Annotated in this window: 62 protein-coding genes, 1 tRNA gene and 2 pseudogenes (1 of these 65 running past the window's edge); 46 read left to right on the top strand and 19 right to left on the bottom strand. The window is 57.2% G+C overall.

Annotated elements, in window-relative coordinates; translation table 11 throughout:
• From D8U61_RS06865 to D8U61_RS06880, 4 genes are all read left to right on the top strand, one after another.
• A partial coding sequence (locus D8U61_RS06865) for a phage tail tape measure protein (RefSeq protein ID WP_130926655.1) occupies nt 1–281 on the top strand: 281 nt, incomplete at its 5' end.
• Nucleotides 281–619, top strand: coding sequence for a phage tail protein (locus D8U61_RS06870; protein ID WP_130926656.1), 339 nt, complete (start codon nt 281–283; stop codon nt 617–619). The genes D8U61_RS06865 and D8U61_RS06870, both read left to right, overlap by 1 nt.
• Nucleotides 620–628: 9 nt before the next feature.
• Nucleotides 629–1378 carry a phage minor tail protein L gene (locus D8U61_RS06875; protein WP_130926657.1) on the top strand — a complete coding sequence of 250 codons (750 nt, stop codon included), beginning with the start codon at nt 629–631 and terminating at the stop codon, nt 1376–1378.
• Nucleotide 1379: 1 nt separating this feature from the next.
• Complete coding sequence (locus D8U61_RS06880) at nt 1380–2153, top strand: C40 family peptidase (RefSeq protein WP_130926658.1); 774 nt, start codon at nt 1380–1382, stop codon at nt 2151–2153.
• Between the two features lie 19 nt (nt 2154–2172).
• Here D8U61_RS06880 and D8U61_RS06885 read toward each other — a convergent pair whose 3' ends face one another.
• Together D8U61_RS06885 and D8U61_RS06890 are read right to left on the bottom strand one after the other, a co-directional pair.
• A complete protein-coding gene (locus D8U61_RS06885) occupies nt 2173–2727 on the bottom strand; it encodes a hypothetical protein (protein ID WP_130926659.1) in 555 nt (184 codons plus the stop codon).
• 109 nt (nt 2728–2836) lie between these two features.
• Entirely contained in the window at nt 2837–3541 is a 705-nt protein-coding gene (locus D8U61_RS06890; protein ID WP_130926660.1) for an endonuclease NucS domain-containing protein, read from the bottom strand.
• Nucleotides 3542–4037: 496 nt separating this feature from the next.
• On the opposite strand from D8U61_RS06890, the gene D8U61_RS06895 reads away from it, so the two are divergent.
• From D8U61_RS06895 to D8U61_RS06955, 13 genes and pseudogenes are all read left to right on the top strand, one after another.
• Nucleotides 4038–4364, top strand: a complete 327-nt coding sequence (locus tag D8U61_RS06895; RefSeq protein ID WP_130926661.1) for a hypothetical protein — start codon at nt 4038–4040, stop codon at nt 4362–4364.
• Between the two features lie 99 nt (nt 4365–4463).
• Nucleotides 4464–4886, top strand: coding sequence for a hypothetical protein (locus D8U61_RS06900; protein ID WP_130926662.1), 423 nt, complete (start codon nt 4464–4466; stop codon nt 4884–4886).
• Between the two features lie 54 nt (nt 4887–4940).
• Nucleotides 4941–5543: a tail assembly protein gene (locus D8U61_RS06905; protein ID WP_130926663.1), complete on the top strand. Its 603-nt coding sequence runs from the start codon at nt 4941–4943 to the stop codon at nt 5541–5543.
• Between the two features lie 420 nt (nt 5544–5963).
• Nucleotides 5964–9530 (top strand): phage tail protein, encoded by a 3567-nt coding sequence (locus D8U61_RS06910; protein ID WP_130926664.1) that lies wholly within the window; start codon nt 5964–5966, stop codon nt 9528–9530.
• An 8-nt stretch (nt 9531–9538) separates the two neighbouring features.
• The gene (locus D8U61_RS06915; RefSeq protein WP_125926752.1) at nt 9539–9850 is read left to right on the top strand and encodes a hypothetical protein; all 312 of its coding nucleotides are present in this window, start codon (nt 9539–9541) and stop codon (nt 9848–9850) included.
• Nucleotides 9850–10528, top strand: a pseudogene (locus D8U61_RS06920) (hypothetical protein). The gene D8U61_RS06915 and the pseudogene D8U61_RS06920 overlap by 1 nt, the downstream one beginning before the upstream one ends.
• A gap of 22 nt (nt 10529–10550) precedes the next feature.
• Nucleotides 10551–11501, top strand: a complete 951-nt coding sequence (locus D8U61_RS06925) for a phage tail protein (RefSeq protein WP_130926665.1) — start codon at nt 10551–10553, stop codon at nt 11499–11501.
• A gap of 380 nt (nt 11502–11881) precedes the next feature.
• Entirely contained in the window at nt 11882–12211 is a 330-nt protein-coding gene (locus tag D8U61_RS28055; protein WP_232245451.1) for a phage tail protein, read from the top strand.
• A gap of 59 nt (nt 12212–12270) precedes the next feature.
• A pseudogene (locus D8U61_RS28060) lies at nt 12271–12413 on the top strand (cell wall hydrolase); the annotation flags it as partial.
• A 59-nt stretch (nt 12414–12472) separates the two neighbouring features.
• Nucleotides 12473–12610: a hypothetical protein gene (locus tag D8U61_RS27765; protein ID WP_177433313.1), complete on the top strand. Its 138-nt coding sequence runs from the start codon at nt 12473–12475 to the stop codon at nt 12608–12610.
• Nucleotides 12611–13010: 400 nt separating this feature from the next.
• Nucleotides 13011–14189: an acyltransferase gene (locus D8U61_RS06945; RefSeq protein WP_130926668.1), complete on the top strand. Its 1179-nt coding sequence runs from the start codon at nt 13011–13013 to the stop codon at nt 14187–14189.
• Nucleotides 14190–14378: 189 nt separating this feature from the next.
• Nucleotides 14379–15299 carry an FkbM family methyltransferase gene (locus D8U61_RS06950; RefSeq protein WP_130926669.1) on the top strand — a complete coding sequence of 307 codons (921 nt, stop codon included), beginning with the start codon at nt 14379–14381 and terminating at the stop codon, nt 15297–15299.
• A 63-nt stretch (nt 15300–15362) separates the two neighbouring features.
• Nucleotides 15363–15785, top strand: coding sequence for a cell wall hydrolase (locus D8U61_RS06955; protein ID WP_125926685.1), 423 nt, complete (start codon nt 15363–15365; stop codon nt 15783–15785).
• A 12-nt stretch (nt 15786–15797) separates the two neighbouring features.
• On the opposite strand, the gene D8U61_RS06960 is transcribed toward D8U61_RS06955, so the two are convergent.
• The 3 genes from D8U61_RS06960 to D8U61_RS06970 all read right to left on the bottom strand — a co-directional run bounded on the left by D8U61_RS06960 (nt 15798) and on the right by D8U61_RS06970 (nt 16886).
• Nucleotides 15798–16130 carry a hypothetical protein gene (locus D8U61_RS06960; RefSeq protein ID WP_125926684.1) on the bottom strand — a complete coding sequence of 111 codons (333 nt, stop codon included), beginning with the start codon at nt 16128–16130 and terminating at the stop codon, nt 15798–15800.
• Nucleotides 16131–16266: 136 nt separating this feature from the next.
• Nucleotides 16267–16530, bottom strand: a complete 264-nt coding sequence (locus D8U61_RS06965) for a hypothetical protein (protein ID WP_125926683.1) — start codon at nt 16528–16530, stop codon at nt 16267–16269.
• A 149-nt stretch (nt 16531–16679) separates the two neighbouring features.
• Nucleotides 16680–16886: a hypothetical protein gene (locus tag D8U61_RS06970; protein WP_130926670.1), complete on the bottom strand. Its 207-nt coding sequence runs from the start codon at nt 16884–16886 to the stop codon at nt 16680–16682.
• A gap of 706 nt (nt 16887–17592) precedes the next feature.
• Between D8U61_RS06970 and D8U61_RS06975 the strand changes: the two genes are divergently transcribed.
• Nucleotides 17593–18048 (top strand): DUF2214 family protein, encoded by a 456-nt coding sequence (locus D8U61_RS06975; protein ID WP_125926681.1) that lies wholly within the window; start codon nt 17593–17595, stop codon nt 18046–18048.
• A gap of 218 nt (nt 18049–18266) precedes the next feature.
• Here the strand turns inward: D8U61_RS06975 and csrA are convergent, their stop codons facing one another.
• A complete protein-coding gene (gene csrA, locus D8U61_RS06980) occupies nt 18267–18461 on the bottom strand; it encodes a carbon storage regulator CsrA (protein ID WP_003179932.1) in 195 nt (64 codons plus the stop codon).
• 250 nt (nt 18462–18711) lie between these two features.
• Between csrA and D8U61_RS06985 the strand changes: the two genes are divergently transcribed.
• On the top strand, nt 18712–19077 hold the full coding sequence (locus tag D8U61_RS06985) for an SPOR domain-containing protein (RefSeq protein WP_024012401.1): 366 nt from the start codon (nt 18712–18714) through the stop codon (nt 19075–19077).
• An 82-nt stretch (nt 19078–19159) separates the two neighbouring features.
• Here the strand turns inward: D8U61_RS06985 and D8U61_RS06990 are convergent, their stop codons facing one another.
• The 3 genes from D8U61_RS06990 to D8U61_RS07000 form a co-directional block, all read right to left on the bottom strand.
• A complete protein-coding gene (locus D8U61_RS06990; RefSeq protein ID WP_024012402.1) occupies nt 19160–19849 on the bottom strand; it encodes an endonuclease I family protein in 690 nt (229 codons plus the stop codon).
• A 4-nt stretch (nt 19850–19853) separates the two neighbouring features.
• Nucleotides 19854–20123: a DUF1654 domain-containing protein gene (locus D8U61_RS06995; RefSeq protein ID WP_016774035.1), complete on the bottom strand. Its 270-nt coding sequence runs from the start codon at nt 20121–20123 to the stop codon at nt 19854–19856.
• A gap of 197 nt (nt 20124–20320) precedes the next feature.
• On the bottom strand, nt 20321–21409 hold the full coding sequence (locus D8U61_RS07000; protein ID WP_016774036.1) for an asparaginase: 1089 nt from the start codon (nt 21407–21409) through the stop codon (nt 20321–20323).
• A 336-nt stretch (nt 21410–21745) separates the two neighbouring features.
• Here D8U61_RS07000 and D8U61_RS07005 point away from each other — a divergent pair, with 336 nt between their 5' ends.
• The 8 genes from D8U61_RS07005 to D8U61_RS07040 all read left to right on the top strand — a co-directional run bounded on the left by D8U61_RS07005 (nt 21746) and on the right by D8U61_RS07040 (nt 29359).
• Complete coding sequence (locus D8U61_RS07005; RefSeq protein WP_016774037.1) at nt 21746–22195, top strand: hypothetical protein; 450 nt, start codon at nt 21746–21748, stop codon at nt 22193–22195.
• A gap of 198 nt (nt 22196–22393) precedes the next feature.
• A complete protein-coding gene (locus D8U61_RS07010) occupies nt 22394–23350 on the top strand; it encodes a sugar ABC transporter substrate-binding protein (RefSeq protein ID WP_024012403.1) in 957 nt (318 codons plus the stop codon).
• Nucleotides 23351–23405: 55 nt separating this feature from the next.
• Nucleotides 23406–24959, top strand: a complete 1554-nt coding sequence (locus D8U61_RS07015; RefSeq protein ID WP_110598884.1) for a sugar ABC transporter ATP-binding protein — start codon at nt 23406–23408, stop codon at nt 24957–24959.
• The gene (locus D8U61_RS07020) at nt 24956–25933 is read left to right on the top strand and encodes an ABC transporter permease (RefSeq protein WP_016774040.1); all 978 of its coding nucleotides are present in this window, start codon (nt 24956–24958) and stop codon (nt 25931–25933) included. Before D8U61_RS07015 ends, D8U61_RS07020 begins: the two co-directional genes overlap by 4 nt.
• A 3-nt stretch (nt 25934–25936) precedes the next feature.
• The gene (locus tag D8U61_RS07025; protein WP_110598886.1) at nt 25937–26956 is read left to right on the top strand and encodes a LacI family DNA-binding transcriptional regulator; all 1020 of its coding nucleotides are present in this window, start codon (nt 25937–25939) and stop codon (nt 26954–26956) included.
• 24 nt (nt 26957–26980) lie between these two features.
• Nucleotides 26981–27898, top strand: coding sequence for a ribokinase (gene rbsK, locus D8U61_RS07030; RefSeq protein WP_110598888.1), 918 nt, complete (start codon nt 26981–26983; stop codon nt 27896–27898).
• Complete coding sequence (gene rbsD, locus D8U61_RS07035) at nt 27895–28299, top strand: D-ribose pyranase (protein WP_024012406.1); 405 nt, start codon at nt 27895–27897, stop codon at nt 28297–28299. The genes rbsK and rbsD overlap by 4 nt, the downstream gene beginning before the upstream one ends.
• A gap of 31 nt (nt 28300–28330) precedes the next feature.
• Nucleotides 28331–29359 carry a nucleoside hydrolase gene (locus D8U61_RS07040; protein WP_016774044.1) on the top strand — a complete coding sequence of 343 codons (1029 nt, stop codon included), beginning with the start codon at nt 28331–28333 and terminating at the stop codon, nt 29357–29359.
• Between the two features lie 34 nt (nt 29360–29393).
• Here D8U61_RS07040 and D8U61_RS07045 read toward each other — a convergent pair whose 3' ends face one another.
• Nucleotides 29394–29594 carry a hypothetical protein gene (locus D8U61_RS07045; protein ID WP_016774045.1) on the bottom strand — a complete coding sequence of 67 codons (201 nt, stop codon included), beginning with the start codon at nt 29592–29594 and terminating at the stop codon, nt 29394–29396.
• A gap of 130 nt (nt 29595–29724) precedes the next feature.
• Between D8U61_RS07045 and D8U61_RS07050 the strand changes: the two genes are divergently transcribed.
• Together D8U61_RS07050 and D8U61_RS07055 are read left to right on the top strand one after the other, a co-directional pair.
• On the top strand, nt 29725–30027 hold the full coding sequence (locus D8U61_RS07050; RefSeq protein ID WP_016774046.1) for a hypothetical protein: 303 nt from the start codon (nt 29725–29727) through the stop codon (nt 30025–30027).
• Nucleotides 30028–30193: 166 nt separating this feature from the next.
• A complete protein-coding gene (locus D8U61_RS07055; RefSeq protein ID WP_016774047.1) occupies nt 30194–30511 on the top strand; it encodes an I78 family peptidase inhibitor in 318 nt (105 codons plus the stop codon).
• A 65-nt stretch (nt 30512–30576) separates the two neighbouring features.
• Here D8U61_RS07055 and D8U61_RS07060 read toward each other — a convergent pair whose 3' ends face one another.
• Together D8U61_RS07060 and D8U61_RS07065 are read right to left on the bottom strand one after the other, a co-directional pair.
• The gene (locus tag D8U61_RS07060; protein WP_003179963.1) at nt 30577–30789 is read right to left on the bottom strand and encodes a cold-shock protein; all 213 of its coding nucleotides are present in this window, start codon (nt 30787–30789) and stop codon (nt 30577–30579) included.
• Nucleotides 30790–31079: 290 nt separating this feature from the next.
• The gene (locus D8U61_RS07065) at nt 31080–31382 is read right to left on the bottom strand and encodes a hypothetical protein (protein ID WP_016774048.1); all 303 of its coding nucleotides are present in this window, start codon (nt 31380–31382) and stop codon (nt 31080–31082) included.
• A gap of 370 nt (nt 31383–31752) precedes the next feature.
• On the opposite strand from D8U61_RS07065, the gene thrS reads away from it, so the two are divergent.
• The 9 genes from thrS to D8U61_RS07110 all read left to right on the top strand — a co-directional run bounded on the left by thrS (nt 31753) and on the right by D8U61_RS07110 (nt 39205).
• Nucleotides 31753–33675, top strand: a complete 1923-nt coding sequence (gene thrS / locus D8U61_RS07070) for a threonine--tRNA ligase (RefSeq protein ID WP_024012407.1) — start codon at nt 31753–31755, stop codon at nt 33673–33675.
• Nucleotides 33675–34226, top strand: a complete 552-nt coding sequence (infC, locus tag D8U61_RS07075; protein ID WP_169432615.1) for a translation initiation factor IF-3 — start codon at nt 33675–33677, stop codon at nt 34224–34226. Before thrS ends, infC begins: the two co-directional genes overlap by 1 nt.
• Nucleotides 34227–34286: 60 nt before the next feature.
• Nucleotides 34287–34481 (top strand): 50S ribosomal protein L35, encoded by a 195-nt coding sequence (gene rpmI, locus D8U61_RS07080; protein WP_002553160.1) that lies wholly within the window; start codon nt 34287–34289, stop codon nt 34479–34481.
• 27 nt (nt 34482–34508) lie between these two features.
• Nucleotides 34509–34865, top strand: coding sequence for a 50S ribosomal protein L20 (gene rplT, locus D8U61_RS07085; RefSeq protein ID WP_002553161.1), 357 nt, complete (start codon nt 34509–34511; stop codon nt 34863–34865).
• Between the two features lie 109 nt (nt 34866–34974).
• Nucleotides 34975–35991: a phenylalanine--tRNA ligase subunit alpha gene (gene pheS, locus D8U61_RS07090; protein WP_003226365.1), complete on the top strand. Its 1017-nt coding sequence runs from the start codon at nt 34975–34977 to the stop codon at nt 35989–35991.
• Nucleotides 35992–36017: 26 nt separating this feature from the next.
• Entirely contained in the window at nt 36018–38396 is a 2379-nt protein-coding gene (gene pheT / locus D8U61_RS07095; protein ID WP_125926676.1) for a phenylalanine--tRNA ligase subunit beta, read from the top strand.
• 3 nt (nt 38397–38399) lie between these two features.
• A complete protein-coding gene (gene ihfA / locus D8U61_RS07100) occupies nt 38400–38702 on the top strand; it encodes an integration host factor subunit alpha (RefSeq protein WP_002553164.1) in 303 nt (100 codons plus the stop codon).
• Nucleotides 38683–39039, top strand: coding sequence for a MerR family transcriptional regulator (locus D8U61_RS07105; RefSeq protein ID WP_003179985.1), 357 nt, complete (start codon nt 38683–38685; stop codon nt 39037–39039). Before ihfA ends, D8U61_RS07105 begins: the two co-directional genes overlap by 20 nt.
• 89 nt (nt 39040–39128) lie before the next feature.
• A tRNA-Pro gene (locus tag D8U61_RS07110) sits at nt 39129–39205 on the top strand.
• Nucleotides 39206–40053: 848 nt separating this feature from the next.
• On the opposite strand, the gene rtcR is transcribed toward D8U61_RS07110, so the two are convergent.
• Nucleotides 40054–41658 (bottom strand): RNA repair transcriptional activator RtcR, encoded by a 1605-nt coding sequence (gene rtcR / locus D8U61_RS07120; protein WP_110598900.1) that lies wholly within the window; start codon nt 41656–41658, stop codon nt 40054–40056.
• A 196-nt stretch (nt 41659–41854) separates the two neighbouring features.
• On the opposite strand from rtcR, the gene D8U61_RS07125 reads away from it, so the two are divergent.
• The 3 genes from D8U61_RS07125 to D8U61_RS07140 all read left to right on the top strand — a co-directional run bounded on the left by D8U61_RS07125 (nt 41855) and on the right by D8U61_RS07140 (nt 44739).
• Nucleotides 41855–43081 carry an RtcB family protein gene (locus D8U61_RS07125; protein WP_130926671.1) on the top strand — a complete coding sequence of 409 codons (1227 nt, stop codon included), beginning with the start codon at nt 41855–41857 and terminating at the stop codon, nt 43079–43081.
• Between the two features lie 171 nt (nt 43082–43252).
• Entirely contained in the window at nt 43253–44278 is a 1026-nt protein-coding gene (gene rtcA / locus D8U61_RS07135) for an RNA 3'-terminal phosphate cyclase (protein WP_130902652.1), read from the top strand.
• Nucleotides 44279–44451: 173 nt separating this feature from the next.
• Entirely contained in the window at nt 44452–44739 is a 288-nt protein-coding gene (locus D8U61_RS07140) for a hypothetical protein (RefSeq protein ID WP_130902651.1), read from the top strand.
• Between the two features lie 83 nt (nt 44740–44822).
• On the opposite strand, the gene D8U61_RS07145 is transcribed toward D8U61_RS07140, so the two are convergent.
• Nucleotides 44823–45038 carry a hypothetical protein gene (locus tag D8U61_RS07145; protein ID WP_041478566.1) on the bottom strand — a complete coding sequence of 72 codons (216 nt, stop codon included), beginning with the start codon at nt 45036–45038 and terminating at the stop codon, nt 44823–44825.
• A gap of 127 nt (nt 45039–45165) precedes the next feature.
• Nucleotides 45166–45441, bottom strand: a complete 276-nt coding sequence (locus tag D8U61_RS07150) for a hypothetical protein (protein WP_130926672.1) — start codon at nt 45439–45441, stop codon at nt 45166–45168.
• 186 nt (nt 45442–45627) lie between these two features.
• On the opposite strand from D8U61_RS07150, the gene D8U61_RS07155 reads away from it, so the two are divergent.
• On the top strand, nt 45628–45957 hold the full coding sequence (locus D8U61_RS07155; RefSeq protein ID WP_130902650.1) for a hypothetical protein: 330 nt from the start codon (nt 45628–45630) through the stop codon (nt 45955–45957).
• Between the two features lie 30 nt (nt 45958–45987).
• Here D8U61_RS07155 and D8U61_RS07160 read toward each other — a convergent pair whose 3' ends face one another.
• From D8U61_RS07160 to D8U61_RS07170, 3 genes are all read right to left on the bottom strand, one after another.
• A complete protein-coding gene (locus D8U61_RS07160) occupies nt 45988–46932 on the bottom strand; it encodes an alpha/beta hydrolase (protein WP_125926672.1) in 945 nt (314 codons plus the stop codon).
• Nucleotides 46933–47045: 113 nt separating this feature from the next.
• Nucleotides 47046–48044, bottom strand: a complete 999-nt coding sequence (locus D8U61_RS07165; protein WP_130926673.1) for an NAD(P)H-quinone oxidoreductase — start codon at nt 48042–48044, stop codon at nt 47046–47048.
• Nucleotides 48045–48105: 61 nt separating this feature from the next.
• Entirely contained in the window at nt 48106–49305 is a 1200-nt protein-coding gene (locus D8U61_RS07170; protein WP_024012420.1) for a YbfB/YjiJ family MFS transporter, read from the bottom strand.
• A gap of 111 nt (nt 49306–49416) precedes the next feature.
• On the opposite strand from D8U61_RS07170, the gene D8U61_RS07175 reads away from it, so the two are divergent.
• Nucleotides 49417–50292, top strand: coding sequence for a LysR family transcriptional regulator (locus D8U61_RS07175; protein ID WP_125926671.1), 876 nt, complete (start codon nt 49417–49419; stop codon nt 50290–50292).
• 249 nt (nt 50293–50541) lie between these two features.
• On the top strand, nt 50542–50979 hold the full coding sequence (locus D8U61_RS07180; protein WP_051600652.1) for a hypothetical protein: 438 nt from the start codon (nt 50542–50544) through the stop codon (nt 50977–50979).
• Nucleotides 50980–51020: 41 nt separating this feature from the next.
• Here the strand turns inward: D8U61_RS07180 and D8U61_RS07185 are convergent, their stop codons facing one another.
• Nucleotides 51021–51743: a pirin family protein gene (locus D8U61_RS07185; RefSeq protein WP_130886901.1), complete on the bottom strand. Its 723-nt coding sequence runs from the start codon at nt 51741–51743 to the stop codon at nt 51021–51023.
• A 220-nt stretch (nt 51744–51963) separates the two neighbouring features.
• On the opposite strand from D8U61_RS07185, the gene D8U61_RS07190 reads away from it, so the two are divergent.
• Nucleotides 51964–52914, top strand: a complete 951-nt coding sequence (locus D8U61_RS07190) for a GlxA family transcriptional regulator (protein ID WP_130886925.1) — start codon at nt 51964–51966, stop codon at nt 52912–52914.
• Between the two features lie 90 nt (nt 52915–53004).
• Nucleotides 53005–54272 carry the 5' portion of a winged helix-turn-helix domain-containing protein gene (locus D8U61_RS07195; RefSeq protein WP_130926674.1) on the top strand. 205 nt of this gene lie beyond the right edge of the window, so only the first 1268 of its 1473 coding nucleotides appear in the window; its start codon is at nt 53005–53007; its stop codon lies beyond the right edge, outside the window.

Consider the following 54272-nt stretch of genomic DNA (forward strand, 5'->3'; position numbering starts at 1 on the left):
TCATGGGGGAGGCGGGGCCGGAGGCGATCATGCCGCTGACCAGGACCTCCAGCGGAAAGCTTGGGGTTATCGCTGCCGGTGGCGGCTCCGAAACTTCGATCAGCATCAACGCGCCGGTGACGGTGATGACGCAGGATCGCAGCTCCGAAGGGATGCAGATCGACCAGCAGGCCCTGTCGAAAAACCTTCAGTCGCAAATGCGGGCGGTGGCCGAAAAAGCCGTCGCCGACTCTTGGTACCCGGGCGGTACCAGCTTCCGAAACGCAAATGGGAGGGCCTGATGGCCATCGAGAAATTCACATGGCCAACCGGGCGCGGGGAAACACCCGATATCAACTATCGGGTGCGCTCCTCGAAGTTCGGCAATGGCTACGCCCAAAATGTCGGCGACGGACCAAACAACAAGGAGGACTCCTACCCGATTACCTGCGTCGGCCACAAGGTCAGGGTGCAGCAGATCATGGCGTTCCTCGATAGGCACGCCGGGGCAAAGGCGTTTCTCTGGACAACGCCGCTCGGCGAGCTCGGACTGTTCACCTGCAAAAATCCCGCTCCCACACCAATGGGCGGTGAGGTCTTCAAACTCACCGCCACGTTCGAGCGGGCATTCCAACCATAAGGGGCGATCATGCCGCTGATCACTGACATCCAGGTGCTTGAACCTGGCAGCGAAGTGCTGCTCTTTGAATTGGACGGCACGGACTACGGTGCGGACGTTCTGCGCTTTCATGGGCACGCGATCCCGCACACCGCGGCCGAACTGATCGCCGCCGGCGACAATGCCGACCAACTGCCGGCGAAGGCCATCTACTGGCAGGGCAACGAGTACAGTGCCTGGCCGATGCAGATTGATGGCATTGAGGCGAACGGCGACGGCACTGCGGTTCGGCCCACTCTGTCAGTGGGTAACGTCAACGGGCGAATCACGGCGCTCTGTTTGGCCTTCGAGGATCTGCTCGAGTTCAAGCTGACGATGCGTCACACGCTGGGCACCTACCTCGACTCGGCGAACTTCCCGACTGGCAACCCAACGGCAGATCCAACCCAAGAGACGATCGAGGTCTGGTACATCGACCAGAAAACGAACGAGGACGGGGAGAATGTCAGTTGGGAGCTGGCCAGCCCGGGCGATGTCGGCAATGAATCAATCGGGCGGCAGGCCACGACGCTGTGCCACTGGTGCCTCACCGGTGGCTACCGCGGGCCGAACTGCGGCTACACCGGGCCGTACTTGACCAAGGATGGCGTCGTCACCGACAACCCTGAACTGGACGAGTGCGACGCCACGCTGGGCAAGGGTTGCATCCCGCGCTTCGGCGAGGGTAACCCGCTGCCGTTCGGTGGCTTCCCTGCCGTTTCCCTGATCGCACGGAGCTGACATGCGAAAGCACATCTTGAACGCGATCCAGGAGCACGCGGCGGCCGAGTACCCGAAAGAGTGCTGCGGGCTTCTGCTGGCGATCGGGCGCAAGCAACAATACTTCCCCTGCGTCAATGTCTCGACCGAGCCGAACGAAGAGTTCCGGATCGACCCCGAGCAATACGCGGCGGCCGAAGACGTGGGCGAGGTGATCGGCGTGGTTCATTCACATCCGGACGCGACCAGCCGACCTTCAACGCGCGACCTCGCCATGTGCGAAGCGACGGCCATGCCGTGGCACATCCTGAGCTGGCCGGAAAGGGATCTGCGGACCATTGTTCCGACTGGTGATGTGCCGCTTCTGAAACGCCCATTTGTGCACGGCGCCTGGGACTGCTGGCAGGTCTGTGCCGACTGGTACAAACGCGAATGGGGGCTGGAGTTCGAAGCCTTCAAGCGTGCCGATGGCTGGTGGGAAAGCAAAGACCACACCAGCCTGTACGAAGCGAACTACGAGGCTGCTGGCTTCTACCGCGTCGACCAGCCGCAGCGCGGCGACATGATCGTGATGGAAGTGGGTCGCACCGTTTACCCGAACCACGCTGGGATCTTCCTTGGCGCTGATCCTGCGCTGCCAAGCGAGGATGCTGCGACGTTCGGCCCCGGACCGTTTCTGCTGCACCACCTGTACGGCAGGCCGTCAGAGGTCATAGTCTTCGGCGGGCCTTGGCTCGACCGCACGCGCTTGGTATTGCGTCATCGCGCCGCTCAAGTGAGTTCGCCAAGTGCGTAAATTGAGTACCCGCTGCTGGTTAAATGATTGACCTGAACTGATCCACCGATGTAGACCCGGTTGCCGATTTTCGGCTCTCCTGAAGCGCCTGTGCACGCATGATTTCGACGGCGCAATCTGGGAACGAATTGAGGTCAATGCCAGCAGCGTCGACGAGCTGCGGTTTCATTCCCAGCCCATAAGCTAACCACTCGGACTTGAAGTTCGATCCCGACCGGTAACCATAGCCATGAATTTTTCCAGTCTTGCCGGAAAACCCGAAGTGATAAATCGTTGCTGTCTGCTCATGCATAGCGGGGAACTGAGCATTCAGTTCGCGCCAGAGGGATTGAAGCGACTCGGTAGCATGAAGATTGACCGCATCTACATCGAGGGCAAAACCTTGTTCATTCACCAAGCCGACCCAACGGTTGAAGAGAGCAGCCGAACCTGTCCCGGCAACAATCATCTGGAGATGAGGAATAGCCAAGGCTTTGCTCGAATACCCGGGAGCGTGCCCGTCGGGATAATGTAAAAGCGTGTCTGTTGCGACGATTGCTTCTTTCGCGTCCGTATAAAATAGCAATGACGACATGTTGCCTCCTTGCAGCTGGATTTGGATCAGAAGCTACTACTCAGATCGGCTCGACGTGACTGGGGATTCGCACAGGCGGAAAAAGCCCGGGCGGGCCGGGTTTTGTGCATTATTCTTCGATAGAGATCGCGTTAAACGCGAACTGCACTCGGTATTGCACGAGAGAGAGATCTGGAATCGCCTCGGTGGCATACCGAACGGCATCGGGAAACTCGCTCGCGATCAGCATTCCACGAGGTCTCTCACCATCTTGCCGAGCATACCAACCAAGGTAGCGGGCGATCTGACCCACTGCAGAGTCTTTTGCTTGGCCAACCTTCAGTTCAATGACGACGCGGCGTCCCGTTGCGTCCTCTGCAAGGATGTCAACCCTGCCTACCTCGATATTGACCTGACGATTGACGAAACGAAGACCCTTCTCGATCGAGTCGAGGTTACGCACCAGATGGGTTTCGACGTCCCGCTCCAAGGTGATTGACGTCTCGACGAGCTCTTCGATGTTGGCTGCGTCCTCGACCTCGTATTCATCTGTCTGGCCATCCAGTGATGGGCCCCAGGTATTCACCCCATGAACCTGGGGGTCGTACCGATAGAAGCGCCCGTCCTCGTCACGGTAGAGGAAGCGATCAGCCCACTTGTGGTGAATATAGGCTTTGGAATTGTTGACTGTGCAGGCATAGAGGTGAGCCGAGAGTGTCCCTGGGGTCCATTGGCTTGTGTAGTTGGTGTCGATGTGATCTTTGATCTGCTTCCTTGTTAAACCGCCCGTTGCTTGCTCAACGAAGCTGCGAAGGGCTCCTGCCATCGTGGTCATGCAATGCTCCTGGGTCTTCAATCCGCGCCGAAATTGACGCAATCCCAGTCCTTGGGCTTGCAGGCAAAGGACTGGGGAATCCTTTTTCAATCGTATTCGTCGCGCTCAATCGTCAGTACCGGCCCACCAGTATGGCCTCGCATAAAGAATTTAAAAATTACAATGTGAGTGCCTGAGGTATCGAAATAGCTGATTCTCCCTTGCCATGGATCTTTCCCCGAAAGGCTGTATGAAGCTGATTTTCCGGGGAACTTGCTTTCTATAGCTTCCTCGAGAGCTCGTTTCTCGTCTGAGGGCATTTGAAACTGTCTGCTCAAAATAAACTACCTGTCTTGGAGGGGGGTGGCTGAAAGCTACTATTAAATCCTCCCCGCCATCTAGTGTCGTTTCATCCACGCTGGATGCCTATACAGAACAAATATTGTTTTCTCTAACCCTTGAAATTTACGGTAAAGCCACAATATCGGTGTGGTCGTTAATTTGGCGTGAGGAAGTCATGAGTACTGAATTCAATAAAGGGTACAGCAGGGGCTTTGAAGATGGTGAAGCTGGTAAGGAAATCGACGCTTACGGACTGAGTCCTCACTCTGATCAATACCGAGTTGGGTACGTACTGGGATTCGGTGAATCAGCATACGTTGGAGTGCCGCCTGATTATCGCTACAACCTCATTGGTGGGATGGCTTCTAAGTCCGGCGTATCCCTCAATCTCTTTGATCGCCATCACGATCTAGGTGATGAGGATTGGGAAGATTTCAAGAAAGGTTACGTCGGTGACGAGAATGAAGAAATCTTCGATGATGAAGATGAATTCATCGATTGACGATTCTTCAGCACAAAGATGAGCCCGGCCCAGCGCCGGGCTTTTCATTTCCGCCTGCGCCAGTGATATCTTTCACCATTTCTCACAGGAGTGACCTGCATGAAATTGATCGTAGGAGCGCTGTCGGTAGCGCTGTTGGCGGGGTGTGCATCTTCTGCCATTCCGGTCAGCCAGGCTGATCCGGTGCCGCGTGATGAGCTGTATGCCTTTCAAAATAAGCCGGCAGGCGAAAGCGGCAAGGTTACGGTCGTTCGGGACTCAGGAATGGTGGGATCTGGTTGTGACATAGTCGTGTATGTCGATGGTCGGAAGGCCGCGAAAATCGGCACCGGGCAGCGCGCATCCTTTTACTTGCCGCCGGGCAGTCCAAGCATCGGAGCGGGTCTTGCTGGCTCTGGGCTGTGTGGCGGGGCAGCCATTCGTACGATCTCTGCCAATGTGCAGAGCGGAAAAGAAAGCCTCTACCGAATCAGCGGAGATATGAGCGGCTTCTTTCTCGGTCCGTACGTCGATTATCAGTAAATGAATTTTCAATCAGCCGCCTTCGGGCGGTTTTTATTATGTCTGGAGAAAGTCATGCAATTGACCGTCGCACGCTATCAACCCATGACTACGATCAAGCTCTCCGGGTCTCTCGCGGCAAAATTTGGCAGGGTCCATCGACGAGTTTTGGATTCAGGTCAGGCTTGGGAGGCATTCAGAGCACTGAAGGCGACACTTCAAGGTTTCAAAGAGGAGATTCAACGACTTGATCGGCTTGGCATGCGCTTCGCCGTTTTTCGTAATAGAAAAAACGTTGGCGAGTCGGAGTTTGGATTGGGCGGCGCAACCGAGATTCGGATCGTGCCGGTTATTCACGGAAGCAAGAAAGCCGGGTTGATCCAAACTATTGTCGGCGCTGTTCTGATCGTTGCGGGTACATTTTTATCGACCACTCCCTTTGGTGCACCGCTGATCGGCGCCGGTATTGGCTTGGTCGCCGGTGGTGTGATTCAAATGCTCAGCCCTCAAGCCTCAGGCCTGAAGCAGAGCGCATCCCCCGAAAACTCACCGTCCTACGCCTTCGGCAGCGCCAAGAACACAACGGCCAGCGGCAACCCGGTGCCGATCTGCATTGGCGAACGCCGGTGGGGCGGCATGATCATCTCTGCCTCGATCCTGGCTGAAGACAAAGTGTAAAAAGTTTATGACTGAGGGGAGGCGGAAGGGCGAGGTTGCTTCTTAAAGTTTGAGGTCCGAATGTATCTAGCAAGCATCCATAACCCGCTACCAACTGCGGCAAACACTAGGGCGAAAAGCAATTCGGCCAATCCCTGGCCAATCTGTTGGGGCGTTACATATCTGGAGAGCATTTTTACCGAAGAGGTGATGATTGTGTATGCAGTGAAAATCCACAACACGGCTGAAATTGCGTACACCGGAAGCGAAAGGATTGTTCGTAGCCAAGTTGGAGCTTTTTTCATCAGCACTTATTTCCTTGATGACTGAGTCGAGCGCCTCATCGTAGGAGGGCTCAGCATGCGAATTCTATCATCACGACTTTTACAGAAATGCCATTAGGCCGCCCAAGAGGCGGTTTTTTTATGCCTGGAGGAAAGCATGGGCGCAGCAGCACAGATCGATATCAGCGGCGAGAAGGGTGGCAGCAGCAAGCCGAAGTCGCCGACCGAAGCCAGCGACAGCCTGCGCTCTACCAACTTGGCAAAGCTGCTGATCGCCGTGGGTGAGGGCGAGTTCGACAGCGTCCCGACCGATTACGACATCTACCTGGACAACACACCGATCCGCGATGCCAGCGGCAACTACAACTTCCCGAACGTGAAGTGGGACTGGCGCCCAGGCTCGGTGGATCAGACGTACATCCCGGGTATTCCATCTGTGGAGAACGAGACGTCGCTGAACATTGAACTGCGCAGTGATTCGCCGTGGGTGCGCTCGATCACCAACACTCAGCTATCCGCCGTGCGCATGCGGTTGGCCTGGCCAGCGCTGCAACGGTCTGATGACCAGGGCAACGTCGGCGGGTACCGAATTGAGTACGCAATTGACGTGGCCACCGATGGCGGCGCCTATCAGCAGGTGCTGGTGGACGCAGTCGACGGCAAGACCACCACGCGCTACGAGCGCTCGCGCCGTATCGATCTGCCCGACGCCACCACTGGCTGGCAGATCCGCGTGCGCCGCCTGACGCCGAACCAGAACACCAACAAGATCGCCGACACCATGCTGGTGGCTGGTTACACCGAAGTCATCGACGCCAAGCTGCGCTACCCCAACACCGCGCTGCTCTACATCGAATTTGACGCTGAGCAGTTCACTAACATCCCGGCGGTCACCGTGAAGTGCAAGGCGCGCCGCTGGATGGTTCCGAGCAATTACGACCCGATCGCGCGCACCTACACCGGGACATGGGATGGCTCGATGAAGTCGGCCTGGACCAATAACCCGGCGTGGATCACCTACGGCATCTGCACCGAAGACCGCTTCGGGCTGGGCAAGCGAATCAAACCGTTCATGGTCGACAAGTGGGAGCTGTACCGCATCGCCCAGTATTGCGACCAGCTGGTGCCGAACGGCCTGGGCGGTCAGGAACCGCGCTTTCTCTGCGACATGAATCTGCAGGGCAAGGCTGATGCCTGGTCGCTGCTGCGCGACATCTCCGCGATCTACCGGGGCATGACGTACTGGGCGCAGGGCCAACTGGTGATGCAGGCGGATATGCCGCGCGCGCAGGACTTCGACTATGTGTTCACACGGTCGAACGTGATCGACGGCAAGTTCTCCTATGGCAGTGCCTCGGCGAAGACCCGTTACACTCGGGCACTGGTCAGCTACGACAACCCGGCGAACAACTACGACACCGACATCATCCCGTTTGCTGACCTTGATCTGCAACGCCGTTATGGCGACCGGCCGACCGAATTGAGCGCAATTGGCTGCACTCGCGCATCCGAGGCCCAGCGCCGCGGCAAGTGGGCGATCCTCAGCAACAACCAAGACCGCACTGTCTCGTTCAAGACCGGTATGGAAGGTGTTATCCCGCTTCCCGGGCACATCATCCCAGTGGCGGATTCGCTGCTGGCTGGTCGCGAAGTGGGCGGCCGCATCTCGGCGGTGGCGGGGCGGGTGATCACGCTCGATCGCGACACCCAGGCCAAGGCCGGTGACCGACTGATAATCAACCTGCCGGGCGGCCGCGCTGAAGGTCGCACCGTGCAGAGCGTGAACGGGCGCGCGGTGACCGTCACGGTCGCCTACAGCGAACCGCCCGTTGCGCAGTTGCAATGGGCGCTCGATGCCGATGACTTAGCTATCCCGCTGTACCGCGTGCTTCGCACCAAGCGCACCACCGAGGGTGACTACGAAATCAGTGCGCTCCAGTTCGAGCCGAGCAAGTTCGCATTCATCGACACCGGAGCCCGCTTGGAAGAGCGCCCGATCAGTGTGATCCCGATCACCGTTGTTCCGGCGCCGGCGAGTGTTTCGCTGTCGTCGACTTCATCGGTTGTTCAGGGGTTGGCCGTGGCCACCATGACGATCACTTGGCCGGCCGTGGATGGCGCGGTCGGCTACGACGTGGAGTGGCGCAAGGACAGCGGCAACTGGATCAAGCTGCAGCGCACCGGGATGACCAACGTGGACGTCGTCGGCATCTACGCTGGCGCATATGTGGCACGGGTGCGCGCGGTGAGCGCCTTCGACATCACGTCGCCGTGGCGAAACTCGATCTTGACCAACCTCAGCGGTAAGCAGGGGCTGCCCCCGGCGCTGGCGTTCCTGACTGCCACGCCGCTGCTGTTCGGCATCTACCTCAAGTGGGGATTCCCTGCTGGCGCCGAGGACAGCCAGCGCACGGAGATCTGGTACGGGCCGACGACCGATCTTGAGGCCGCGACCAAGCTGACAGACCTGGCCTATCCGCAGAGCGATTTCTCCATGCTCGGCCTGCGCGCCGGCGTGACCTTCTATTTCTGGGGCCGCATCGTTGACAAGATCGGCAACATCGGTCCGTGGTATCCGATCGGTCTTGGCGTGCAGGGGCAATCCAGCTCCGATGCTGCTGCCATTCTGGAGATGATCGCCGGGCAAATCACCGAAACGGAACTGGGACAGGATCTGCGAGACGAGATCGACAAGATCCCTGGCCTGCAAGCTCAAATCGATGCGCTTGACGGCTTGAAGGGGTACGACCCCGAAGCCACCTACGACGAGTATGACTTGGTGGTGCAGGGCAAGCGGATCTACCAGGCCACCGGGCCGGTGCCTATCGAAACCCCACCGCCGAATCCGCTCTACTGGCTCGACGTTGGGCAGACAGTGGAGACGGCGAACGGTCTTGCCCAGCAGGTGGCGACCAACACCGCCGAGATCATCGAACTCGACGGGGAGGTCACAGCTCAAGCCACAGGCTTCGAAGCCCTTCGCGCCTCCTACCGAGACGATGACGGCGCTGGCGATCTCGCGGACGCGATCAAAAGCTACACCAGTACCGCGGCGATCGCTTCCGAATCGAAGGTACGAGCGTCCGAGAACGAGGCAATGGCAAGGCGTGTGACGACCTTCGACGCAAAGATTGGTGAGAACGCGGCGAACATCACCGAACTGGAAGAGGTGGTGGCCACGAACGAATCAGCGACCGCGACGAAGATCGACCAGTTGAATGTTTCCGTCGGGGAAAACTCGGCGGCCATTCAGCAGACGTCAACAGCCTACGCGGACACCGCCGGCAAGCTGAGCACGATGTGGTCGGTAAAGATGCAGGTCACGGCGAATGGGCAGTACGTCGCGGCGGGCATTGGGCTTGGGATCGAGAACACCGGTGCAGGCCTGCAGAGCCAATTCCTGGTCAGCGCCGACCGCTTCGCGATCGTCAACACCATTGCCGGCGGCGCGATCGCGGTACCGTTCGCAGTGCAGGGCGGGCAGGTGTTCATGAACTCGGCGTTCATTCAGGACGCCTCGATCGGGAACGCCAAGATCGGCTTCTTCATCCAGTCGGACAACTACATCGCCGGGGTTCAAGGCTGGCGCATCGACAAGGCTGGCAACTTCGAGCTGAACAGCCCGCTGGGCGGTGGCGCTCGCCAAGTCATCAACAACAACGGCGGCAGGGTGTTTGATGAGAACGGTGTGAAGCGCTATCAGTGGGGGAATTTGAACGCATGAGCTTCGGCATAAGGATATGGGGCGCCGATGGGGCGCTCCAGCTGGATGAGAACTCATTCACGATTCGCGTCGTGCTCTCGGTGCAAGTCACGTTTGCACTGGGGGCCAGCAAAGGAACGCAGGACTTCGCCGTTCCCGGTGTAGGCCCTGGCAACGGAACGGCCATCGTGGTTCCAATCGGTTCCTATCCCCAGACTCAAATGCAGTTCGAAACCGAGATGCTTGACGGAGTCGTCCGCGTCTACAACTACACCCGGACGTACGCGGCGAGCACCACGTCGTCAGGAACCATGCGCTTGATAGTAATGAGGTGGAGCTGATGAGCTACGGCGTTCAGTTCACAAACAACAATAACGTCGTCACTTTGGATTCAGAGTTTGCACGGCTGATGGTCATTGCTTCAGGGCGATACGCACCAAACCAAGAGTCTGGGCTTGGCTCGGTTACTACGTTTGCACGCCCCGTTACCTCGCAGGAGCCTCCGCTCGTATTCGTGCGACCGGACACTATCAACGGCGTCGCCGGGCTTTGCCGCATGAGTCTTATCGGCTCTGCGGGTAACTGGACTGGCTTTTATGTCAGAGCATACGACGCCAGCGTTGCCGGTCTGAATGGGCGATATTTCGTTGCCGCCTTTGGGGCCCAGCCTGTTGCTCAATACGGGATGCGTTTGTGGGATGGCGCCGGGAAACTGCTTTTTGACTCAGGCACGCCGAACGCAACGTTTACCCGTGGATTCCAGAACTGGACGTATGTCCGCTATGACACCACGCCTCAGGGCCTGACGCGGATCTTCTACAGCGTTCCGTTCAACTTCCCTGAGAACGAGTACATGTTGCTCAACACATTCGGCATGCCGATGACTTCGGGCAGCGGCATCCCTCGCGATCTTTATTGCTGGTGGGATTTCCCCAACAACGCTCTACGCCATCACCATTGCGGCATCGAACCCCTTCGCTTTCTTCCTGCCGGCAGTGTTCGCAAAACAAGCCGCATAACCCCATTTATAGGATGCACACCATGCCCTGGTACAAATCAGGAACGGTTTCTGTCACCCAAAATTCCAACGCGGTGATCGGCACGGGTACTGCTTTTATCGCCAACAGCCGGGTCGGCGACGGCTTTCGCGGCCCGGATGGTCGCTGGTATGAGGTGACCAACATCGCCAGCAATACCGCTCTGTCGATCTCGCCGAACTACGAAGGTCCGACAGCTGCCGGTGGCTTCTACGCGATCATGCCAGTACAGGGCTATCAGAAGGATCTGTCCGACCAGGTGCGCGCGATCCTCAACGATTACGGGGAAAAGCTGGCGGCGCTCGGCACCACTGGCAACTACGAAATTTTGCCGGCAAGCAAGGGAGGTACTGGCATCGACGATCTCTCGGTATTCATTGAGGGTTTGTTAAGCGCTGTTGATGCGACGGCTGCACGATCAACGCTTGTCGCTGCGAAGTCTGGGGCAAACAACGACATCACTTCGCTCACCGCGCTCACGACTGCCATTCCGCTCTCAATGGGTGGAACGGGAGGGAAAACGCAAGCGGCTGCCCGGACAGGCCTTGGACTTGGCTCGGCCGCAGTTGCTGCAATTGTCGGAACGGTCAGCCAGTATGGGGGATTACCCACCGGCGCACTTATGGAATACGGCACAAACAGCGGCGGCGAGTTCTGGAAATTTGCATCCGGGCTGATGATCTGTACCAAGAAAGTTGCTCTGGGTGCTACCAGTTTTGCAGCTGGCCCTATTTTTACGTGCGTAAGTTCTGCTGTAGGCGCAATGCCAGCCGTGTTCGCCGCGAACCCATACGTGGCCGCAAACGGAATCTCTGACGCATTGGGGGGCGGATGGGGTTCGTGTTACGTAAATTGGAGCGCGTCAACTTGGGGCAGCTGGGCGATTTACACGGAGGTGTCGAGAACGAGCGCCTCAACTCTTAACCTTATCGCGATCGGGAAGTGGTTCGTATGATCATCAAATTAGTCGGACAGCGCCGAGACGATATTCTTGAGGTGGCGAAGGACGGCGACACGCTCATACTCAATGGGGAAGCTTTCGATCTATCGCCTATTGATGAAGGCGACACGCTGCCTCGCCAAGCCATAGAGTCCGAATGGTTCGCTGGCTCGGTTGATCGGGTTAACGCGGAGCTGGTGCTTACCCTGATACTTCCAAACCCTTGGAACTACAGCCCTGAACAGGCCTTCCCTGATGACCTCGTCAATGTGCTGGATGGCCGCGTTGAACTGCCGAAGCCACTTCCCAATGGTGACGTTGACTCTGATCTACCATCTCTGCCCAGCCCCCCAACGCCGGGCCGGATCGACTGGACCCAGCTCGTTACGAAAGAAATGAAAACCGCGGCCGAACAAGCAGCCCAGCTGGTTTCTGCCAAGGCGGGACTGGCTGCCAGGAATAACAAGGCGGTTACTCAGATCGCGCGCATTCAGGATCGTGTCGATACGATTGGCTTCGGCATTGATATCGGCGAGGCCACTGCTGATGACGAGGCCGAGCAGGCCGCATTGTTGATCACCCTGAAAGCTTGGAAAGCGTACAAGTTCGCACTCGGCAAGGTCACCGTACAGCAGACCTGGTATCAAGCGCCGGTATGGCCAGCCGAACCACCGATTCCGGAAATCATCGCCTCGCCTTTGCTAGGCGAGTCAGAAACGATCTGACTTCAGCTGAACACCGAAACCCGCCAGTCAGCGGGATTCTTTTTGCGTGGAGAAAAGTCATGCCTGTAACCGAGAAAGATCGCGATATCCTCGCCCGCACGATTTGGGGGAGGCCCGCGGCGAAGGAGCTGCCGGCCAGATTGCCGTGGCCTGGACGATCCGCAATCGTGTGTTCGATGGAAAGGAAAAGTCTGAGTGGGGACGAGCCCGACCGTCTCGATAACAATCCCGGGGTACAGTATTCCCAAATGGAGGTGAGTAATGAATGCATTCATCAATGAGAATGGTATTTTAGTGTCGTTCGGATTTATGGGGTCTGACAATGACAACACTTTAATTCCGCTGCCTGACGATTTTTCGATGACTCCGGGCCTCGCTCAATACATAAACGGGGATTGAGTGGAATATTTGCCTCCAGTTGACTACAAGTCGATCCATCAACCAATCAAGGACCAGCTCATGGATGCTGCGATGGAGACCACTCAGGGATGAGCGACGCATTCGTTGCTGGGCTTCTGTCTGATACTGAGGTCGACACATTCAAAGCTTGGGCGGTATACAAGCTGCAGCTGAGCAAAGTTGATACAGCGCTGAAGACTCCAAAGTGGCCGTCAGTACCTGAATCCTGAGGCGCAATGGTAGACGAAACGTCTTCATAGCTTGGTGCTGCATGTGACGATTGGTTCGGATTTTTTCCCCATGCCCACTAAGTCCGCCATCCCATTGAGTATTTTAGATTTGCATTGAGCTCGATGGGAAGCCATGCGATTATTGGCGCTTTTTGAATGGCGGAGTAAAGATGGGCGGCTCAGGGAAGATAGAGTTTGCAAATACTTTGCGGGGGATTGCTGCTCTGTCCGTGATTGTTGCACATTACTTTGATGTCTATTGGACGTCGCCTGTCACGGTGTCGGCATTAACAAATGCACCTCTATTAAATCATCAAGAAATACCTGTCTTTGTATCCGCAATCCAATTATTTAAGTATCTAAACCTTAATTATGGTGCTTTTGGGGTGGGGTTGTTTTTTTTGGTTAGCGGGTTTGTCATTCCGATATCGCTTGAACGGAAAGGGGTAGCTGATTTTATTGTGAATCGGGTGCTAAGGATTTTCCCGACGTATGTTGTAGGATTCGGTATAACGCTATTGGCGTTGCTGCTGTCTTGCTATTACTTCGATGTTTCATGGATGTACTCGAGGGATGAAGTTTTGATCCATTTTATCCCTGGCTTGCGAGATCTTTTATGGTCTAAAAATATAGACGGGATTGTGTGGACGCTTGAGGTTGAGCTTAAATTTTATATCATATGCGCCTTATTTGTGACGTTGTTCAAGCGTGGATCTATATCGGTGTTTGCTATACCTGTATTCATTGCATTGATAGGTGCCTATGCCTCAATCGTACTTCCTGAGTATGGAGAGAGTAACGCATGGCTTTACATTAAGCTTTTAACTTTTATTTATCCAGCAAAGTTTATAGTGTTCATGTTCTTAGGTGTTGCGCTTTATTATTATCACTCGGGGAAGATGTCGCTGCTAAAAACATCTCTTGTCTCGATAGGATGTTTTTCATTGTTCGCCGCAATGTGGGTGCACGGACCAGAAAAAAATACAGCGACACTGGTTTATAGTTACGCCATGGCGCTTACTTTTTTTGTTTTTGCAATGGTTTGGCCGACATGCTTCCAGTCGAATCGAATCACTGATTTCTTGGCAAATATTAGCTATCCTCTTTATGTCATTCATGGCGTGGCCGGATATGTGGTTTTGAGAATCTTGTTTGATCTGGGCGTGGCACCATTGGTTTCTTTGTTTGCAGTAGTTGTGATGGCTTTATATATTTCCTGGGTGATCCATATTTGTGTTGAAAACCCGTCGCAGAGATTGGCGAAGTGCTTGTTTAGAAAGAAGGTGCTTCCTCTTGTTTCGGAGTTTCCTCAGCAAATAAAACAACAAACGCCGCCCCCGCCAAGATAAACGTATGACTGCCACCGATAGATTCCCCCAATATTGGATGCATATGTAAATATGGTGAGATAAGGGGCAAAGGCTTCGCCTTCGCCATTAAGGCGACGGCCTGCGACCATCGGTGTCCGCGCTGGCTATACCATTTGGTACGGCGCTAGGTTAGTATCATTGGTTTTCGAAGGGTGTCGGGCGCAGAGTATGTTTAAATTTTACGGACAGTTTGAGCCTCAAGTTGATCGATTTATCTACGAAAGGTATTTTCGTGATGATGGAATGCGGGGGATTTTTGTGGAATGTGGCGCGTTCGATGGAGTGACCGAAAATTCTTGCAAGTTTTTTGAGGAAACACTTGGGTGGAAAGGTTTCAATGTGGAACCAGTGCCTTGGGTCTACGAAAAGCTATGCGTGAACCGCCCCGACTCAACAAATCTTAACTTTGCTCTTTCTGATAAGGTTGGTACTGCGACATTTCGCGCTGTTGATCATCCTGACTTCGGCGTGGATTGCACTAACGGATCGCTTGCGCATACAGAGAAACACCTCTCAATCCTTGAGGGTGACGGATGCAAGTTTATCGATGTCCAAGTCAATCTACTGACTTGGCCTGAATTCATCGCTAGAAACGAAATAAATCATGTTGATCTGCTGGTGCTCGATGTGGAAGGGCACGAACTCTCTGTCATCTCCGGCATGCAAGGTTGCCCTGTGCTTCCGGGTGTTCTTTGTATCGAAGTTGGGCATTTGGATTTGGACGAGATTCGTTCGAAGGTCACCGAGCTGGGTTATGTCTACGACGTCTCCTCGCATGTGAACGCCTTTTTCATTAGGCGCGATTTGGTTCCCCTCTTTGCATTCAGGTCGAGTCACTTCGAAGGCACCTCGGTAGCAGTTGCTCCCGTAGAACCTACGGTTACTGTTTCGTCTTCGCCGGAGGCGTCACCGCCAGACACATCGGTACAGGATGAAGCGGTAGCGATGCTAACATTAGAAAATGCGCAACTTCGAGCCGATCTGAACAGCACCAGCGCGCACCTCGCGGAGTTGAGTGCGTTGTATGACAGCATCGTCTCATCAAAGGCCTGGAAATTTATCGAGCGTATTAGGAGTTTTAGACGCTGACAGTTAACGCAGTATCAAACGAGCCCGCCTAGATGCGGGCTTTTTTTCGCCTGGAGAAAAGTTATGACCGCAACCGAAAAGGACCGGAACATCCTTGCGCGCACCCTGTGGGGAGAGGCCCGTGGGGAAAGCTTGGCCGGCCAGGTGGCAGTGGCCTGCGTCATCCGCAACCGCGTGAACGATGCCAAGGACCGTTCATGGTGGGGCGAGGGCTATGCCGGTGTGTGCCTGAAGCCGTACCAGTTCAGCTGCTGGAACAAGACCGACCCGAATTATCAGTTCCTGATCGGCGTGAAGCAGATCCCGTTCCGCGAGCTGGCGCAGTGTCGGATCGCTGCTGATCAGGTGATCGACGGCAAGGTGCCAGACCCAACCGGCGGCGCCACGCACTACTACGCCATCAGCATCAAGGCGCCGGCCTGGGCAGCGAAGGCCAAGCAGACGCTGAAGCTCGGGCACCACGTCTTCTTCAAGGACGTGCCGTAGCCAGAATCTGGCTCACTCTTCCTCCTCACGATCACGGATCTCCCTGAGCAGGCGCTGATTTTCTTGGAAGAGGTGTTCTCTCTGGTGCTCGACGGTCGCAAATCGGCGTCTTTCGGTCAATAAATCCCTCTCGGTGCACTGAAGCTTCGCCCTGAGAGAGTTTCGCTCTTCCGTGAGTCCGTCATTGTCTCGGACCAGGCCCTGAATATTTTCCAGTGCACGCTCCAGCTTGTGGGTCAGCGCTTCGAATTCGTTCTCGCACATCCTGAGCTGGTGTCGGCAGGTTTCGAGCGGAGTCGGGTTGCCGAGCCAATCGTGGGTGTCTTCTATGTAGAGGGGGTCCATCATTACGCCTTGCTGATACTGTTTGGATATACAGTAGTCGAGGCGCGTAGATTGAGCGAGGGTCTGGCGACGGACTGTAAGGATTAACGCCACACGGTCGACCTGTCTTCTTGATGAAGCTGGGGCGGCTACAGAGTCAATGGACAGCAGAGGACCGAGGGGCAGAAGCGCCCTCAAATTTGGAAATTTCTTTCACCCAGAAGCGGCGATATTTGGTCTGATCTGGAGGCAACGGATTTTGATTCGGCCAAAAGGTTTCAGCTTTTAACCCGGCACGGTAAGCCTCCCACTCTTTTTCCTGCGCTACGTCCTGAGCTTTTTTCTCGTCATCGAACCAGCCAAGTACATAAACCTCGCCCTGATCCATACCGTGCTCGATTAGAAGATAGATCTCTTTCATACGCTTGAACCTGCTACCACCAATTTAAAAAATCCCCAGCCGGGGGCACTATCCTGCCTATCGGCGATGTTTTTCATTTATTGAGCTTTATCGATGAGCGTCGTGAAGTCAATTTTGATGGTGAGCTGCTCGACTCGGCGAGATGCTCACTACGGGGTCATCATGACGGCGAGCGTCATCTTGATGAACTCCTCGTTTCGGTCGATCGCTTCCAGGGCGCCGCGCACGTTTTCAGCAACGTCGGCCGCGCCGCGCTGCTCGACCCAAAGGGTGAGTTCCATGATGGCGGCTTCAAGGGCAAGTTGGTTTTCGTTGATCTTGGCGAGCAGGGAAGGGAGTGGATCTGAGTTCGGCATTGGGTGTCCTCCATGGAAGAACCCAGAATAGCAGAGGGAGATTTGATCGGCAGAACGCCGGGGAAGGGCAGAGCACTGTAGGAAAATTCAGCGCTAAGTTGTTGATTCTTATAGCGGCTAAGGCCAGTTTTCCAACCTGATATTTTCGGTGTTTTTCCGTTATGAATCAATAGGTTACGCCAGTTCCGAGGTCACCTTGACATGGTGGGGGTCGTTGGTTCGAGTCCAATCGCGCCTACCAAACAAAATCCGCTCTGCTGGGCGGTCTGGAAGGGCTCACCGAAAGGTGAGCCCTTTTTTGTTGTCTGCGATTTGCGCAACGCCTGTTACCGGTCATTTCCGCTTCGCTCTGATCAACTCTCCATTCATTACCGTTTGCGCAAAATGATCAAGCGCCATTTTGGTGCATTCTTCTTCCATTTCGTTGTGGAAAACACCTGAATATCCAAAGGCTTACAGCGCTTTTTCTCCAACCGGTTATCGAAAAAGCCTTGTTGCATGTTGGGAATTTAAGTAACATCCGTTCCGCGTTCACCACCACGGTTTATGCATTTTTAAATCCCAAGCTTCCATCAGCTGCTTGGGATTTTTTTTGCCTGCGATTTGGCGTTTGGGCGCTTGTCCCTCCCTCACCGCCAAGCGAGGCGCGGTTTTTTCGTCTACTACTGACTGGCCGATTTTCAACTCTTTATAAGGGAGTGCGTCGATGCTGAGCCAGTGGGTCCTTGCCGCTATTCATCTATTCGCGTTTGCCTTGGCTTTCTGGGCGGCGCTGACGCGCGGCACAGCTTTCCGAAAACTCTCGGCGGGCACGGGAGAGGTCAGGAGAGTTCTGCTCGCGGATAACTTGTGGGGGCTTTCAGCTTTGACGCTGCTTATCACCGGAGCGATGCGTGCGTTTGGTGGTTACGAGAAAGGCTCTGACTATTACCTGCATCAGCCGCTGTTTCATCTGAAGATGACGCTGTTCTTGCTGATCCTGCTGATGGAGCTGGCACCGATGATCACGCTGATCAAATGGCGCATCGCATCCTCGCGCGGTGCGGCGCTTGATAGCGGACGTGCGAAGTCGTACGCGCGAATCAGTCATGTTGAAGCGCTGCTGCTGATCCTGATGATGGTCGCGGCGACAGGCATGGCGCGTGGCGTGATATTCGCTTAGAAGGCGAAATTCTCCGTGCTCTATCGGAAACGTCCGACAGCCAGCTCCAGAGGTGAAAGGTAATATCGGCGCAACAGAGGAGGGGATGGAAGTGACGGGAATCTGCATGCTTCAGGCGCCGTGCCCAGCGGGGTGAAATGCGGATGGCTAAACGGCGCGTGAATCTTTAGCCAGTCTTGCGCGGGGGCAAAGGGACTGGCTACGTAATGCAAAGTGGCTCAGGGCGTTTGCGGCTTGTCCGGAGCGGTCAGGCCGGCCTGGATGCGTTGGTAAATTTCTTCACGGTGCACTGCCACGTTTTTCGGAGCGTTGATGCCGATGCGGACTTGTTGGCCGCTGACTCCGAGGATGGTGATCGTGATGTCATCACCAATGTTTATGCTTTCACCGACTTTGCGGGTGAGTATCAGCATGGTCTTCTCCTTGATTGCTTGGTAGGGCACCTGATTCAGACAGTGCAGAGGTCGGTGGTATCTATAGATTAGTGCGAAGTCTCACGGTTTGGGTGCCTCTTTCTGACGCGCAGAAGCGGCATTAATTCCCAGGGCGTAACTATACAGAGGCTGCAATCATCATTCTCGTTGTTTTGTGCCCATTTTGCGGGGCTCGCGAAGTATTTTTGAATGATAAGATCGCCGCTTTACGAATTCCGAGGGAAGCGTTGTGCGCAAATTGGTTTGGCTGGTAGCGGCACTGGCATTGGCAGGCTGCGGTGAAGGCAAGAATGTAGATGCGCCGAAGCCTGAGACGAAGGTCGCGGCAGCGCCGGCGGCCGCCGCGCCACAGTGGGATCTGGAAGTGCGTGGCGAGACTCCTCAGGCCGTCAGTGACCTGAGCGGCTGGTTGATTGAGCACGCTTTCGTTCCGACGGTCGTCAAGGACGGCAGCGGTAAAACACGAATTCTGATCGGTCCGTTCAATTCCCAGGCTGACGCCGAGGCGCGCAAGGTGCAGGTCGATGCAGCGCTGGTAAAAGCCAAGAAACAAAATATCGAATCGGTGGTGATCGAGCATCCGCTAACGCCATAAGCGAAGCGCCTTCAAAACACGCTGAACAGACATTAAAAAGGCCTCGAGCATAACGCTCGAGGCCTTTTTATTTCCGCTGCAATCAGCCGCAGGCTTTCAGATTTACCGAGCCGACAAACTCGTTGCCGCGCCCCATCACGCACGCCACGCTCTGGTTGCGCTGACGTTCCCAATCCTGCACTGGATAGGTCTTGTCCCACGCTTCGTACAACTGCCGATCCTGCTTCGATAGGCGCAGTCCGTATTGTTTGCTCATATAAAAATACGTGCGGGCGATCATGCCGCGAATCGAAGGGCGGGGCATGACCTTCTTGGCCTTGAAGTCGACCTGCGTCAGGCAGGAGCCATATTGGCCGGACTGCACCGGCAACCAGCCGTAGCTGAAGTTGCTGCGGTCACCGTTGACCTCGCCAATGCTCGGCACCAGATTGTGCAAGTCAGCTTCGGCCTTTTGATAAACAGGATCGTAACGCGTGCAATTCTTGCGTCCGCCTTGCTGCCAGCACTGCCGCTGATGGCCGATCTGCCAGGCCGGCACGATGTGCTCCCATTCGATTCTCGATGCACGCTTGGCGTTCTTGCGAGGCACATAGCCGCAAGCCTTCAGGTCGACCTTGTTGCCGGTGTACTTGCAGCCGCAGTAAAACTCCGTGGACTGCGGTGCATAAAGTTTCCACGCGGCTTTCTTGGCTTCGGAAAATGTACGTGGGGCGCCAGCCTGGGCGCCCATGGCGAAAAACAACAACAGCAAAGCAACACAGCGGACACTCATTGAGTCAATCTTCCTTCGGCACAACCCAAAAAATCTGCACGCCACCGTCATCGCGATAAGCGAGGGTAACGTTGTCGTTCTCGTCGATTTCCTCGAGCAAGCGCTCCCAGTCATCCATCGGCTCATCCGGCAGACGGAAAATCAGTGCGGCTTTGGCTTTTTGTGCGGTGGGGGAATTGATGATTTTCTGAACGCGCATACCCATGCGTTCGTAAGCGTCAGGAGCAGCAGGAGAGGTGGCCACGAGGTTATCCTTATTAAGCTGTACGTGCATACAGTATTTAACTGTAAGCGATTTCGCAACTGCTTAAAATTCAAGAAAATCCTCTGACAGCGGGTTTCCGGTTTTGGTGTAGGGCTTGTCGAGATTTTTGTGGGAAAAGTATTGGAAGGGTGTAAGCGGGGCACCACCTGCCAAGCTGGCAGGTGATGCGCAATTGCCCGATCGAGACGTGATCAGGCGATGTTCAATCAGTATTCCCAGAACATCCGTTGCAGCTCTTTACTGTCGTTGGTCTTGGTCAGCGCGACCATCGCCAGGATGCGGGCTTTTTGCGGGTTCAGATCGTGAGCGACAACCCAGTCGTATTTGTCGTCAGGCTGTTCGGCGTTACGCAGGACAAAGCCGCCAGCGTTGACGTGGGACGAGCGAATGATCTGCACGCCATCCTTGCGCAGGGCTTGCAGGGATGGAACCACGCGAGAGGATACCGAACCGTTGCCAGTGCCGGCGTGGATGATGGCTTTGGCGCCGGCTTGCGCCAATGCCTTGTAGGCGGTATCGCTGACGTTGCCGTAGGAATAGGCAATTTCTACGTCAGGCAGGCTCTTGATGTTTTTGATGTCGAATTCCGAATCCATGGTGTGCCGCTTGGCCGGCAGGCGGAACCAGTAGGATTTGCCTTCGACCACCATGCCCAGTGGACCCCAGGCGCTCTTGAATGCTTCGGTCTTGATGTTGATCATTTTGCTGACGTCGCGACCGGACTGGATCTCGTCGTTCATGGTCACCAGCACACCTTTGCCGCGCGCTTCTTTGCTGCTCGCCACGGCGACGGCGTTGTACAGGTTGAGCATGCCGTCTGCCGACATGGCAGTGCCCGGACGCATCGAACCGACGACGATGATCGGCTTGTCGGTTTTCTCGACCAGGTTCAGGAAGTACGCGGTTTCTTCGAGGGTGTCGGTGCCGTGGGTGATAACGATGCCGTCCACGTCCTTGCTGTCAGCCAGTTCGGAAACGCGACGACCCAACTGCAGCAGGTTGTCGTTGGTGATGCTTTCCGAAGCGATCTGCATGACTTGTTCGCCACGCACGTTAGCCAGTTTGCTCAACTCGGGAATGCCGGCTATCAGTTGCTCGATACCGACTTTCGCTGCCTGGTAAGTGGCACTGTTGGCGGCACTGGCGCCAGCGCCGGCGATGGTACCGCCGGTGGCGAGAACAACGACGTTGGCCAGTTTGGTCTGGGTTTCGACTTCTTTTGCCTGAAGGGCAGCAGGCAGGAGCAGGAGGAGGGCCAATGCGCCCGGAATCAAGGTATTGAAAGCAGATTTCATTATTTTTCTCTCTAGTCGTGAGACGGTGCTGATGCAGGTTCATCTAGATGCGCCCCAAGCCGATCTGAATGCTTGAGGTGCAAGGACGGGAGCAGGATTCATACCATGCGTAATGTGCTGGCGGAAAATGTTTAACCCAATGATTTAAATCAATATTTTTCGGTGGCTGGAGCATCGTTGAGGACCCATCCATCCGGGATTCCGAACGACAGCGGGATTCTTGTTCGGCTCGCCGATAGGCAATCTCTGAAAAGCCAGGCGGGAGACAAATCCCTGCTAAAGAAATGTGCTCCCAGGCCGATGCGTCCTCAAGGAAACCAAATCTTAGGAGTTCACATGTCATTGACGGTCGGTTTTGCCAATCCCGCTGCAGTCACCATCGGCGGTAAAACTGCAGCGACTATCAACACCCTGAACGACGCGACCAATGAGGCTTCGGCGCAGGCGCTGGGTACCGAGAAGACTGAGAAGAATCAGGTCAGAACCGGTGGTGGTCCTGTGCAGGAAAACAGTGAAACCGAGGCTGACAGCAATCTCAGCATCACCGTCAAGACACTGCTCAAGCGGATGAAGGAATTGCAAAAGCAACTTCAGGAGCAGCAGCAGCAACTGGCTGCGGCTCAGGCCGCAAGCTATCCGACTCCCGAAGCGAAATCCCAGGCAGTGATGTCGATTCAGGGCCAGATCGCGCAAACCAGCGCCGCACTGGCGGAAGTGGCGGGTGCGTTGGTCAAGGAGATGTCGAAAAGCGCTCCCAGCGGCGGCTTGGTCAATACGACTGCCTGAAGCGCCAAATTGCCAATTCGGCGATTCGACCTACAACAAAAGACGATTTCTGATTGTTGACAAATGCCGGCGGGATTCTCATAGTTCGGTCTACGCAAACGTTTGCGCGGCTTGGAAGGGTATTATCTCCCGGAGCCGTGACGTAGCTTACGTCAACGCAAACGTTGCTCACAATAATCATAAGATCGGAGTGAACCCATGAAGCTGCCATTCGCCGCACGTCTTCTTGCTGTCGCTATGCTGGCTGCCACAGCCGCCGCACTACCTGTCTCCTCGGCTTTCGCCGAATCCGCAGAAAAACCCAAAGTCGCGCTGGTCATGAAATCCTTGGCCAACGAATTCTTCCTGACCATGGAAGACGGCGCCAAAGCCTACCAGAAAGAACACTCCGCCGATTTCGATCTGATTTCCAACGGTATCAAAGACGAAACCGACACCGCCGGCCAGACTCGCATCGTCGAACAGATGATCCTGGCCAAGGTGAATGCACTGGTGATCGCGCCTTCTGACTCCAAAGCCATGGTGCCGGTTATCAAGAAGGCCGTAGACGCCGGTATCACGGTGATCAACATCGACAACCAGCTCGATCCCGCCGTAGTCAAAAGTAAAAACATCAACGTGCCTTTCGTAGGCCCGGACAACCGCAAAGGTGCACGTCTGGTTGGCGAATACCTGGCCAAGCAACTGAAGGCGGGCGACGAGGTCGGCATCATCGAAGGCGTGTCCACTACCACCAACGCACAGGCGCGCACGGCCGGTTTCAAGGACGCGATGGAAGCCGCGCAGATCAAAGTGGTCTCGCTGCAATCCGGTGATTGGGAAATCGACAAGGGCAACAAGGTTGCCGCTTCGATCCTCAGTGAATACCCGGATGTCAAAGCACTGCTGGCCGGTAACGACAGCATGGCGGTCGGCGCCGTTTCCGCAGTCCGTGCCGCTGGTAAGGCTGGGCAGGTGAAAGTCGTCGGTTACGACAACATCAATGCGATCAAGCCAATGCTCAAGGACGGCCGCGTGCTGGCCACTGCTGACCAGTTTGCAGCCAAGCAGGCCGTGTTCGGCATCGAAACCGCACTGAAGATCATCAAAGGCGAGAAAGTCGACAGCGGTGCCAACGGCGTGATCGAAACACCGGTCGAACTGGTCACCCAGTAAGTCATCTGGCGACACAACGGCGCTCGTCCGTCCGGGCGAGCGCATGGAGATTTCTATGTCAGTTTCCGCCCCGAACGCTGTCCTCTCGGTCAGCGGTATCGGCAAGACTTATGCGCAACCGGTGCTCACCGGCATCGATCTGACGCTGATGCGCGGTGAAGTACTGGCGCTGACCGGCGAAAACGGTGCCGGCAAAAGTACCCTGTCGAAGATCATTGGTGGTCTGGTCACGCCAACCACCGGCCAGATGCAATTCCACGGCAAGGACTATCGTCCGGGCAGCCGTACCCAGGCTGAAGAGCTTGGCGTGCGCATGGTCATGCAAGAACTCAATCTGTTGCCGACGCTGTCGGTGGCGGAAAACCTGTTTCTGGATAATCTGCCGAGCAGCGCGGGCTGGATCAGCCGCAAGCAGTTGCGCAAGGCGGCGATCGAAGCCATGGCGCAGGTCGGCCTCGACGCGATCGACCCGGACACGCTGGTTGGCGAGTTGGGTATCGGGCATCAACAGATGGTCGAAATCGCGCGCAACCTGATTGGCGATTGCCACGTGCTGATCCTCGATGAGCCGACCGCGATGCTCACGGCGCGCGAAGTCGAAATGCTCTTCGAGCAGATCACCCGATTGCAGGCTCGCGGCGTTTCCATCATCTATATCTCTCATCGTCTCGAAGAACTGGCGCGGGTGGCGCAGCGTATTGCTGTGCTGCGTGACGGCAATCTGGTCTGCGTCGAGCCGATGGCCAACTACAACAGCGAGCAACTGGTCACCTTGATGGTCGGTCGCGAACTGGGCGAACACATCGACATGGGGCCGCGCAAGATCGGCGCTCCGGCGTTGACGGTCAAAGGGCTGACGCGTTCGGACAAAGTCCGCGACGTCTCCTTCGAAGTGCGTGCCGGGGAGATCTTCGGTATTTCCGGATTGATCGGGGCAGGGCGCACGGAATTGCTGCGGCTGATATTCGGTGCCGATGCTGCCGACAGCGGCACCATCGCGCTCGGCTCCCCGGCCAAGGTCGTGAGTGTCCGCTCGCCAGTCGATGCCGTACGCAATGGCATCGCGTTGATCACCGAGGATCGCAAGGGCGAAGGGCTGCTGCTCAGTCAGTCGATCAGCGCCAACATCGCCTTGGGCAACATGCCGGAAATCTCCAGTGGTGGTTTCGTCAACAACGGCGACGAAATCTCCCTGGCGCAGCGTCAGATCGAAGTCATGCGTATCCGCAGCTCGAGCCCGACGCAGCTGGTCTCGGAACTGTCCGGCGGCAATCAGCAGAAGGTCGTGATCGGCCGCTGGCTGGAGCGCGACTGTTCCGTGCTGCTGTTCGACGAGCCCACTCGTGGGATCGATGTCGGTGCCAAGTTCGATATTTACGGTTTGCTCGGAGAGTTGACCCGCCAGGGCAAGGCGTTGGTCGTGGTGTCCAGTGACTTGCGTGAGTTGATGCTGATCTGCGACCGGATCGGCGTGCTCTCGGCGGGACGTCTGATCGACACCTTCGAGCGCGACAGCTGGACCCAGGATGATTTGCTTGCCGCCGCTTTCGCCGGCTACCAGAAACGTGATGCGTTGCTCAATGAAGCAGCGCCTAGGGATCTCCCATGAAAACTGCATCTTCTGCCAGTAAACGTAGTGGCAATTTCTTTGGCCTGGGTACTTATCTGGGCCTGGCCGGTGCCTTGCTGGCGATGATTGCGCTGTTCTCGGTCCTGAGCAGCCATTTTCTCTCGTACAACACTTTCAGCACCCTGGCCAACCAGATTCCCGACCTGATGGTGCTGGCGGTAGGCATGACCTTTGTGCTGATCATCGGCGGCATCGATTTGTCCGTCGGCTCGGTCCTCGCGCTGGCCGCGTCGACGGTCAGCGTTGCGATTCTCGGCTGGGGCTGGAGCGTTTTGCCAGCGGCGCTGCTCGGCATGGCGGTGGCGGCTCTGGCCGGCACCATCACTGGCTCGATCACCGTGGCCTGGCGGATTCCGTCGTTCATCGTCTCCCTCGGCGTGCTGGAAATGGCCCGCGGTGTGGCGTATCAGATGACCGGGTCGCGGACTGCGTACATCGGCGATGCGTTCGCCTGGCTGTCGAATCCGATCGCGTTCGGTATTTCACCCTCGTTCATCATCGCTTTGCTGGTGATCTTCATCGCGCAGGCAGTTTTGACCCGCACTGTTTTCGGCCGCTACCTGATCGGCATCGGCACCAACGAAGAAGCCGTGCGGCTGGCCGGGATCAATCCCAAGCCCTACAAGATTCTGGTGTTCAGCCTGATGGGGCTGCTGGCGGGCATTGCCGCTCTGTTTCAGATTTCGCGTCTGGAGGCGGCTGACCCGAACGCAGGTTCGGGCCTGGAACTGCAAGTGATCGCGGCGGTGGTTATCGGCGGTACCAGCCTGATGGGCGGGCGCGGTTCGGTGATCAGCACTTTCTTTGGTGTGTTGATCATTTCCGTTCTGGCAGCCGGTCTCGCGCAGATTGGTGCGACGGAGCCGACCAAGCGCATCATCACCGGCGCGGTAATCGTTATCGCTGTGGTGCTCGACACCTATCGCAGTCAACGCGCCAGTCGCCGGGGCTGAACCATGGCAACGATCAAGGATGTAGCGGCGCTCGCGGGCATTTCCTACACGACCGTGTCGCACGTGGTGAACAACACCCGCCCGGTCAGTCAGGAAGTGCGGCGCAAAGTCGAGGCGGCGATCAAGAGCCTCGACTACGTTCCCAGTGCCGTGGCGCGTTCGCTGAAAGCCAAGACCACCGCGACCATCGGTTTGCTGGTACCTAATAGTCTCAACCCGTACTTCGCTGAATTGGCGCGCGGAATCGAGGATTACTGCGAGCGCAACGGCTATTGCGTGATCCTCTGTAACTCCGACGACAACCCGGACAAGCAGCGCAGCTATTTGCGTGTGTTGCTGGAAAAGCGCATTGACGGTTTGATCGTCGCCTCCGCCGGCGGTGACAGTGGTCTGGCGCAAGGGCTGGCGGGCGTGAAGACGCCGATGGTCATCGTCGACCGGGGCCTGGAAGGTGTAAATGCCGATCTGGTGCGCATCGACCACGAATACGGCGCTTATCTGGCAACCCGTCACCTGCTCGAGTTGGGGCATCGCGACATCGCCACCATCGGCGGTCCGGCCAGTACCAGCGTGGCGCAAATGCGTCAGGCCGGTTATTGCCGAGCGCTGCAAGAGGCGGGAATCGAGGTGCGCGAAGAGCGCATGCTGGAAAGCGACTTCACCAGCACCGGCGGTTACAACGCCGCTGCCCGGCTGCTTGAAAGCCATCCGCCCAGTGCGATTTTTGCCGGCAACGACATGATTGGCATCGGTGTGCTGCGTGCGGCGGCTGAACGGAATGTTCGGGTGCCGGCCGAGCTGTCGGTGATCGGCTTCGATGACATTCAGATGAGTCGTTATGTCTATCCGGCGCTGACCACGGTCGGCCAGTCGATCCTGCAACTGGGCGAGATGGCCGCCGAAGTGCTGTTGCGCAGAATTGCTGCGCCGGAATCGGGCACTGATCAACGCATCGTGACCCCGAGTATTGTCCTGCGCGAATCGACCGCGCCGCTGTCCGGCGTGTTCACCGAATATCGCTGAAACCGAATTGATGAGTAGTGATGTATGCCAGCAAATGTAGTGGTAATAGGCAGCCTGAACATGGACCTGGTCACCCGGGCGCCACGGCTGCCGCGCGGCGGTGAAACGCTGATCGGTCATTCCTTTGCCACTGTGTCGGGCGGCAAGGGCGCCAATCAGGCAGTTGCCGCTGCTCGTCTGGGCGCGCAGGTGGCGATGATCGGTTGTGTGGGAAATGACGACTACGGTGTGCGATTGCGCGATGCCTTGCTCGCCGAGCACATCGACTGCCAGGCTGTCAGCGTCGTAGAAGATTCCAGTGGCGTGGCGCTGATTGTGGTGGATGACAACAGCCAGAACGCCATTGTGATTGTCGCCGGTGCCAACGGCGCAATGACGGAAGCAGTAATTGACCGTTTTGATGCGGTTTTGCAAGCCGCCGATGTGGTGATCTGTCAGCTCGAGATTCCCGATGCGACGGTCGGGCATGCGCTCAAGCGTGCACGTGAACTGGGCAAGACCGTCATCCTCAATCCGGCGCCGGCGAGCCGTCCTTTGCCGGCAGACTGGTTCGCGGCGATCGACTATCTGATTCCTAACGAGAGCGAAGCCGCCGCGTTGAGCGGGCTCGCTGTCGACTCGTTGCAGTCGGCAGAAACGGCTGCCACTCAATTGATTGCCATGGGCGCCGGTAAAGTCATTGTCACGTTGGGCGCGCAGGGTTCGCTGTTCGCCAATGGCAAGGGCTTCGAACACTTCCCCGCGCCGACCGTGAAGGCGGTCGATACCACGGCCGCAGGCGACACCTTTGTCGGCGGTTTCGCCGCAGCGCTGGCCGATGGCAAATCCGAGGACGAGGCGATCCGCTACGGTCAGATCGCCGCTGCACTGTCGGTTACCCGCGCCGGTGCACAACCGTCGATTCCAACCATGTCCGAAGTACAGGCGTTCAGACCCGCATGAAAAAGACTCCATTACTCAACGTCGCGCTGTCGCGACTGATCGCTTCGCTTGGCCACGGTGACATGGTCGTGATCGGCGACGCCGGTTTGCCCGTGCCGCCGGGTGTCGAGCTGATTGATCTGGCGCTGACCCCTGGCATCCCTGATTTCGTCAGCACGCTGAAAGTCGTACTCAGCGAGATGCAGGTGGAAAGCCATGTGCTGGCCAGAGAGATCTTCGATAAGCAGCCCTCGGCGCTGGCCGATCTGGACGCGATGAACGAAGAGGGCGCGCTGGGCCGTAGGGATCTGCTCACTCACGAGCAGTTCAAGGTACTGAGCCGACAAGCCAGGGCGATCATTCGTACAGGAGAATGTCAGCCGTACTGCAACATCGTTCTGGTCGCCGGAGTTACATTCTGATTTCCGATTTCACCTGCACAAGGAATGCGCTATGCAACGCTATGCTGAAAAACTCCATCAACTGCTTCGGGGTCTGCTGCTTTTGTCCGTGATAACTGCGACCGGCGCTCAGGCGGCGGAAAAGATCGACCTGATCATCGACACCGATCCGGGCGCTGACGACGTGGTCGCCTTGCTCTTTGCCCTCGCTTCGCCGGATGAGTTGAATATCCGAGCCTTGACCACCGTCGCTGGCAACGTGCGCCTGGACAAGACTTCGCGTAACGCGCGGCTCGCTCGCGAATGGGCAGGGCGCGAAGATGTGCCGGTTTACGCTGGCGCACCGAAGCCGCTGATGCGCACGCCGATTTACGCCGAGAACATTCATGGCAAGGAAGGCTTGTCGGGCGTGACGGTTCACGAGCCGAAGAAAGGCCTGGCGAAAGGAAATGCGGTCAATTATCTGATCGACACTCTTAAATCGGCCAAACCGCACAGCATCACCATCGCCATGCTCGGCCCGCAGACCAACCTGGCTCTGGCGTTGATCCAGGAGCCGGAGATCGTTCAGGGCATCAAGGAAGTGGTGATCATGGGCGGGGCGCATTTCAACGGTGGCAACATCACCCCTGTGGCTGAATTCAACCTGTTCGCTGATCCGCAGGCTGCCGAGGTGGTGCTCAAGAGCGGGGTGAAACTCACCTATCTGCCGCTGGACGTGACCCACAAGATCCTGACCAGCGATGCACGCCTGAAGCAGATCGCCGCGCTGAACAACAATGCGAGCAAGATCGTCGGCGACATTCTCAACGAATACATCAAGGGCGATATGGAGCACTACGGCATTCCCGGCGGCCCAGTGCATGACGCCACCGTTGTGGCGTATCTGCTCAAGCCTGAGTTGTTTACCGGTCGGGCGGTCAACGTCGTGGTAGATAGCCGTGAAGGACCGACATTCGGCCAGACCATCGTTGACTGGTATGACGGCCTGAAAGCGCCGAAGAATGCATTCTGGGTCGAAAATGGCGACGCCCAGGGATTCTTTGATCTGCTGACCGAGCGCCTGAAACGCCTGAAATAAGTCGTCGACCCGCAGGCAGTTTGCCTGCGGGTTTTCACTGCGGCTGTTCGGCCTGGCCGATCGGATAGCGTTCGAATACCTGGTTGATAAAATGCTGCGCCGCTTCTATCCCCAACTCCTTGACCAGTAGATCGATGCCGATCAGCGCCAGTTCTTCCGTCGTGCCGGGGCTGTAAGAGCTGTGTCCTTCGGCCCATTTGGCGTTGATGGCGGCGTCGATGCTTACACTGGTCATGGGAGGCTCGAAAGGTCAGGATGTCTGTTTTTCGAGTTAACCATTTTGCGCGGCGTTTGGCACTGCGACTTAGGCATGAGCGGAGCGCTATGCGACACTTGGTCTTTTCCGGCTTACCAAGGACCCTGTTGTGCAGATCGATCTGAATAGCCCTGACGGCCTCACACTCGATGCCGTGCGCCAATTGCTCGCCTCAGCCAGTGACGACGTACACAACCAATTGCGCGTGACCAAAGACGGCATCGCCTATCTGTCCACCGTGACCGGTGGGCAGGATATCGACGGTCTGCTGTTTCGCCTGGAAACCTGGGCAAAGGGCTCCGGCTATGTGGGGAACGTCGCAGCCAGTGATGAAGTCTGGGTGATGCAGATTTTCAACGCGCTCAAGGACAACTGGCCGAATCCGCCGTATGACTACATCGACGTTTATTGAGGTCGTTAATATTCAGTCACGATTGTTTGCTGAGTCGCCGCGCGCAGCTCAGGCAAACTCGGCATTTTTCCGCTCGTGGGGCAGGGCATGGCTTGAGCCTTGAAACCAAACGCCGCATTGGCGGTCGCACGATCTCTGCTTAAACATTTGAAAACAAGGAGGCTTCATGCCTTTGAAGTTCGCGACACTGGGTGCACTGATGGCCGCTGCGCTGTTGGCTGGTTGCAGCACAACCTCCAGCGAGTCGGCAAAGGAACCCGTGGCTGCTGAATCGGGGAACAGCCGCTGCGAAGCATCGGCAGCGCAATTCGCCATCGGCAAGAAGGCATCCCCTGAATTGCTGGATCAGGCACGTGCCAAGGCTGGGGCGCAAAATGCGCGCTTCCTCAAGCCAAACGACATGATCACCCTGGAATACCGCTCCGATCGCCTGAACCTGAACACCGACAACAACCTGGTAGTTACTCGCGTCAACTGCGGCTGAGTCCTTTTGTGTCAGGCATAAAAAACCCCGTCACCAGGACGGGGTTTTTTTAGTGCGCCGAGAAATTACTCTGGGCGAACCTGTGCAGCTTGCATACCCTTTTGGCCTTTCTCAGCCACGAAAGAGACGGTCTGGCCTTCTTTCAGGCTTTTGAAACCGTCGGATTCGATAGCTTTGAAGTGTACGAACAGGTCGTCACCGCCACCTTGAGGAGTGATGAAGCCGAAGCCTTTTTCATCGTTGAACCATTTAACGGTGCCGGTTTGGCGATTAGACATGGTGTATCTCCAAGAAACATATATTTTCAGTAGTACTGTGCTGCTCAGGCCAACTGGGCACACCCGGGTATCATAGTCGAAATGTTCGCTTTGGGAGCCCCCCGGACGTGCTGTTTGCCAATCAGTCGTGTTTTCTTTACCACCCGTTTCTGCTGAAAGCCCCGGTTTGAAAGGCTTTCAGCGAAACGTAAAGACGATAAAAAAACCTGTAAAACCTGCATAAATCGTCTGAAAAGGCTCATTTCCAGCACTTTTTTCCGCCTTTCAGCCGATATTAATACCCGGTTTTCTTATTTTTTCGGGGCGGTATTTGCCTTGCATTTGGCGATCTGGCCAAGGGCTTTCTGTTGCAATTCAGGAGTCGCCTTGTTGTCCATCAGCGCCTGAATGTCGCTGGCCGGATAGGACTTGATGGCGTCAGCTCCGCAAGCGCAGTGGGATTTCGCCGCAGCAGCACCGATTTGCTGGGTCGCAGCCTGAGTGCACTGGGCCATGTACTTTTCGCGCTCGCCTTTCGGCCAGTCGGCATGGGCGCTCAGTGGCAGCAGCAGGACGACGGGGGCGACGACGGCGAATAAGCTTTTCAGACGCATGCGAGGATGCTCCTTGTGGGTCAATGTCTTGTTATCTGAGGGCGCAAGGGCCGATCAAGTTCAGCACTCTGGCATAAAATCGGACATTTCGCCTTCTGCCAAATCAGGGCGTGAGCGACCGCTCATCTGTGCTAGCATGCCGGGCTCAAGCGTTCTCAGGCTTCGGATGACCTTCAGTCCCGAAGCGGTCGGCGTGCGAATTTTTCCGATTTGAATCCCAGTCACTCTGGTTCGGTTTTCCGGTTGGCCGCAAGGCTCCTGCCGCTGTAAGGCAGGCGTTCGTCATTGAATGGCCTGGATCGGATCTTGTACTGGCTCATCCCAACCCACGTGACCTTTGGTAGGGGTCACCACTAGGAGAGGAGGCGCCATGCCAACTATTACTCTTCCCGACGGCAGTCAACGTTCATTCGATCACCCGGTTTCCGTAGCAGAGGTCGCCGCATCCATTGGTGCGGGTCTGGCCAAGGCCACGCTCGCCGGCAAGGTCAATGGCCAACTGGTCGACGCCAGCGACATCATCAGCAGCGACGCGACCCTGCAAATCATTACGCCAAAGGATGAAGAGGGGCTGGAGATCATTCGCCACTCTTGCGCGCACCTGGTTGGCCACGCGGTCAAACAGCTGTACCCGACCGCGAAGATGGTAATCGGCCCGGTCATCGACGAAGGCTTCTATTATGACATCGCCTACGAGCGTCCTTTCACGCCGGAAGACATGGCGGCCATCGAACAGCGCATGCAGCAGCTGATCGAGAAGGATTACGACGTCATCAAGAAAGTCACTCCGCGCGCCGAAGTGATCGAAGTGTTCAAGGCCCGTGGCGAAGACTACAAGCTGCGCCTGGTCGAAGACATGCCGAACGAGCAGGCCATGGGTCTGTACTATCACGAAGAATACGTCGACATGTGCCGCGGTCCGCACGTGCCTAACACGCGTTTCCTGAAATCCTTCAAGCTGACCAAACTGTCGGGCGCCTACTGGCGTGGCGACGCCAAGAACGAGCAGTTGCAGCGCGTTTACGGCACTGCCTGGGCCGACAAGAAGCAACTGGCGGCATACATCCAGCGCATCGAAGAAGCCGAGAAGCGCGATCACCGCAAGATCGGCAAGCGCCTGGGCCTGTTCCACACTCAGGAAGAGTCGCCGGGCATGGTGTTCTGGCACCCGAATGGCTGGACTTTGTATCAGGTGCTCGAGCAGTACATGCGCAAGATCCAGCGCGACAACGGCTACCTTGAGATCAAGACTCCTCAAGTCGTCGACCGCAGCCTGTGGGAGAAATCCGGGCACTGGGCCAACTACGCCGACAACATGTTCACCACTCAGTCGGAAAACCGCGACTACGCCATCAAGCCGATGAACTGCCCGTGCCACGTGCAGGTGTTCAATCAGGGCCTGAAAAGCTACCGCGAGTTGCCGATGCGTCTGGCCGAGTTCGGTGCCTGTCACCGTAACGAGCCATCGGGTGCGTTGCACGGCATCATGCGTGTGAGAGCGTTCACCCAGGACGACGCGCACATTTTCTGCACCGAAGAGCAGATGCAGGCCGAGTCCGCTGCGTTCATCAAGCTGACCATGGACGTCTATCGCGATTTCGGCTTTACCGAAGTCGAGATGAAGCTGTCCACTCGTCCGGAAAAACGTGTCGGCTCCGATGAGCTGTGGGATCGCGCTGAAGCAGCATTGGCTGCGGCCCTTGATTCTGCTGGCCTGCCGTACGATCTGCAGCCGGGCGAGGGTGCTTTCTACGGGCCGAAGATCGAGTTTTCGCTGAAAGATTGTCTCGGTCGCGTCTGGCAGTGTGGTACCTTGCAGCTCGATTTTAACCTGCCTGTCCGTTTGGGCGCTGAATACGTCTCCGAAGACAACAGTCGCAAACACCCAGTGATGTTGCACCGCGCGATCCTCGGTTCGTTCGAGCGTTTCGTCGGGATTCTGATCGAGCACTACGAAGGTGCCTTCCCTGCGTGGCTCGCGCCAACCCAGGCGGTGATCATGAATATCACTGATAAACAGGCAGATTTTGTTGCAGAGGTTGAAAAAACTCTCAACGAAAGCGGATTTCGTGCCAAGTCCGACTTGAGAAATGAAAAGATCGGCTTTAAAATCCGCGAGCATACTTTGCTCAAGGTTCCCTATCTTTTGGTTATCGGAGATAAGGAAGTCGAGATGCAGACTGTCGCTGTGCGTACTCGTGAAGGTGCTGACCTGGGCTCGATGCCCGTCGCCCAGTTCGCTGAGTTTCTCGCGCAAGCGGTTTCCCGGCGTGGTCGCCCAGATTCGGAGTAATTATTATTAAGCGTGAAATGAGACAAGATAAACGAGCTGCACCGAAAGCCCCGATCAACGAGAATATCTCGGCACGCGAGGTTCGGTTAATTGGCGCTGATGGCGAGCAGATTGGCATCGTCTCGATTGATGAAGCGCTTCGTATCGCTGAAGAAGCAAAGCTTGATCTGGTGGAAATCTCCGCAGATGCAGTCCCGCCTGTTTGCCGGGTGATGGACTACGGCAAATCGATCTTCGAGAAGAAGAAGCAGATTGCCGCGGCGAAGAAAAACCAGAAGCAGATTCAGGTTAAAGAAATCAAGTTTCGTCCAGGGACGGAGGAAGGGGATTACCAGGTAAAACTGCGCAACCTGGTACGTTTCCTGAGTGACGGGGACAGGGCCAAGGTATCCTTGCGATTCCGCGGCCGTGAGATGGCCCACCAGGAGCTGGGGATGGAACTCCTCAAGCGGGTTGAACAAGACCTGCTCGAGTACGGTTCGGTCGAACAGCATCCTAAGATGGAAGGACGCCAGCTGATCATGGTCATCGCCCCGAAAAAGAAGAAGTAATCAACAGGGCACGGCAGGCCTTCTGATTATGTTTATCAACTGAATGCGGAGTATCCGAACATGCCAAAAATGAAAACCAAAAGTGGTGCTGCCAAGCGGTTTCTGAAAACTGCTAACGGCATCAAGCACAAGCACGCTTTCAAGAGCCACATCCTGACTAAAATGTCGACCAAGCGTAAGCGTCAACTGCGCGGTAGCAGCTTGCTGCATCCGTCTGACGTGGCAAAAGTCGAGCGCATGCTGCGCCTTCGTTAATTTAGTCAAGAATAGAGGAAGTAACTCATGGCTCGTGTAAAGCGTGGCGTCATTGCCCGTAAGCGTCACAAAAAAATTCTGAAACTTGCTAAAGGCTACTACGGCGCACGCTCCCGCGTATTCCGTGTTGCCAAGCAAGCGGTAATCAAGGCAGGCCAGTACGCCTACCGTGACCGTCGTCAGAAAAAACGTCAGTTCCGCGCTCTGTGGATCGCTCGTATCAACGCTGGTGCTCGTGTTAACGGTCTGTCCTACAGCCGTTTCATCGCTGGCCTGAAAAAAGCGTCCATCGAGATCGACCGTAAGGTTCTGGCTGATCTGGCAGTGAACGAAAAAGCGGCGTTTGCTGCGATTGTCGAGAAAGCTAAAGCCACCTTGGCTTAAGTACCCCCGACAGTCACCCGGCCTCACCTCTGTGGGGCCAGGTGTTAAACGTCATAAATAGGGGAAGAGCCTTCAAGCTCTTCCCCTATTTTGTATCTGGAGTCTGTACATGGAAAACCTGGATGCGCTGGTCTCTCAAGCACTAGAGGCTGTGCAAAGCGCTGAAGATATCAATGCCCTGGAGCAAATCCGGGTTCAATACCTTGGCAAGAAGGGCGAATTGACTCAGGTGATGAAGACCCTGGGGAATCTGCCGGCCGAAGAGCGTCCGCAAGTCGGTGCGCTGATCAACGTTGCCAAGGAACGTGTTACAGGCGTTCTCAATGCGCGCATGGCATTGTTTGAAGAAGCCGAGCTGGCTGCCAAACTGTCTGCCGAATCCATCGACGTGACATTGCCGGGCCGTGGCCAGACCTCTGGCGGTCTGCACCCGGTCACCCGGACTCTGGAGCGCGTTGAGCAGTTCTTCACCCGCATTGGCTACGGCATTGCCGAAGGCCCAGAGGTCGAAGACGACTACCATAACTTTGAAGCGCTCAACATCCCAGGCCATCACCCGGCCCGGTCGATGCATGACACCTTCTATTTCAATGCCAACATGTTGCTGCGCACCCATACCTCGCCGGTACAGGTCCGCACCATGGAATCGAAGCAGCCGCCGATCCGCATCGTCTGCCCGGGCCGCGTCTATCGCAGCGACTCCGATATCACCCATTCGCCGATGTTCCACCAGGTCGAAGGCCTGCTGGTTGATCGCGACATCAATTTTGCCGATCTCAAAGGCACCATCGAAGAATTCCTGCGGGTGTTCTTCGAAAAAGAACTGGCCGTGCGTTTCCGTCCTTCGTACTTCCCGTTCACCGAGCCATCCGCCGAAGTCGACATGGAATGCGTGATGTGCAGCGGCAAAGGCTGCCGTGTCTGCAAGCAGACTGGCTGGCTGGAAGTGATGGGCTGCGGCATGGTTCACCCGAACGTGCTGCGCATGTCCGGCATCGACCCGGAAGAGTTCTCCGGCTTTGCCTTCGGCATGGGCGTCGAGCGTCTGGCCATGCTCCGTTACGGCGTGAACGACTTGCGTCTGTTCTTCGACAACGACTTGCGGTTCCTCGCGCAATTTCGCTAGTCGTAACGAATTCTTAGGAGAGCAGGATGAAATTCAGTGAACAATGGCTGCGTGGCTGGGTTAGCCCGCAGGTAGATCGCGATGAGCTGGTTGCTCGTCTGTCGATGGCCGGTCTTGAGGTCGATAGCGTTACGCCGGCCGCCGGTGTCTTCAGTGGTGTGGTGGTGGGTGAGGTGCTGAGCACCGAGCAGCATCCGGACGCCGACAAGTTGCGCGTATGCCAGGTCAGCAATGGCGCGGAAACCTTCCAGGTCGTGTGCGGAGCGCCAAACGTGCGCCCGGGCCTGAAGATTCCGTTCGCCATGATTGGCGCAGAGCTGCCGGGCGACTTCAAGATCAAGAAGGCCAAGCTGCGTGGCGTCGAGTCCAACGGCATGCTGTGCTCGCAGGCAGAGCTGCAGGTCGGTGAGGGCAACGACGGTCTGATGGAGCTGCCGGCCGATGCGCCGGTGGGCGAAGATTTCCGTGTGTATCTGGATCTGGAAGACGCCAGCATCGAGGTCGACCTGACCCCGAACCGTGGCGACTGCCTGTCCCTGGCCGGTCTGGCCCGTGAAGTCGGCGCGCTGTACGCCGTGCCGGTAACCCGTCCTGTGGTGGCTGCGGTTGCAGCGGTACACGACGAAGTCCGTTCGGTCGAGGTGCTGGCCCCAGCGGCCTGCCCGCGTTATCTGGGCCGGGTCATCCGTAATGTCGACCTGTCGAAGCCAACTCCGCTGTGGATGGTTGAACGTCTGCGTCGCGCCGACGTGCGCAGCATCGACGCTGCCGTCGACATCACCAACTACGTGATGCTCGAGCTCGGCCAACCGCTGCACGCTTTCGATCTCGCCGAAATCAATGGCGGCATTCGTGTGCGCATGGCTGAAGAGGGCGAGAAGCTGGTTCTGCTTGATGGTCAGGAAGTCAGCCTGCGTAGCGATACGCTGGTCATCGCTGACCACACTCGTGCACTGGCGATCGCCGGTGTCATGGGCGGCGAGCACAGCGGTGTTTCCGCGACCACCCGTGATGTGTTCCTCGAATCTGCGTTCTTTGATCAGATTGCGGTTGCCGGCAAGGCACGTTCTTACGGCTTGCATACCGACGCTTCGCATCGCTACGAGCGTGGCGTTGACTGGCAGCTGGCCCGTGAAGCCATGGAGCGCGCCACTGGCCTGCTGCTGGAAATCACTGGCGGCGAAGCTGGTCCGATCATCGAGACCGTCAGCGAGCAACATCTGCCATCGATTGCACCGATCACTCTGCGCGCGCAGCGCATCACTCAGATGCTCGGCATGGAGATGGATTCGGCACAGGTCGAGCGTCTGCTCAGTGCCTTGGGCCTGAGCATTACCGCTGATGGCGAAGGCCAATGGCGCGTTGAAGTGCCAAGCCATCGCTTCGATATCAGCCTGGAAGTCGACCTGATCGAAGAGCTGGCTCGCCTGTACGGTTACAACCGTCTGCCGGTTCGCTACCCGCAAGCGCGTCTGGCGCCACAGGCCAAGGCCGAAGCGCGTAGTGATCTGCCTGAGCTGCGTCGTCTGCTGGTTGCTCGTGGTTATCAGGAAGCGATCACTTACAGCTTCATCGATCCGCGTCAGTTCGAACTGTTCAATCCAGGTGTCGAGCCGCTGTTGCTGGCCAATCCGATCTCCAACGATATGGCCGCCATGCGCTCGTCGTTGTGGCCAGGTCTGGTCAAGGCGTTGCAGCACAACCTCAACCGTCAGCAGGATCGCGTGCGTCTGTTCGAGAGCGGCCTGCGCTTCGTTGGTCAGCTTGAAGGCTTGAAGCAAGAGCCGATGCTGTCCGGGGTAGTTTGCGGGAGTCGCTTGCCGGAAGGCTGGGCGCAGGGTCGGGATACCGTCGACTTCTTCGACGTGAAGGCTGACGTGGAAGCGGTGCTGGGTTTCGCCGGTGCCCTCGATTCGTTCACCTTTGCTCCGGGCAAGCACCCGGCGCTGCATCCGGGTCAGACCGCGCGCATCGAGCGTGAAGGTCGCGAGGTAGGCTATATCGGTGCAATTCACCCTGAGCTGTCGAAGGCGCTGGGGCTGGATCGTCCGGTGTTCGTCTTCGAGCTGGTTCTGGCGGAAGTGGCGCTCGGTAAAATGCCGAAATTCCACGAGTTGTCTCGCTTTCCTGAAGTGCGTCGTGACCTTGCACTGATCGCGCACAAAGACGTCGCGGCCTCGGCTGTACTGGACGTAATCCGTGAAAATGCAGGCGAATGGCTCACAGAGCTCAGGCTGTTTGACGTGTATCAGGGTAAAGGTATTGATCCTGATAGAAAAAGCCTTGCAGTTGGCTTGACCTGGCAGCATCCATCGCGCACTCTTAATGACGATGAGGTGAATTCGACGACGCAAAATATCCTCACCTCGCTCGAACAAAGGTTGAACGCCACGTTAAGGAAGTGACGTATGGGGGCTTTGACGAAAGCTGAGATGGCGGAACGTCTGTATGAAGAGCTGGGCCTGAACAAGCGGGAAGCCAAGGAATTGGTAGAACTGTTTTTCGAGGAAATCAGGCACGCTCTTGAAGACAACGAGCAGGTCAAATTGTCCGGTTTCGGCAATTTCGACCTTCGGGACAAACGCCAGCGGCCTGGCCGCAACCCGAAAACGGGGGAAGAAATCCCGATCACGGCTCGCCGTGTGGTCACCTTTCGTCCAGGGCAGAAGTTGAAGGCCCGAGTTGAGGCTTATGCTGGAACCAAGTCATAACGACGAACTACCCGTCATCCCGGGCAAACGCTACTTCACCATTGGTGAAGTCAGCGAGCTGTGTGCCGTAAAGCCACACGTGCTGCGCTACTGGGAGCAGGAGTTTCCTCAGCTCAACCCCGTCAAACGCCGCGGGAACCGCCGGTATTATCAGCGCCAGGACGTGCTGATGATCCGGCAGATCCGCGCGCTCCTTTACGATCAGGGTTTCACCATCGGCGGCGCGCGTCTGCGTCTGTCCGGCGACGAAGCCAAAGACGATACCACCCAGTACAAACAGATGATTCGGCAGATGATTGCCGAATTGGAAGATGTCCTGGTGGTGCTCAAGAAATAAAAAGCAGCGTTTGAATACTTCCAGTTTTCAAAAGCTTGCGATATATTCTTGAGCGCTCTTCGAGGTGAAGAGCGAGATGCAACATCAGTCGGGGCGTAGCGCAGTCCGGTAGCGCACTAGCATGGGGTGCTAGGGGTCGAGTGTTCGAATCACTCCGTCCCGACCATATTTTTCAATGACTTAGGCCAATGTTCACAGCATTGGCCTTTTTCATGTGTTTGAGATGCGCGGGGCTGCTCGATCACGCCTGCGACTCGCACTACCAAGTGTTTGGGTTGGTCAGAATGTCCGCTCGTCGAGCAAATAGCACTCTCTGTGCGCCGATCTCCTCTCACTTATTAAGCGCAGCCCCTGCGCCACTGACGGGAGAGAATGATGATCGACGACAACAATGGCCCTGAAGCCCCATACCCGGGTCCAAGCGAGCAAACCCCTGATTCTGGCGAGGGTCATGACTCCGGCCTGGAGCAAGCTGACTCTGAGCCAAAGCAAGGTACCGACGAACGACCAGAGGACTGGAATCCGCCACCCGGCAATCCTGGTTCAGATCAAGATGCCCAGACCGGTCGCGATAACGGCGGCGCAAAATAGGCGCATGGAATTCATATCGTGTACGAGACCCGGCCATCGCGCCGGGTTTTTTATTGCCACCGAATCCTCTCCCAACGTAGCCGAGATTTATGTGGGGACGGTTATCTGGGTTTTAAGGGCGAAGCCGAGCGGCGCCGGCACCTGAATGATCGATCCAGGCGCCGGCAACAAGCGTGTTTACTCGACTATGCAGATCCAGCGGTGGTTGTATCGGTACGGCGCGCGAGTGAAATGAACATCTGAAACCATCTTCATGCCGCGCTCTTGAAGCGCTTCGGTCAGTTGTACGAGTGTCTCTGCCTGGATAGTCATTGCTGTCACCTCGTCAGATTTACTGCGTTCATAATTCTTGACCGAGAGATCAGGCGGCTAATTCATTTTTTCTACAGTAGTCATTCGCGCCGCATAAGCAGGAACACAGCGTTACTTCGCGCCAACTACCTCACCCCATTCAAGCCCGAACCGCCCCAGATACTTCCTCAAGCGATCGGCATCATTGGGTTGCGCCTTGGCCTGCCGGGAAACCCCGAATAACTGTCGGCCGGCATCCGACAGGCTGTCCGCCTGCTGGCACACCTCAATGACAGCCTTCAATTGCAAGCGATCGAACAAGTCCATGCTCTCGCCATCTCCTGGCAACTCAGTCGATAGCGCAGAGGGATGCGCCAAGCCCCACGCATATCGCAATCGTTCGATCTCATCATCGACCTGCGCTTCATCGATGCGCCCGCTGTCGGCCAAAGTTGCCATCCGCGTAATCGATGCGGACAGCTCGCGAAAGTTGCCCAGCCAGGCTGCTGCAGGTGAGCTGGCGAAGGCCAGGTAGCGTCGGCGTGCTTCCAGATTGAAGCGCACCCGCTCACCCTGTTCTCGAGCATGGCGTTCCAGTTCGAAGTCGATGTTCGGCTCGATATCTTCGCGACGGCCGGCGAGGCCGGGCAGGTCGAACGTCCATAGATTGATCCGAGCGTACAGGTCCTCGCGAAACGCGCCTTCGGCGACCCGGCTGCGCAGGTCGCGGTGGGTGCCAGCGATGATCAAAAAATCACTCTCGACTTCCTTGTCCGAGCCCAGCGGGAAGAAGCGTTTCTCTTCGATTGCTTTTAACAGCATCGCTTGTTCGTCTGCGCCGAGCTCACCGATTTCATCGAGAAACAACATGCCACCATCGGCGGCGCGCAGCAGGCCATCGCGAGCGTTCTGCGCGCCGGTGAAGGCGCCTTTGACGTGGCCGAACAAGGCCGACATCGCGCCGTCGCCACGCAAAGTGGCGCAGTTGACTTCGACAAAGCGTCCCTGCATCTGATGGCGATTGCGTTTGAGTTCGTAGATGCGCCGCGCCAGGAAGGATTTGCCGGCGCCGGTCGGGCCGATCAGCAGCATGGGGGCTTTGGAGCGCAGCGCAACGCGCTCGATCTGCTCAATGGAGCGGTTGAAGGCCGGGTTGCGCGTGGCGATGCCGGACTTGAGAAATTCCAGGCCTTCGAGACGTTTGCTGGCGAAGCGTGAAGCAATCCGATCATAGCGCGACAGATCGAGATCGATCAGCGCATGAGTGCCGCAGGCGGGTTCGTTATCGTTCTTGCGCTTGGCGGGGGAGGTCTGGATCAGCCGGGCCGGCAGGTAACGCGCCTCGGTGAGCAGGAACCAGCAGATCTGTGCGACGTGGGTGCCGGTGGTGATGTGGACGAGGTAATCCTCGTGCTCGGTGTCAAAATTGTACGCAGTGGTGAAGTCGTGCAGGGCGCCGTACACCTCCTCGAAATCCCAAGGGTTGCGCAGCGACATTGGATGCAGGCGCACTTCGGTGCTCGGAGAAATCTGCTGGATGTCCGCTCGGACGCGCTCGGCGAGGCTGACGTCGCGCGCGTCGAGGCCGTGAATCAATTCAAGCCGATGGATAGGGAGGTCTGTTTGTTGGCACAGACCTACGCTTGGTCGCCAATAATTCCACCGGCTGGCGCCTTTGCCGACACGATCCAGGGTGGCTCCGATAAATCCGATGGCGACCGTGCGTTTGTTGGGCATGCTTATCTCATAAGATAAATGACGATATGCAATGATAATTTTGCTGGTCTGATTTGTCTTCCATAGATTACCGAGACTCGTCGCATCAGAGGATAAAAGCTAATAAAATCAAAAACATAGCAGAAACATCCATAGCCGCATCCAAAGCTGGCACAGCGGCTGCAATGCTGATGGAAACGAACATGGACACCAAGATATGAAAGACCACACCTACCAGCTTCTCGAAGTCGCCAACGGCAAGCCCATCAAACTCTGGACCGAAGGTGTCCCGGTTGAAAGCGAAGCCCGCGCACAGTTGATGAACACGGCAAAAATGCCGTTCATCTTCAAGCATCTGGCGGTGATGCCCGATGTGCACTTGGGCAAGGGCTCGACAATTGGCAGCGTGATTCCAACGGTCGGCGCGATCATTCCCGCAGCGGTGGGCGTCGACATCGGTTGCGGCATGATCGCTGCGCGTACGTCGCTGACGGCTGCAGATCTGCCAGACAACCTGCATGGATTGCGTACTGCAATCGAACAAGCGGTGCCGCACGGCCGCAGTTCGAATCGTTCGCGGCGAGACAAAGGCGCCTGGGACGAGGTTCCGCAGCAAGCCGATCAGGCCTGGGCGGGGTTGCAGCCGCGCTTCAAATTGATCACCGACAAGTATCCGAAACTGGCCAATACCAACAACCGGGCACATTTGGGGACGCTCGGCAGTGGCAACCACTTCGTCGAAGTGTGCCTGGATGAAGCCAACCGTGTCTGGTTCATGTTGCACAGCGGTTCGCGTGGCGTCGGCAACGCTATCGGCAACCTGTTCATCCAGATGGCCCAAGCCGATATGCGTCAGCACATTGCCAACCTGCCGGACCGTGACCTGGCCTATTTCGAAGAGGGCAGTCAGCATTTTGATGATTACGTGGAGGCGGTTGGCTGGGCGCAGGACTTCGCCAGACAGAACCGTGAACTGATGATGCGCGCAGTGATTCAGGCCACGCGGCAGATCATCCACAAGCCTTTCGAGGTCGCGCTCGAAGCGGTCAATTGCCATCACAACTACGTGCAGAAGGAACGGCATTACGGTGAAGACGTGCTGATTACCCGCAAAGGCGCCGTGTCAGCGAAGAAGGGCGAGCTGGGGATTATTCCGGGCTCGATGGGCGCCAAGAGCTTCATCGTTCGCGGTCTGGGCAATGAAGAGTCATTCAGTTCCTGCAGCCATGGCGCCGGCCGCACCATGAGCCGCACGAAGGCGAAGAATACCTTCACCGTCGCCGATCAGATTCGCGCCACCGCCCACGTGGAATGCCGCAAGGACGAAGCGGTGATTGACGAAATTCCGATGGCCTACAAGGACATCGACAAAGTCATGCACGCCCAGCGTGAGCTGGTGGAAGTGCTGCACACCCTGCGTCAGGTGGTGTGCGTCAAAGGTTAAGCAATCGGTACTGGCGCGAACGCCTTTGGGCCGCGTCGTCCGGCACGGCAGCGTTTCATCGCGGCTGAGCCTGAGCGAGAAGTACCGACACTATTGAAAACTCAGGAAGATTCACGACGGCTAAATGGTACCTCCGAGACACCGTCGGGCTGAACGCGTAAGGGATTGGCAATGAAAGACATAATTGAACTGGACGGCGCCATTGGTGGTGGCCAGGTGTTGCGCAGTGCGCTGAGCCTGTCGATGGTGACAGGCCGGGCGTTTCGTATTAAACAGATCCGCGCCAGACGCAGCCGTCCGGGACTGCTGCGTCAACATCTGACAGCCGTGATGGCGGCGGCCGAGGTTTGTGGTGCAGAGATATCTGGTGCGCATCTGGGGTCGCAAGCCCTGAGCTTCGAACCGGGCGAGATTCGCGGAGGCAACTTTCAGTTCGCTATTGGCACGGCGGGCAGTTGCACGCTGGTGCTACAGACGCTGTTGCCAGCCTTGTTGCAGGCGCCGCAGGCCAGCCGAGTGACGATCTCCGGTGGCACCCACAATCCGCTGGCACCGCCGACGGATTTCCTCTCGCGCAGTTGGCTACCGCTGCTGCGGCGCATGGGCGGCGATGTCGAGCTGGAGTTGCTGCGTCATGGTTTCGTACCGGCTGGCGGTGGCGAGATTGCCGTGACGGTGCAGCCGTCGCGCCTGACGCGACTGGATGTGTGTGAGCGCGGCGAGGCGATTTCACGGCAGGCTCTGGCGCTGACTGCCGGACTTGCGCCTACCGTCGCTCAGCGAGAACTGAGCCAAGTGGCCAAGCGGTTGAACTGGCTTGCGGAGGCGCTGCAAGCGGTGACGCTTGATCCGACACGCGGCCCGGGCAATGTGTTATTGCTGGAGTACGTTTTCGAACACGTCACTGAAGTGTTCAGCGCATTTGGCCAAGTGTCGTTACGCGCTGAGAAAGTAGCGGATGCCGCGATCAATCAGGCTGCTGACTGGCTGCGTAGTGGTGCTGCGGTGGCTGAGCATCTGGCCGATCAGTTGCTGTTACCGATGGCGCTGGCCGGCGGTGGATCGTTCACCACGCCGCGCATGACTGATCATTTGCGCAGCAACATTGAAGTCATCCAGCTGTTTTTGCCCGTCCGTATTGATTGTCAGGAGGAGGGCAGTGATCGCTTGCGGATAGCAGTTTCACCAACTCATTAGTAGCGACCTGCGATCCCGAAGACAGTCGCAAAACCTCACTGAGAGCGCCACTAGCCCTCAGCCATTAGCACATTCGACCTAATTGCCCCTGTTCCGGCTCGACCTTAAAGTCCTGTCGCTTGGCAGCTGACTGTCAAATTTTTCCCGTACAAAATCAAAAAGGTCGATCTGCAATGAACTCATCAAGGACTATTCCGGTTCTCGCTTTAATCGCAACACTGGTCCTCGCGGTCACTGGATGCCAGACCGTAAAGCCGGGGGAGAGTGATCTCAAGAATCGCGCACAGACCACCATTGGCAAACCCGTGATCAAGGTTTCAAACATCCGCAGCGACTTCAATACAACGTTCTATACCGCTCAAACCGAAAGCGGTGAATATACGTGCGAGCTGCCGAGCGGCCCGATGGTAGCTCTGGGTTCCATGGGCATGGGACTGGGCGCTCAGTGCACCAAGCAATGAAGAACCAGTCTCTTCGCCGCTAAAAAAAGAAAGGCCAATGTCGATGACATTGGCCTTTTTCTTTAACGAATACTCGGCGCAGATCAGCTGGTTTTCGAGTTCAGCTTGCGCAGTTCTTCATAGGTCGCCGACTGCACGAACCAAAAGCCGGAGACGATGCACCAGCCCAGGGTGCCGCCTACGAACATACCGAGACCCGAGAGAAAGCTCTGGCTCATCATGAAGAGGGAAACGATCAGGATGACCGCCAATGCGATGTAGAGAACGATGTTGTTGACGCCGATGACGAAATCTTTCATTTGCATTCCTTGGATGTATTTTCCTCTGGCCGCCCTCTATGGCGGCCAGTGCGCGCATCATATTGATATCACCCGGTGTTGCGCTAGTTTCGGTGCCGGATTTTCGTTACTAAAAGCGAAACCACTCTTACTGAGCGGGTTTTTTATCCAGGTCTCTGGAGTCGCTCGACGTCGCCGCATCCTTCTCTGTCTCATGCGGCTCTGATCCCGCGTTGGCGCCTGAGGACTCTTCGCCTTTCTTGTTTGCCTTCTCGTCATGGTCGCGAGAGCTTTCTGCATGATTGACGCCGGGCAAGGCCGTGGCAGGGGTTGCTGCGCCCGCCGTGGATTCGGCTGCCGAAGCGTGAATCGGGCCGATCAGGCACAGGCTGAAAAACGACAAGGCGAAAATTTTCTTGTTCATCACGTGGGCCTTCTGCGCGGTTGGATGTACAGCGTTGGATAGGCCTGTCTGGCAAAGGTGCGCGGTACTGGACGAGCGGCGAATTTCACCCTGATGAAAAAAATCCTGACAGCAGGCAAATTGCTGGCCCCCAGAGACATTTCGCCCCGGCAAAATCGCCTTCTTTCAAAAGGTTAGGTTGGCTATATGCGGACGATTGTTATCACCGTTGCGATGCTTTCCCTGGCTTTGATCGCCTCGGGAGTGCAGGCAAAAGAGTTAAGCAGAGGCCATCGCTTTGCCTGCAGTTGGGGCTCGGATATCGCTGCCGGGGCGCAGCGATCGAAATTGTCTGGAGTTTCACTGTATGGCGCGCGCAAGCAATTGCAGGTTCGCCGGTTCCAGCAGCCATGGATGCGCATGACCGCGATGGGGATTACCGAGCAGACCTACAACAGCAGTTCCAAGCTCAAACCGGCAGCGGTCAAGCAGACCTATTATGAGCAATGCGTACGCCATGAGTTGGCTCGGCGCTGATGCCTCTTTATCCAGCACTGGTAACACAGCTTAGGAATCGCCAGAACCCTTGGCGACTGCCGGCCCGGCCACCCGCGGCAACGGCTTGCTCTGCATCAACGCATCCAGAGCCTTGCGATACCCCTGACCGCCAAGCGCCATGCTGTTGTTATGCGTTGCTCCGGGCACCAGCAGCAGGCGCTTGGGCTGCTCAGCGGCATTGAACAGCTGCTCGCTGAAGCGCGGCGGCACGAAGGCATCAGCCAGGCCATGCACCACCAAAAGCGGCATATGAATATCGGCGATCTTGTCGATGGAGTCGAATTTCTGCGAGAGCAACCAGCGCACCGGGAGCGAGGTGTTGGCCACGGCGGCGGCTACGTCGGCGAGAGAAGTGAAGGTCGATTCAATGACCAGACCGCGTACCGGCAGAGGTGTGTGGTTGCGCGCCGCGTTCTGTCCCAGTTCGGCCGCCAGATCAATCGCCACCGCGCCACCGAGAGAGTGGCCGTAGATCAGGCGCTTGTTCGGGTCCGGTTGCAGCAACTGGAAGCGCTCCCACGCCACGCGGGCATCTTCATAAACGCTGCTTTCGGATGGTAGATCACCCTTGCTTTGGCCGAACCCTCGATAATCGATGGCCAGCACCGAATAGCCCGCCGCGCGTAGTTGCTCTATGCGGAACAACTGTCCGGTGAGGTTCCAGCGCACGCCATGCAAGTAAAGGATTGCCGGGGCATTGGCACGTTCCGCCGGCCACCACCAGGCATGGATGTTCTGCCCGGCCTTGAAACTCTTCGGATGCAGATCGAGTTCCTGAACGCTGCCGGGCAGTCCGCGATACCAGCCGGCAGTGCCCGGCTCAATGCGAAAAAGCAGTTTGCGCTCGGTGTGTTCCAGCACCGCACAACTCGTCGGCACGCCAATGATCAGCGCGGCCATCATGGCGAATGCCAGGCGGCGGCGTCGCAGACGAGTCAGCAAGGACAGGAACATTAATCGTTTCACCACGGCGCAGACAAAGAACGCTTTTTACCAGATGCCTCGGTCTGCGCGTGATTATTTTCGACCACCGTTCATGTGCAACGATTACAAGATGCTGCAATCACTCACGCCACTTGCAGTACGATCTTGCCGATATGATCGCCGCCCTCCATGCGGGCATGGGCCTGAGCCGCGTCAGCCAGCGGGTAAACCTTGTCGATGATCGGCAGGCAGCGCCCGGCGCTGAGGGCAGGCCAAACGTGTTCTTGCAGTTGACCGGCGATGGCGGCTTTCTCCGCAGCGGTACGCGCGCGCAGCAGCGAACCGGTGACCACCGCGCGTTTGCCGAGGATCGCCAGCAGATCGATGTCGTTGGCGCGGGCGCCGCCGAGGAAACCGAGCATCACCAGTCGGCCGTCCATCGCCAGTGCGCTGATGTTGCCGTTCAGATACGAGCCACCCATGATGTCGAGAATCACGTTCACGCCTTGATCTGCGGTCTTCTCGGCAATGACCTTGGCAAAATCTTCTTCCCGATAGTTGATCGGCTGCCCGCCAAGTTTGCTGATTGCGGCGCATTTTTCAGGACTGCCGGCGGTGGCGAACGCCTCAATACCGAATTCACGGCAGAGCATCAGCGCGGTGGTACCGATGCCGCTGGTGCCGCCGTGAATCAGCACGCGCTGGCCGGCCTTGGCACCGCCGAGGCCGAACAGGTTGGCCCAGACGGTGAAAAACGTTTCCGGAATCGCGGCGGCCTGGACCCAATCGACTCCATCCGGCACAGGCAAAGTCTGGCCGGCTGGTACCGCGCAATACTCGGCGTATCCGCCGCCATTGGTCAGTGCGCACACACGATCGCCCACAGCGAACCGCGTAACTCCGGGACCCAGTGCAACCACTTCGCCAGCCACTTCCAGGCCGGGAATCGGGTCCATCCCGGGTTTCATCGGATACTTGCCGGCGCGCTGCAAGGCATCCGGACGATTGATGCCGGCAGCGTGAACGCGGATAAGCAGTTGGCCTTCGCCAACGGTCGGCAAAGGCACGCGCCTGGCTTGCAATACTTCAGGGTCGCCGGGTTCGGTGATTTCAATGCGGGTCATTTCGTTGGGCAGTGACATTGTCGATTCCTGTGAAAAAGGTCGTGTAGATGGGAACGCTGGCAGCGCGCAATGATTCCCTTCAGTTCGCCGCGCAACGGGGTTCAGTTGTAGAGGGCAGCCAGCGCATGGCTTGCTCCAGCAGTAGAGCGACGACGATCGCGCCAGCGGCGATCACAAACAGCAGCGTGTGCTGGCCGCCCGAGGCATTGAACAATGCCGAATAGGCAAACCCGGCCAGCGCCTGAAAGGTTGCGAATGACACAGTGGCACGGCTCCAGGCGATCTGCTGACGGTGATGCGACGGCACCAGTTCATGCACCCGGGCCAAGGCCAGCGGCACGATGCCCGGCGGGAACGAGCCGAGAATCACCGCCAGTAAAGCCAGCGCCAGAAATGAATGGGAGACGGCCAGCAAACCGAGGGCGATGGCTTGCACTACCAACACCAGTCGAATACCAGTGCGGGCGCCGAGCTGGTCGGCCAGGAAGCCGTAAGTCACCGGCCCGACAATCGCCCCCAGGCCATACATGACCCAGACCATTGCGCCGATATGCGCCCCGGCACCCAATCCACGCGCTACGTAATCCACCAGAAACACCATGGCAGGCACCAGCCCGGCGGCCATGAACGCGTATTGAGCGAATAACAGGTAAACGCCCGACGGTGTTGGCTCATCAGCCGACGTTGCGTGCGCAGCCACGGCATGCGTGGTATCCGCAGGCCAGCCGAACCAGCTCACCGCGGTCAGCAACAACGCCAGCGCGCCCAGTCCCAGCCATGTTGCCTGCAAGCCAAGAGTCAGCAGTGGCGGCACGATGGTGCCGGAGCCGGCAATCCCCAGGCCGATGCCGAGGAAGATTGCGCCACTGGCCAAGCCTCTGCGAGCAGCCGGAACGTGAGGCAGCACGGTTGCCGCCACCAGCACCATGATCGCGCCACCAGCAATCCCGGAGAGCAAACGCCAGCCGAAGAACCAGCTCACCGACAGCGGATAAGCACAGGCAAAAAATGCCGCCGTGACCGCCAGCATCATCAGGCGCAAGGCGTTGCGGTTGCCTGTTCGGTGAGCCATGGGCCGACCGAGCAGGGCGCCGATCAAGTAGCCGACCAGATTGGCCGCGCCGAGGTAGACGACATCATTGGCCGAAAACCACTGCGCCTGAATCAGCGAAGGGATCAATGGCGTGTAAGCGAAACGCGCCAGACCAATGCTGACCAGACTGGCGCAAAGTCCGGCGAAGATCGGCAGCCAGATGCCGGTAGAGTTTGCAGTACGCATGATCGCGATCTCACGAGAGGTGTATGGCGCTCAGCTTATCGGCTATCGTTGCTGCGTATATGCAGCGATTAAGCGGCACGATGATGCAAAAATGCTTCAAAGAGGATGCATATGAATTGGGATGATGCGCGGGTGTTTCTGGCGGTCTGTCGCGAGTCGACATTGAGAGGGGCTGCGCGTGTACTCGGCGTCGATCAGGCCACGGTCGGACGGCGCATTACTGCGCTGGAGAAGGCATTGAGCGCGACGCTGTTCCTGCGTACCTCCGACGGTTATGCGCTGACCGCCGTTGGTGAAGCGGCACGTAAAAGTGTGGAAAAGATGGAGCATTCGGCGCTGGAACTGGAGCGGCACATCCATGGGCTGGATGATCGTCTGACCGGTAACGTACGGGTCAGCACCACCGACTCGATGGCCATTGACTTCATCATCCCGGCGATGGCGCGCCTGCATGATCAACATCCAGATGTGCAGATCCAGCTGGATGCGTCGACGCAAATCCTCAGTCTGGCCAAGCGCGAGGCCGATATCGCGGTGCGCAATACCCGGCCGGATAACCCCGATCTCATCGCTCGACGGATCGCCCGTTGGCCTGTAGGACTTTTCGCAGCAAAGGCCTATGTCGATCGCCATGGAGAACCACAGCCCGGCAGCGCTTTCGAGGGCCATGATCTGGTGGTCTATCAGCCGTACTTACAGAGCAAAAAAGACCTCACGCTGGTCTCTGAACCGTTGACCCGCGGACGCATCGTCACCACGCTCAGCTCCAGCCTTCTGGTGCGCCGCTCTATTGCCGCCGGCCTCGGGGTAGGCGAGATACCTGTTTACATGGGCGAACGCGACGGCCTGGTCAGACTCTGGCCGGAGCGGACCCGGCCGCAGCCGTATGAAGTCTGGCTGGTCACCCACGCCGACTTGCGCCACACCGCGCGGGTACGGGCCGTGATCGAGCAGATCGTGGAGGCGTTTGCGCCGGAAAACCAATAGTGAGTTCAGGCCTTTGCCGAGGCTACAACGTCTGACGAAACAGCCTACGTCCGAGGCAGAATGGGCCGGCTTGTTGTAGGCAGTGATGAGTTCTATTGTGACCGCAGCTCGATGCGAACCTCAGTTACGCATCAAAACGGAGAGCCAGGGAAGGCCGCGTAGCCGCAGAAAGGTGTCGAATTGAAAATCAGGGAAGTGAATCAATATGCAGTCACGGACAGATCGGACGCGGGGCGGGACAGGCAAACCATGAGCAGCATAAGTCGCGAAGAATTCGATGCCAGGATAGAGACCATCGAGACGAGGATGGATGGCCGCGTGGCAGAAATGCGCGCCGACATTCGCGGGTTCCTGGCTGCTCAGGCAGAGCGGGACAAGGTCTATCTTGAACGGGACAAGGCACTGCAGGAACGGGACAAGCGTTATGACCTGATGTGGATGGGCGTGCAGAAAATTGCCGACGAATCGCGGGAAGCGATCAGACAGGCATCGACGGTCAAGGCCAATTACTGGGCTGCCACCACTGTGCATTTCCTCGGCGTGGCTTCCTTGCTGGTTGGCGCACATTTCGCCAATCAGGCGGCGGTGTTGACCACCATACAGACCACGCTGGCAGCGATTCAGATTGGCAAAGAGGTATCGTCACCCAAACCTGTCGTACAGCCCTCAACAGTGCCGCCGCAATAAAAAACGGCCTTCATTGGAAGGCCGTTCTGCATCGCGCCAGATCATGGCATTTCCGGCAACTCGTGAGGGCGCAAGTCGAACACCAGCACTTCGGCATCGATACCGTTGCTCAAAGTGAGCAGCTGTTCTTCACGAACCCGCACGCCGTCGCCTTCCTGCAAGGCTTGGCCATTGAGTTCGACACTGCCACGCGCAACGTGCACGTAGGCGTAACGACTGGCCGGCAATTTCAGCGTGGCACTTTCCTTGCCGTCGAATAACCCGGCGTAGACCCGCGCATCCTGACGGACTTTCAGAGAACCGTTGCTACCGTCCGGCGAGATGATCAGTTGCAGACGACCGCGTTTTTTCTGCGCGCTGAAGTGTTCCTGTTGATAGCGCGGCTTGGCGCCACTGACATCCGGCACGATCCAGATTTGCAGAAAGTGCACGGGCTTGGTGGCCGAGTGGTTGAACTCACTGTGCGCCACGCCGCTGCCGGCACTCATCAATTGCACATCACCGGGGCGGATCACCGAGCCAGTGCCGAGGGTGTCCTTGTGTTCCAGCGCGCCTTCGAGCACATAGGAAAAGATCTCCATGTCGCGGTGCGGGTGCTGGCCAAAACCTTTGCCGGCTGCGACGCGGTCATCGTTGATCACCAGCAGATCGGAGAAACCCTGTTCACGCGGGTTGCGGTAGCTGGCGAAAGAAAAGGTGTGAAACGACTTCAACCAGCCGTGATTGGCGAGGCCGCGATCGGAGGCTTTGCGAAGAGTCAGCATGATGAAATCTCCTGGCTGGACGTGAATTCGTCCGAGTGAGGAGAAGGTTACTGGTTACCTTGGGAGGCAATAAGTAGATCGAAATTGAAAGACTGTCCGGCTCAGGTTGACAGTTTTGCGTTATGGTTCACGTATTCGATTACGCTCATCACGACTCAGTTGGCCATAATGCCCCGGCTGTAGCGTGCGTATTGACCCTTGAATATGTGTGATGCCTACCATGAAAACCGTGGCAATGGTGCTGTTCCCCGACTTTCTGATGCTCGACATGGCCGGGCCGCTGGAAGTGTTTTCAGTCGCCAACCGTTATCTGAAACCTGATTTGCACTATCAACTGACGACACTAGGGACGGAGCGCGGCTTGCTCAAGGCTTCCAATGGTGTACAGGTTCAGGCTGATCTGCACATCGACGAGGCGGCCGAGCGCTATGACCTGTTATTGGTGCCCGGCGGCCCCGGCGCCTATAACCAGAGATTTCCCGAGCTGTTTGGCTGGTTGAAAAAAGCCGTGCCGCGCGCGGAGCGTTACGGTTCGATTTGCACTGGCGCATTCATCCTCGGCCATGCCTGCCTGCTTGACGGTTATCGCGTCACCACGCACTGGAACTACACCGAGCGCCTGATCAAGGCTTTCCCGAAAACCACGGTGACCACCGACCAGATCTACGTTGAGGATCGCAATCTCATCACTTCGGGCGGCGTGACCGCTGGCATCGATCTGGCACTGGCGGTGGTGGCCAGGGATCACGGCAAGAAAATCGCCCAGGACGTCGCCAAGGTTTTGTTGGTGGTGATGAAGCGTCAGGGTGGGCAAGCCCAGTTCAGCCCATTGATGGCGGCCGTCTCACCGCAACAAACGCCCATCACCCGCGCGCAGAATTACGTACTTGAACACTTGGATGAGCCCTTCACAGTCGAGCGCATGGCCGGATTGGCCAATATGAGCGCACGGCACTTTGCTCGCCTGTTCGCCCGTGACGTCAACATGACTCCCATGGAGTTTCTGCAGAATGCCCGCATTGACTGCGCGCGAAACCTGTTGGAAACCAGCGATCTGCCGCTGAAAACCATCGCCTACAAAAGTGGTTTCGGCAGTGTCCGGCACATGCGCTCGCTATTCGCCGAAAAGCTCGGTCTTACGCCGTTACAATACCGCGAACAGTTCAGCTAGAGCGGTTCTGTCCGTCAGACGCAGCCGGATGTCCGTGCTGCGTCGGCTCCGGCGGTTGTATCGTCACGCAACAGTGCCAAGATGTTTGGCATGAATAATCACAACGACACAAGCCAAGGTTCGGTGCTGCGTTTTGGCCCCTACGCCTTTCATGTGCGCCAGCGTCTGGTTCTTGAAGGCGAGCAGCCGCTGCGCATGGGTGGGCGCGCCATGGACATTCTTCAGGTGCTGCTCGAACACGCGGGCGAGGTAGTCAGCAAAGAGCAGTTGATTGCTCGTGTGTGGCCGACATCGATCGTTGAAGAGATCAACCTGCGGGTGCACATCGCGGCGTTGCGCCGCGCACTGGGCGACGGCACCAACGGCCAGCGTTACATCATTCACGTGGCGCAGTGCGGCTACAGCTTTGTCGCCCCGATGGAGCAGGGCACAAGTGATGCGCTGCACATGCCCGCTGCCGCCCTCACGCCACTGCACAATCTTCCGGCACGACTGACGCCAGTCAGTGGGCGCGACGCCCTGATCGGTAGTCTGGTTCGACAAATGCCGGTGTGCCGCTTGATGACCATTACCGGTGCGCCGGGTGTTGGCAAAACCACTGTGGCACTGCGCGTGGCGGAGTTGCTGCTGCAATACTTTCGTGATGGCGCCTGGTGGGTCGACCTTGCCATGCTCGAAGATGACAAACCCTTGCTCGACCACCTGTTGCACGCCCTGAATACAGACTTTTTCACACTGTCCGGTCGGCACGCCTTGTTGGTGCTGGATAACTGCGATCACCGGCGCGACAGTTGCGCGACTCTGGTAGAGACCCTGTTGCATGCCGCGCCTCGCCTGTCGATTCTGGTCACCGGCCGCGAAGCCTTGCACATTCCACAGGAAGCCGTTCATCACGTGCCGCTGCTGGCGATTCCCAAGCGCTCTACATTGAACTCCGTCGAGGAAGCCATGGGCTATCCGGCGGTGCAGCTATTCGTCAATCGCGCGCGAGCGCGGCAACAGGGCTTCAGTTTGCGTCAACAGGATTTGTCAGGCGTGCGCGAGATCTGCCGTCAACTGGACGGTCTGCCGCTGGCGATCGAGCTCGCCGCTGCGCAGATCGATGCGCTGGGCTTGATCGGCTTACAGGCCCAGGTTGAAAACGGTCTGCAGTTGCTTGGCCAAGGCCGGCGCACCGCAGAACCACGTCATCAGTCAATGGCCGCTGCGATCGATTGGAGCTTCCAGTACCTGACGGAAATGGAACAGCGGGTGCTGCTGCGTCTGTCGGTGTTCAGCACGGGCTTTACTCTGGAGGCTGCGCTGAGCGTGATCAGCAGCGTGGATCTGGCGGGATCCAGGTTGAGCGCAATTATCGA

The sequence above is a fragment of the Pseudomonas sp. Sample_14 genome (assembly GCF_004307515.1).
GTDB lineage: Bacteria > Pseudomonadota > Gammaproteobacteria > Pseudomonadales > Pseudomonadaceae > Aquipseudomonas > Aquipseudomonas atacamensis.

Bases quoted from the DNA above. Each gene is read 5' to 3' on its own strand.
- D8U61_RS07165 (WP_130926673.1), bottom strand. From the start codon at position 48,044: ATGTCACTGCCCAACGAAATGACCCGCATTGAAATCACCGAACCCGGC.
- pheS (WP_003226365.1), top strand. From the start codon at position 34,975: ATGGAAAACCTGGATGCGCTGGTCTCTCAAGCACTAGAGGCTGTGCAA.
- D8U61_RS07190 (WP_130886925.1), top strand. From the start codon at position 51,964: ATGAAAACCGTGGCAATGGTGCTGTTCCCCGACTTTCTGATGCTCGAC.
- D8U61_RS07180 (WP_051600652.1), top strand. From the start codon at position 50,542: ATGAGCAGCATAAGTCGCGAAGAATTCGATGCCAGGATAGAGACCATC.
- D8U61_RS06965 (WP_125926683.1), bottom strand. From the start codon at position 16,530: ATGAAAGAGATCTATCTTCTAATCGAGCACGGTATGGATCAGGGCGAG.
- D8U61_RS06910 (WP_130926664.1), top strand. From the start codon at position 5,964: ATGGGCGCAGCAGCACAGATCGATATCAGCGGCGAGAAGGGTGGCAGC.
- D8U61_RS06945 (WP_130926668.1), top strand. From the start codon at position 13,011: ATGGGCGGCTCAGGGAAGATAGAGTTTGCAAATACTTTGCGGGGGATT.
- D8U61_RS07175 (WP_125926671.1), top strand. From the start codon at position 49,417: ATGAATTGGGATGATGCGCGGGTGTTTCTGGCGGTCTGTCGCGAGTCG.
- thrS (WP_024012407.1), top strand. From the start codon at position 31,753: ATGCCAACTATTACTCTTCCCGACGGCAGTCAACGTTCATTCGATCAC.
- D8U61_RS07055 (WP_016774047.1), top strand. From the start codon at position 30,194: ATGCCTTTGAAGTTCGCGACACTGGGTGCACTGATGGCCGCTGCGCTG.
- D8U61_RS07065 (WP_016774048.1), bottom strand. From the start codon at position 31,382: ATGCGTCTGAAAAGCTTATTCGCCGTCGTCGCCCCCGTCGTCCTGCTG.
- pheT (WP_125926676.1), top strand. From the start codon at position 36,018: ATGAAATTCAGTGAACAATGGCTGCGTGGCTGGGTTAGCCCGCAGGTA.
- rpmI (WP_002553160.1), top strand. From the start codon at position 34,287: ATGCCAAAAATGAAAACCAAAAGTGGTGCTGCCAAGCGGTTTCTGAAA.
- D8U61_RS06975 (WP_125926681.1), top strand. From the start codon at position 17,593: ATGCTGAGCCAGTGGGTCCTTGCCGCTATTCATCTATTCGCGTTTGCC.
- D8U61_RS07005 (WP_016774037.1), top strand. From the start codon at position 21,746: ATGTCATTGACGGTCGGTTTTGCCAATCCCGCTGCAGTCACCATCGGC.
- rtcR (WP_110598900.1), bottom strand. From the start codon at position 41,658: ATGCCCAACAAACGCACGGTCGCCATCGGATTTATCGGAGCCACCCTG.
- D8U61_RS28055 (WP_232245451.1), top strand. From the start codon at position 11,882: ATGAAAACCGCGGCCGAACAAGCAGCCCAGCTGGTTTCTGCCAAGGCG.
- D8U61_RS07015 (WP_110598884.1), top strand. From the start codon at position 23,406: ATGTCAGTTTCCGCCCCGAACGCTGTCCTCTCGGTCAGCGGTATCGGC.
- D8U61_RS07185 (WP_130886901.1), bottom strand. From the start codon at position 51,743: ATGCTGACTCTTCGCAAAGCCTCCGATCGCGGCCTCGCCAATCACGGC.
- D8U61_RS07045 (WP_016774045.1), bottom strand. From the start codon at position 29,594: ATGACCAGTGTAAGCATCGACGCCGCCATCAACGCCAAATGGGCCGAA.
- D8U61_RS06990 (WP_024012402.1), bottom strand. From the start codon at position 19,849: ATGAGTGTCCGCTGTGTTGCTTTGCTGTTGTTGTTTTTCGCCATGGGC.
- D8U61_RS07140 (WP_130902651.1), top strand. From the start codon at position 44,452: ATGAACTCATCAAGGACTATTCCGGTTCTCGCTTTAATCGCAACACTG.
- D8U61_RS07160 (WP_125926672.1), bottom strand. From the start codon at position 46,932: ATGTTCCTGTCCTTGCTGACTCGTCTGCGACGCCGCCGCCTGGCATTC.
- D8U61_RS06995 (WP_016774035.1), bottom strand. From the start codon at position 20,123: ATGCACGTACAGCTTAATAAGGATAACCTCGTGGCCACCTCTCCTGCT.
- D8U61_RS07025 (WP_110598886.1), top strand. From the start codon at position 25,937: ATGGCAACGATCAAGGATGTAGCGGCGCTCGCGGGCATTTCCTACACG.
- D8U61_RS06880 (WP_130926658.1), top strand. From the start codon at position 1,380: ATGCGAAAGCACATCTTGAACGCGATCCAGGAGCACGCGGCGGCCGAG.
- D8U61_RS06900 (WP_130926662.1), top strand. From the start codon at position 4,464: ATGAAATTGATCGTAGGAGCGCTGTCGGTAGCGCTGTTGGCGGGGTGT.
- D8U61_RS07125 (WP_130926671.1), top strand. From the start codon at position 41,855: ATGAAAGACCACACCTACCAGCTTCTCGAAGTCGCCAACGGCAAGCCC.
- D8U61_RS06970 (WP_130926670.1), bottom strand. From the start codon at position 16,886: ATGCCGAACTCAGATCCACTCCCTTCCCTGCTCGCCAAGATCAACGAA.
- D8U61_RS07150 (WP_130926672.1), bottom strand. From the start codon at position 45,441: ATGAACAAGAAAATTTTCGCCTTGTCGTTTTTCAGCCTGTGCCTGATC.
- D8U61_RS06950 (WP_130926669.1), top strand. From the start codon at position 14,379: ATGTTTAAATTTTACGGACAGTTTGAGCCTCAAGTTGATCGATTTATC.
- D8U61_RS06955 (WP_125926685.1), top strand. From the start codon at position 15,363: ATGACCGCAACCGAAAAGGACCGGAACATCCTTGCGCGCACCCTGTGG.
- D8U61_RS07010 (WP_024012403.1), top strand. From the start codon at position 22,394: ATGAAGCTGCCATTCGCCGCACGTCTTCTTGCTGTCGCTATGCTGGCT.
- D8U61_RS07170 (WP_024012420.1), bottom strand. From the start codon at position 49,305: ATGCGTACTGCAAACTCTACCGGCATCTGGCTGCCGATCTTCGCCGGA.
- D8U61_RS06870 (WP_130926656.1), top strand. From the start codon at position 281: ATGGCCATCGAGAAATTCACATGGCCAACCGGGCGCGGGGAAACACCC.
- ihfA (WP_002553164.1), top strand. From the start codon at position 38,400: ATGGGGGCTTTGACGAAAGCTGAGATGGCGGAACGTCTGTATGAAGAG.
- rbsK (WP_110598888.1), top strand. From the start codon at position 26,981: ATGCCAGCAAATGTAGTGGTAATAGGCAGCCTGAACATGGACCTGGTC.
- D8U61_RS07105 (WP_003179985.1), top strand. From the start codon at position 38,683: ATGCTGGAACCAAGTCATAACGACGAACTACCCGTCATCCCGGGCAAA.
- rtcA (WP_130902652.1), top strand. From the start codon at position 43,253: ATGAAAGACATAATTGAACTGGACGGCGCCATTGGTGGTGGCCAGGTG.
- rplT (WP_002553161.1), top strand. From the start codon at position 34,509: ATGGCTCGTGTAAAGCGTGGCGTCATTGCCCGTAAGCGTCACAAAAAA.
- D8U61_RS07145 (WP_041478566.1), bottom strand. From the start codon at position 45,038: ATGAAAGATTTCGTCATCGGCGTCAACAACATCGTTCTCTACATCGCA.
- D8U61_RS06960 (WP_125926684.1), bottom strand. From the start codon at position 16,130: ATGGACCCCCTCTACATAGAAGACACCCACGATTGGCTCGGCAACCCG.
- D8U61_RS06885 (WP_130926659.1), bottom strand. From the start codon at position 2,727: ATGTCGTCATTGCTATTTTATACGGACGCGAAAGAAGCAATCGTCGCA.
- D8U61_RS06905 (WP_130926663.1), top strand. From the start codon at position 4,941: ATGCAATTGACCGTCGCACGCTATCAACCCATGACTACGATCAAGCTC.
- csrA (WP_003179932.1), bottom strand. From the start codon at position 18,461: ATGCTGATACTCACCCGCAAAGTCGGTGAAAGCATAAACATTGGTGAT.
- D8U61_RS07155 (WP_130902650.1), top strand. From the start codon at position 45,628: ATGCGGACGATTGTTATCACCGTTGCGATGCTTTCCCTGGCTTTGATC.
- D8U61_RS07000 (WP_016774036.1), bottom strand. From the start codon at position 21,409: ATGAAATCTGCTTTCAATACCTTGATTCCGGGCGCATTGGCCCTCCTC.
- D8U61_RS06895 (WP_130926661.1), top strand. From the start codon at position 4,038: ATGAGTACTGAATTCAATAAAGGGTACAGCAGGGGCTTTGAAGATGGT.
- D8U61_RS07060 (WP_003179963.1), bottom strand. From the start codon at position 30,789: ATGTCTAATCGCCAAACCGGCACCGTTAAATGGTTCAACGATGAAAAA.
- D8U61_RS07020 (WP_016774040.1), top strand. From the start codon at position 24,956: ATGAAAACTGCATCTTCTGCCAGTAAACGTAGTGGCAATTTCTTTGGC.
- D8U61_RS07040 (WP_016774044.1), top strand. From the start codon at position 28,331: ATGCAACGCTATGCTGAAAAACTCCATCAACTGCTTCGGGGTCTGCTG.
- D8U61_RS06875 (WP_130926657.1), top strand. From the start codon at position 629: ATGCCGCTGATCACTGACATCCAGGTGCTTGAACCTGGCAGCGAAGTG.
- D8U61_RS06925 (WP_130926665.1), top strand. From the start codon at position 10,551: ATGCCCTGGTACAAATCAGGAACGGTTTCTGTCACCCAAAATTCCAAC.
- D8U61_RS27765 (WP_177433313.1), top strand. From the start codon at position 12,473: ATGAATGCATTCATCAATGAGAATGGTATTTTAGTGTCGTTCGGATTT.
- D8U61_RS06890 (WP_130926660.1), bottom strand. From the start codon at position 3,541: ATGACCACGATGGCAGGAGCCCTTCGCAGCTTCGTTGAGCAAGCAACG.
- rbsD (WP_024012406.1), top strand. From the start codon at position 27,895: ATGAAAAAGACTCCATTACTCAACGTCGCGCTGTCGCGACTGATCGCT.